Annotated in this window: 53 protein-coding genes and 8 pseudogenes (1 of these 61 only partly in view); 40 read left to right on the forward strand and 21 right to left on the reverse strand. The window is 54.9% G+C overall.

All coding sequences use genetic code 11. The features are described 5' to 3' along the window. The 19 genes and pseudogenes from M1D99_RS12470 to M1D99_RS12560 all read left to right on the forward strand — a co-directional run. Positions 1-189 carry the 3' end of an IS66 family transposase gene (locus M1D99_RS12470; RefSeq protein ID WP_458131945.1) on the forward strand. The gene continues 345 nt to the left of window position 1, outside the view, so only the last 189 of its 534 coding nucleotides appear in the window; its start codon lies beyond the left edge, outside the window; the stop codon is at positions 187-189. Beyond that, a complete protein-coding gene (gene tnpC / locus M1D99_RS12475) occupies positions 135-1,190 on the forward strand; it encodes an IS66 family transposase (protein WP_458131946.1) in 1,056 nt (351 codons plus the stop codon). Before M1D99_RS12470 ends, tnpC (M1D99_RS12475) begins: the two co-directional genes overlap by 55 nt. Before the next feature lie 170 nt (positions 1,191-1,360). Continuing rightward, positions 1,361-1,762: a GFA family protein gene (locus tag M1D99_RS12480; RefSeq protein ID WP_458131947.1), complete on the forward strand. Its 402-nt coding sequence runs from the start codon at positions 1,361-1,363 to the stop codon at positions 1,760-1,762. A gap of 123 nt (positions 1,763-1,885) precedes the next feature. Continuing rightward, positions 1,886-2,323, forward strand: coding sequence for a GNAT family N-acetyltransferase (locus M1D99_RS12485; RefSeq protein WP_458131948.1), 438 nt, complete (start codon positions 1,886-1,888; stop codon positions 2,321-2,323). A gap of 601 nt (positions 2,324-2,924) precedes the next feature. Further along, a complete protein-coding gene (locus M1D99_RS12490) occupies positions 2,925-3,596 on the forward strand; it encodes a hypothetical protein (RefSeq protein ID WP_458131949.1) in 672 nt (223 codons plus the stop codon). A gap of 82 nt (positions 3,597-3,678) precedes the next feature. Next, positions 3,679-4,296: an RES family NAD+ phosphorylase gene (locus M1D99_RS12495; protein WP_458131950.1), complete on the forward strand. Its 618-nt coding sequence runs from the start codon at positions 3,679-3,681 to the stop codon at positions 4,294-4,296. A 464-nt stretch (positions 4,297-4,760) separates the two neighbouring features. Continuing rightward, positions 4,761-5,087, forward strand: coding sequence for a hypothetical protein (locus tag M1D99_RS12500; RefSeq protein WP_458131951.1), 327 nt, complete (start codon positions 4,761-4,763; stop codon positions 5,085-5,087). After that, positions 5,084-7,462 carry a type II secretion system secretin GspD gene (gene gspD, locus M1D99_RS12505; protein WP_458131952.1) on the forward strand — a complete coding sequence of 793 codons (2,379 nt, stop codon included), beginning with the start codon at positions 5,084-5,086 and terminating at the stop codon, positions 7,460-7,462. Before M1D99_RS12500 ends, gspD begins: the two co-directional genes overlap by 4 nt. A 229-nt stretch (positions 7,463-7,691) precedes the next feature. Beyond that, positions 7,692-8,108: a hypothetical protein gene (locus M1D99_RS12510; protein ID WP_458131953.1), complete on the forward strand. Its 417-nt coding sequence runs from the start codon at positions 7,692-7,694 to the stop codon at positions 8,106-8,108. Positions 8,109-8,335: 227 nt separating this feature from the next. Then, positions 8,336-9,637, forward strand: coding sequence for an HlyD family secretion protein (locus M1D99_RS12515; protein ID WP_458131954.1), 1,302 nt, complete (start codon positions 8,336-8,338; stop codon positions 9,635-9,637). Then, complete coding sequence (locus M1D99_RS12520; RefSeq protein ID WP_458131955.1) at positions 9,630-11,735, forward strand: peptidase domain-containing ABC transporter; 2,106 nt, start codon at positions 9,630-9,632, stop codon at positions 11,733-11,735. Before M1D99_RS12515 ends, M1D99_RS12520 begins: the two co-directional genes overlap by 8 nt. Positions 11,736-12,131: 396 nt before the next feature. Continuing rightward, positions 12,132-12,980 carry a condensation domain-containing protein gene (locus tag M1D99_RS12525; RefSeq protein ID WP_458131956.1) on the forward strand — a complete coding sequence of 283 codons (849 nt, stop codon included), beginning with the start codon at positions 12,132-12,134 and terminating at the stop codon, positions 12,978-12,980. Continuing rightward, positions 12,955-13,755 (forward strand): AMP-binding protein, encoded by an 801-nt coding sequence (locus tag M1D99_RS12530; RefSeq protein WP_458131957.1) that lies wholly within the window; start codon positions 12,955-12,957, stop codon positions 13,753-13,755. Before M1D99_RS12525 ends, M1D99_RS12530 begins: the two co-directional genes overlap by 26 nt. Before the next feature lie 215 nt (positions 13,756-13,970). After that, positions 13,971-14,362 (forward strand): annotated as a pseudogene (locus M1D99_RS12535) (VOC family protein). 36 nt (positions 14,363-14,398) lie between these two features. After that, positions 14,399-14,752: a DUF1801 domain-containing protein gene (locus M1D99_RS12540; RefSeq protein WP_458131958.1), complete on the forward strand. Its 354-nt coding sequence runs from the start codon at positions 14,399-14,401 to the stop codon at positions 14,750-14,752. Between the two features lie 93 nt (positions 14,753-14,845). Next, positions 14,846-15,067: pseudogene (locus tag M1D99_RS12545) on the forward strand (methyltransferase domain-containing protein); the annotation flags it as partial. A gap of 85 nt (positions 15,068-15,152) precedes the next feature. Continuing rightward, the gene (locus M1D99_RS12550; protein WP_458132181.1) at positions 15,153-15,584 is read left to right on the forward strand and encodes a hypothetical protein; all 432 of its coding nucleotides are present in this window, start codon (positions 15,153-15,155) and stop codon (positions 15,582-15,584) included. Between the two features lie 6 nt (positions 15,585-15,590). Further along, positions 15,591-16,154, forward strand: coding sequence for a maltose acetyltransferase domain-containing protein (locus M1D99_RS12555; protein ID WP_458131959.1), 564 nt, complete (start codon positions 15,591-15,593; stop codon positions 16,152-16,154). A 231-nt stretch (positions 16,155-16,385) separates the two neighbouring features. Continuing rightward, on the forward strand, positions 16,386-16,634 hold the full coding sequence (locus tag M1D99_RS12560) for a hypothetical protein (RefSeq protein WP_458131960.1): 249 nt from the start codon (positions 16,386-16,388) through the stop codon (positions 16,632-16,634). A 133-nt stretch (positions 16,635-16,767) separates the two neighbouring features. Here the strand turns inward: M1D99_RS12560 and M1D99_RS12565 are convergent, their stop codons facing one another. The 3 genes from M1D99_RS12565 to M1D99_RS12575 form a co-directional block, all read right to left on the reverse strand. After that, the gene (locus tag M1D99_RS12565) at positions 16,768-16,980 is read right to left on the reverse strand and encodes a hypothetical protein (protein WP_458132136.1); all 213 of its coding nucleotides are present in this window, start codon (positions 16,978-16,980) and stop codon (positions 16,768-16,770) included. A gap of 169 nt (positions 16,981-17,149) precedes the next feature. After that, the gene (locus M1D99_RS12570) at positions 17,150-18,013 is read right to left on the reverse strand and encodes an alpha/beta fold hydrolase (protein ID WP_458131961.1); all 864 of its coding nucleotides are present in this window, start codon (positions 18,011-18,013) and stop codon (positions 17,150-17,152) included. A 181-nt stretch (positions 18,014-18,194) separates the two neighbouring features. Next, positions 18,195-18,437 (reverse strand): hypothetical protein, encoded by a 243-nt coding sequence (locus M1D99_RS12575; RefSeq protein ID WP_458131962.1) that lies wholly within the window; start codon positions 18,435-18,437, stop codon positions 18,195-18,197. A 232-nt stretch (positions 18,438-18,669) separates the two neighbouring features. Here M1D99_RS12575 and M1D99_RS12580 point away from each other — a divergent pair, with 232 nt between their 5' ends. Beyond that, the gene (locus M1D99_RS12580) at positions 18,670-18,975 is read left to right on the forward strand and encodes a hypothetical protein (RefSeq protein WP_458131963.1); all 306 of its coding nucleotides are present in this window, start codon (positions 18,670-18,672) and stop codon (positions 18,973-18,975) included. Between the two features lie 399 nt (positions 18,976-19,374). Then, positions 19,375-19,740, forward strand: a pseudogene (locus tag M1D99_RS12585) (histone-like nucleoid-structuring protein, MvaT/MvaU family). Positions 19,741-19,903: 163 nt separating this feature from the next. Here the strand turns inward: M1D99_RS12585 and M1D99_RS12590 are convergent. The 4 genes from M1D99_RS12590 to M1D99_RS12605 all read right to left on the reverse strand — a co-directional run bounded on the left by M1D99_RS12590 (position 19,904) and on the right by M1D99_RS12605 (position 23,071). After that, positions 19,904-20,596 carry a DUF421 domain-containing protein gene (locus M1D99_RS12590; protein ID WP_458132137.1) on the reverse strand — a complete coding sequence of 231 codons (693 nt, stop codon included), beginning with the start codon at positions 20,594-20,596 and terminating at the stop codon, positions 19,904-19,906. 217 nt (positions 20,597-20,813) lie between these two features. After that, complete coding sequence (locus M1D99_RS12595) at positions 20,814-21,044, reverse strand: DUF6555 family protein (protein ID WP_457967394.1); 231 nt, start codon at positions 21,042-21,044, stop codon at positions 20,814-20,816. A 67-nt stretch (positions 21,045-21,111) separates the two neighbouring features. After that, positions 21,112-21,747: a chemotaxis protein CheB gene (locus M1D99_RS12600; RefSeq protein WP_434603956.1), complete on the reverse strand. Its 636-nt coding sequence runs from the start codon at positions 21,745-21,747 to the stop codon at positions 21,112-21,114. 883 nt (positions 21,748-22,630) lie between these two features. Continuing rightward, positions 22,631-23,071, reverse strand: a complete 441-nt coding sequence (locus tag M1D99_RS12605; protein WP_434603954.1) for a response regulator — start codon at positions 23,069-23,071, stop codon at positions 22,631-22,633. Positions 23,072-24,089: 1,018 nt separating this feature from the next. On the opposite strand from M1D99_RS12605, the pseudogene M1D99_RS12610 reads away from it, so the two are divergent. Further along, positions 24,090-24,206 (forward strand): annotated as a pseudogene (locus M1D99_RS12610) (nitrate reductase cytochrome c-type subunit); the annotation flags it as partial. Positions 24,207-24,241: 35 nt separating this feature from the next. Here M1D99_RS12610 and M1D99_RS12615 read toward each other — a convergent pair. After that, the gene (locus M1D99_RS12615; protein ID WP_458132138.1) at positions 24,242-24,949 is read right to left on the reverse strand and encodes a methyl-accepting chemotaxis protein; all 708 of its coding nucleotides are present in this window, start codon (positions 24,947-24,949) and stop codon (positions 24,242-24,244) included. A gap of 153 nt (positions 24,950-25,102) precedes the next feature. Further along, a pseudogene (locus M1D99_RS12620) lies at positions 25,103-26,086 on the reverse strand (nitrate- and nitrite sensing domain-containing protein); the annotation flags it as partial. A gap of 665 nt (positions 26,087-26,751) precedes the next feature. Here M1D99_RS12620 and M1D99_RS12625 point away from each other — a divergent pair. Beyond that, positions 26,752-28,269, forward strand: coding sequence for a sensor domain-containing diguanylate cyclase (locus tag M1D99_RS12625; protein ID WP_458131964.1), 1,518 nt, complete (start codon positions 26,752-26,754; stop codon positions 28,267-28,269). Positions 28,270-28,661: 392 nt separating this feature from the next. Beyond that, positions 28,662-31,220: an EAL domain-containing protein gene (locus tag M1D99_RS12630; protein ID WP_458131965.1), complete on the forward strand. Its 2,559-nt coding sequence runs from the start codon at positions 28,662-28,664 to the stop codon at positions 31,218-31,220. Between the two features lie 32 nt (positions 31,221-31,252). Here the strand turns inward: M1D99_RS12630 and fnr are convergent, their stop codons facing one another. The 3 genes and pseudogenes from fnr to M1D99_RS12645 all read right to left on the reverse strand — a co-directional run. Further along, a complete protein-coding gene (gene fnr / locus M1D99_RS12635; protein WP_458131966.1) occupies positions 31,253-32,002 on the reverse strand; it encodes a fumarate/nitrate reduction transcriptional regulator Fnr in 750 nt (249 codons plus the stop codon). A 152-nt stretch (positions 32,003-32,154) separates the two neighbouring features. Then, on the reverse strand, positions 32,155-34,314 hold the full coding sequence (locus tag M1D99_RS12640; RefSeq protein ID WP_458131967.1) for a methyl-accepting chemotaxis protein: 2,160 nt from the start codon (positions 34,312-34,314) through the stop codon (positions 32,155-32,157). 382 nt (positions 34,315-34,696) lie between these two features. Next, a pseudogene (locus tag M1D99_RS12645) lies at positions 34,697-35,260 on the reverse strand (ABC transporter permease); the annotation flags it as partial. A 19-nt stretch (positions 35,261-35,279) separates the two neighbouring features. Here M1D99_RS12645 and M1D99_RS12650 point away from each other — a divergent pair. After that, a pseudogene (locus M1D99_RS12650) lies at positions 35,280-35,862 on the forward strand (AraC family transcriptional regulator N-terminal domain-containing protein); the annotation flags it as partial. 589 nt (positions 35,863-36,451) lie between these two features. Here M1D99_RS12650 and M1D99_RS12655 read toward each other — a convergent pair. From M1D99_RS12655 to M1D99_RS12675, 5 genes are all read right to left on the reverse strand, one after another. After that, positions 36,452-36,742 (reverse strand): hypothetical protein, encoded by a 291-nt coding sequence (locus tag M1D99_RS12655; RefSeq protein ID WP_458131968.1) that lies wholly within the window; start codon positions 36,740-36,742, stop codon positions 36,452-36,454. Positions 36,743-36,824: 82 nt separating this feature from the next. After that, the gene (locus tag M1D99_RS12660) at positions 36,825-37,466 is read right to left on the reverse strand and encodes a chemotaxis protein CheB (RefSeq protein WP_458131969.1); all 642 of its coding nucleotides are present in this window, start codon (positions 37,464-37,466) and stop codon (positions 36,825-36,827) included. Between the two features lie 112 nt (positions 37,467-37,578). Continuing rightward, positions 37,579-37,812, reverse strand: coding sequence for a hypothetical protein (locus M1D99_RS12665; protein ID WP_434575618.1), 234 nt, complete (start codon positions 37,810-37,812; stop codon positions 37,579-37,581). A gap of 90 nt (positions 37,813-37,902) precedes the next feature. Next, positions 37,903-38,142 (reverse strand): hypothetical protein, encoded by a 240-nt coding sequence (locus M1D99_RS12670; protein ID WP_434603940.1) that lies wholly within the window; start codon positions 38,140-38,142, stop codon positions 37,903-37,905. A gap of 524 nt (positions 38,143-38,666) precedes the next feature. Further along, positions 38,667-39,866 (reverse strand): MFS transporter, encoded by a 1,200-nt coding sequence (locus M1D99_RS12675; protein WP_434603938.1) that lies wholly within the window; start codon positions 39,864-39,866, stop codon positions 38,667-38,669. Between the two features lie 144 nt (positions 39,867-40,010). On the opposite strand from M1D99_RS12675, the gene M1D99_RS12680 reads away from it, so the two are divergent. From M1D99_RS12680 to M1D99_RS12690, 3 genes are all read left to right on the forward strand, one after another. After that, a complete protein-coding gene (locus M1D99_RS12680; protein WP_434603936.1) occupies positions 40,011-40,946 on the forward strand; it encodes a LysR substrate-binding domain-containing protein in 936 nt (311 codons plus the stop codon). A 493-nt stretch (positions 40,947-41,439) separates the two neighbouring features. After that, on the forward strand, positions 41,440-43,146 hold the full coding sequence (locus tag M1D99_RS12685; RefSeq protein WP_434603933.1) for a diguanylate cyclase: 1,707 nt from the start codon (positions 41,440-41,442) through the stop codon (positions 43,144-43,146). Positions 43,147-44,059: 913 nt separating this feature from the next. Then, entirely contained in the window at positions 44,060-45,382 is a 1,323-nt protein-coding gene (locus tag M1D99_RS12690) for an APC family permease (protein WP_434603930.1), read from the forward strand. Between the two features lie 445 nt (positions 45,383-45,827). Here M1D99_RS12690 and M1D99_RS12695 read toward each other — a convergent pair whose 3' ends face one another. Beyond that, positions 45,828-46,097, reverse strand: a complete 270-nt coding sequence (locus M1D99_RS12695; protein WP_434575625.1) for a DUF6555 family protein — start codon at positions 46,095-46,097, stop codon at positions 45,828-45,830. 177 nt (positions 46,098-46,274) lie between these two features. Here M1D99_RS12695 and tnpA point away from each other — a divergent pair, with 177 nt between their 5' ends. The 4 genes and pseudogenes from tnpA to M1D99_RS12715 form a co-directional block, all read left to right on the forward strand. Further along, entirely contained in the window at positions 46,275-46,595 is a 321-nt protein-coding gene (gene tnpA, locus M1D99_RS12700; protein WP_434603928.1) for an IS66-like element accessory protein TnpA, read from the forward strand. A 9-nt stretch (positions 46,596-46,604) separates the two neighbouring features. Next, positions 46,605-46,769 carry an IS66 family insertion sequence element accessory protein TnpB gene (gene tnpB, locus M1D99_RS12705; protein ID WP_434603926.1) on the forward strand — a complete coding sequence of 55 codons (165 nt, stop codon included), beginning with the start codon at positions 46,605-46,607 and terminating at the stop codon, positions 46,767-46,769. Positions 46,770-46,832: 63 nt separating this feature from the next. Continuing rightward, a complete protein-coding gene (gene tnpC / locus M1D99_RS12710; protein ID WP_434603924.1) occupies positions 46,833-48,365 on the forward strand; it encodes an IS66 family transposase in 1,533 nt (510 codons plus the stop codon). 31 nt (positions 48,366-48,396) lie between these two features. Further along, positions 48,397-48,729, forward strand: a pseudogene (locus tag M1D99_RS12715) (hypothetical protein); the annotation flags it as partial. Positions 48,730-48,743: 14 nt separating this feature from the next. Here the strand turns inward: M1D99_RS12715 and M1D99_RS12720 are convergent. Next, positions 48,744-49,127, reverse strand: coding sequence for a winged helix-turn-helix transcriptional regulator (locus M1D99_RS12720; protein WP_458131970.1), 384 nt, complete (start codon positions 49,125-49,127; stop codon positions 48,744-48,746). Positions 49,128-49,249: 122 nt separating this feature from the next. On the opposite strand from M1D99_RS12720, the gene M1D99_RS12725 reads away from it, so the two are divergent. Both M1D99_RS12725 and M1D99_RS12730 read left to right on the forward strand, forming a co-directional pair. Continuing rightward, on the forward strand, positions 49,250-49,453 hold the full coding sequence (locus tag M1D99_RS12725; RefSeq protein ID WP_434603920.1) for a nuclear transport factor 2 family protein: 204 nt from the start codon (positions 49,250-49,252) through the stop codon (positions 49,451-49,453). Between the two features lie 6 nt (positions 49,454-49,459). Continuing rightward, positions 49,460-49,714 (forward strand): nuclear transport factor 2 family protein, encoded by a 255-nt coding sequence (locus M1D99_RS12730; protein WP_458131971.1) that lies wholly within the window; start codon positions 49,460-49,462, stop codon positions 49,712-49,714. Between the two features lie 5 nt (positions 49,715-49,719). Here M1D99_RS12730 and M1D99_RS12735 read toward each other — a convergent pair whose 3' ends face one another. Further along, positions 49,720-50,613, reverse strand: a complete 894-nt coding sequence (locus tag M1D99_RS12735; protein ID WP_029240836.1) for an AraC family transcriptional regulator — start codon at positions 50,611-50,613, stop codon at positions 49,720-49,722. A gap of 139 nt (positions 50,614-50,752) precedes the next feature. On the opposite strand from M1D99_RS12735, the gene M1D99_RS12740 reads away from it, so the two are divergent. Genes M1D99_RS12740 through M1D99_RS12750 form a run of 3 tightly spaced genes read left to right on the forward strand, consistent with a single transcriptional unit; the run spans position 50,753 to position 52,886 of the window. Further along, on the forward strand, positions 50,753-51,496 hold the full coding sequence (locus tag M1D99_RS12740) for an SDR family NAD(P)-dependent oxidoreductase (protein WP_434603915.1): 744 nt from the start codon (positions 50,753-50,755) through the stop codon (positions 51,494-51,496). Between the two features lie 14 nt (positions 51,497-51,510). Then, entirely contained in the window at positions 51,511-51,912 is a 402-nt protein-coding gene (locus M1D99_RS12745; protein WP_434603913.1) for a VOC family protein, read from the forward strand. Next, positions 51,909-52,886, forward strand: a complete 978-nt coding sequence (locus tag M1D99_RS12750) for a saccharopine dehydrogenase family protein (protein ID WP_458131972.1) — start codon at positions 51,909-51,911, stop codon at positions 52,884-52,886. Before M1D99_RS12745 ends, M1D99_RS12750 begins: the two co-directional genes overlap by 4 nt. A 490-nt stretch (positions 52,887-53,376) precedes the next feature. On the opposite strand, the gene M1D99_RS12755 is transcribed toward M1D99_RS12750, so the two are convergent. Next, entirely contained in the window at positions 53,377-54,060 is a 684-nt protein-coding gene (locus M1D99_RS12755) for an SOS response-associated peptidase family protein (RefSeq protein ID WP_434603912.1), read from the reverse strand. Between the two features lie 297 nt (positions 54,061-54,357). On the opposite strand from M1D99_RS12755, the gene M1D99_RS12760 reads away from it, so the two are divergent. The 3 genes from M1D99_RS12760 (at position 54,358) to M1D99_RS12770 (ending at position 56,660) form a co-directional block, all read left to right on the forward strand. Beyond that, positions 54,358-55,533, forward strand: a complete 1,176-nt coding sequence (locus tag M1D99_RS12760; RefSeq protein ID WP_434603910.1) for a hypothetical protein — start codon at positions 54,358-54,360, stop codon at positions 55,531-55,533. Continuing rightward, positions 55,530-56,255: a ferritin-like domain-containing protein gene (locus tag M1D99_RS12765; RefSeq protein WP_434603908.1), complete on the forward strand. Its 726-nt coding sequence runs from the start codon at positions 55,530-55,532 to the stop codon at positions 56,253-56,255. The genes M1D99_RS12760 and M1D99_RS12765 overlap by 4 nt, the downstream gene beginning before the upstream one ends. Positions 56,256-56,330: 75 nt before the next feature. Beyond that, on the forward strand, positions 56,331-56,660 hold the full coding sequence (locus tag M1D99_RS12770) for a hypothetical protein (protein WP_458131973.1): 330 nt from the start codon (positions 56,331-56,333) through the stop codon (positions 56,658-56,660). Positions 56,661-56,771 lie beyond the last annotated feature (111 nt).

The following is a 56,771-nucleotide window of genomic DNA, read 5'->3' on the forward strand; positions in this document are numbered from 1 at the left end:
ACAGTGATCCGTCACGAGCCAGAAAAGACCCAGTGCGTCTGCGGCTGCCAACTTCAGCGCATTGGCGAAGACGTCAGCGAGAAGCTCGATTACACACCCGGCGTGTTCACCGTCGAGCAGCATGTGCGTGGAAAATGGGCCTGCCGCCAGTGCGAAACACTGATCCAGGCGCCTGTCCGGCCCAAGTGATCGACAAGGGCATTCCGACCGCAGGCCTGTTGGCCCATGTGATGGTGGCGAAGTTCGCCGACCATTTACCGCTGTACCGGCAGGAGAAGATCTTCGGTCGTGCCGGTCTGGCTATCCCGCGTTCGACACTGGCGCAGTGGGTGGGCCAAACTGGCGTGCAGCTTCAGCCCCTGGTCGATGCGCTGCGTGAACAAGTGTTGGCCCAGGGCGTGATCCACGCCGATGAGACTCCGGTTCAGATGCTTGCGCCAGGCGAGAAGAAAACTCACCGCGCTTACGTCTGGGCCTACTGCACCACGCCGTTTTCGGCTCTCAAAGCTGTGGTTTATGACTTCAGTCCCAGCCGTGCAGGCGAGCATGCGCGCAACCTCCTTGGGCAGTGGAACGGCAAGCTGGTATGCGACGATTTCGCTGGCTACAAAGCCGGTTTCGAGAAAGGCATCACCGAAATTGGCTGCATGGCCCACGCCCGCCGCAAGTTCTTCGATCTGCACGTGGCGAACAAAAGCCAACTGGCTAAACAAGTGCTGTGCTCGATTGGCGGCTTGTGCGAAGTCGAACGTCAAGCTCGGGACATGAGCGATGAGGATCGCTGGCGAATACGCCAGGACAAGGCAGCTCCAATCATCAAAACGCTGCAGGACTGGATGCTGACCCAGCGCGATCTTGTGCCCAATGGCTCAGCAACGGCCAAGGCCCTGGATTACAGCCTTAAACGCTGGGCAGCGCTGACGCGCTACCTCGAAGATGGGGCCGTGCCCATCGACAACAATCAGGTGGAGAACCAGATCCGACCGTGGGTGCTTGGACGCTCAAACTGGTTGTTTGCCGGCTCGCTTCGCAGTGGAAAACGGGCGGCGGCGATCATGAGTTTGATCCAGTCTGCGCGCATGAATGGGCATGATCCGTATGCCTACCTGAAGGACATCCTCACTCGCCTTCCGACGCAGCGGTCGAGTGAAATTGGTCGATTGTTACCCGATCACTGGCGACCGACGTAGTGGCCAAAAGGTGTGTCACTACCGGTGGGGAATTGCACTCCTCTTGACCAAGCATTTGCGTTGCACTTGCCCATCTCTTCGCATCTTCAACGAAATCGGCCAATAGCGGTCGGTCGACTGATTGGACTGGGACGGTTACGCTGGCGCTTCTCACCTGCACGGAACAGCCTATGACACAGGTATACCAAGGAAGCTGCTTATGCGCTGCCGTCAGTTACGAGCTACTCGTCTCACCAAAAGCAGTGAGTCATTGTCATTGCAGCCATTGTCGCAAAGGTCACGGGGCAGCATTCGCTTCGTACGGCAGCATTCCGCGTAGCGCGCTTCGAATACTTCGCGGTTCCACCAGCATCAAAACCTATGCTTCGTCAGAGACGGTATTACGCGAGTTCTGCATGGACTGCGGTTCGACTCTGTTCTGGTCACGATCTGAAGGTAAGTTTGCCGACTGGGTCTCGATAGCGTTGGGCACGCTTGATATGCCCTTCCTGCCTCAAAAGCAGAAGCATGTTCATGTCGACTCCGCAGTCCTCTGGTTCAAATCATCTAACCTATGCCCTCAGGTCGACTGACGGCTTTGGGTCGCTTTCTGCCGGTCTAAGTCACCAAGTGTGCTGGTTAAGTCCGATGCAAACGACAGGTCAAGTCGAATACAAATGGTGGGCAAGCCTGTGCAATACTCAGTTGAGAACAATATGAAAGTTCGAAAAGCCTTACTAACCGATGCAGAATCGGTGTCCAAACTCCTGGGCCAGTTAGGTTACCAAGCCTCGCCAAAGCTAATCCGAGATAAGCTTGAGGCGTTAGAATTTAGCGCTCGCGATACCGTGCTGCTGGCACAAGACGGTAAAAACATTATCGGTGTCATAAGTTTACACGTACTTGAACTGTTTCATCAGCCGGGTAGGCTCGGACGCATTACCTCCCTTGTCATTGATGATGACTTCCGAGGACAAGGAGTAGGGGCAATGCTAGTTTCCGCTGCTGACACGTTTTTTACAGAGCAACTTTGCGTCCGGGCTGAGGTGACTAGCAGTCACCACCGAATACAGGCTCACACTTTTTATCAGCAGCAAGGTTACGCGGTCGACGAGCGTCGGTTTGTCAAACGGTATGATTCTTCAGGGGCATAGCAAGTTTAAATTCGGCGAGCACGTCACCTTGATCAAAATATAAAACTGGTGAGGAGCGTGTATTGCCCGAACGCTTAGTGCGCCAGTTAAAGCTGGCGGAGGATAGTCGATGAAAGTTCGATACTGGTAAGAAATGGCGAATCAACCAGACCCCGAGTCATGCATGTTGCATCGTGAGGTGCAGGGTGAAGCGTTGACAGGGGAAACCGATGCGCCAGCCATTGAGCCGCGTAATCAGGAATTCGGGATGCCGATGCTGTTACCCGAGGCAGGAGCCGTATGCGGTAGTTCCGCACGTACGGATCTGTGCGGGGCGTGGCAGGTAACTGCCATCCCTACCGCGACCGCTGGGAATTCAAGCAGTGCTGAACTGGGTTCCACCTCTTTCAGTCTGTTGCTCGTCTTTAGCTCGCCCGCACACCTGAAAGCTAAGATCGTAACCCTTAGACTTTCAGTCCCAGAGTCACCGTGCTGATCGACGGTATGGCGTGCTCCACTCAAATCTACCTATGCATTCAGATGAATGGAGCTTAGGCTGGAGCTAGGGTTATCAAGACTATGCTAGGATTAGATAGCATAGATAACTGATGAGGATATTTCCATGAGCGTTACAGAGCAGTCGGGCGTCTCCACCTTAGTGGGTACGCCCAAGGAGGCGCGGGCTAGCTTAAGCCGCTCGCATGCGGACCGAGTATTGGTCGTGTCTTTCGATCAGGTCAACCTCAATGTATTTGAGGCGTTGGCGGAAAACTTCGCCAACGTGGCCTCCTCGATGTATGAGGTGCTGCAGGAGCGTCAGGACCCTAAGTCGCTCGAGCGCCTGGCCGAGGTCTTTGTGACACGTAAGCCTCCTTCGCCTCGCTTGCTCAAGGAGGCGGCAATGCTGGTACAGGCCCGCAAAGCGGTGTTGGAAAGCGGTGACTGGCTGACCGCCGCAGACATCGCCCAGGTGGCCCAGTTGAGTACCCGAAACCCGAGTGCCCAGCCCAACAAATGGAAAAAGCAGGGGCAGATCTTTGCCATCAGTCACAGTGGGGTCGACTATTTCCCTGGTTATGGCTTGGATCCGGATGCGGGCTATCGGCCGTTCAAGGCATTAGCCAAAGTTATTGAGGCTTTCGCTGGCCACAAGGACGGCTGGGGTATGGCTTACTGGTTCCGCTCAGATAACAGTTTTCTGGGGGGTAAAAGGCCCCAGGACCTGTTGGCATCGGCGCCTGATCGGGTGATTGCTGCCGCACGGGATGAGATCCAGGGCATTGTCCATGGCTAAGCAGCGTACCGAGTCCAGTGAGGGTAGGGCGACGCCTCCCACGGATTTGGCAGCGTCCATTACCCCAGTGCCTGCGGCTACGTTGCACGTCACTTTCACCGTGATCGCCAAAGGCGATGTGCTTCACCGTGTGCACCAGGATAAGTATCAGCCTGATCAATTCAATCCGGGTGTGCACGGCAACGCAGGCTTCAGCCCGATCCAGGATGATCAGGGGCGGGCGATTCCCACCTTGTATGGAGGCACGACAGTCGATTGCGCCTTGATGGAGACCGTCTTCCACGACGTTCCCCATACGGCTGGGTTTAAGAGCTTCGACAAAGGCAAGCTGACTCGACAGGTGCATTCTGCCGTCCAGGTTAGCCAACCGCTGCACCTGGTTGATCTGTCCAGCGTGCCCCTGCGGAAACTGGGCATCACTCGCAAACAATTGATCGGCACTGAGAAAGATCAATATCCTGCGACGCGCAAATGGGCCGAGGCAATCCACCGTCAGTGTCCAGATGCCCAAGGGCTGTCTTGGGTGTCACGGCAAGATGATTCGGCACGGGCGGTGGTGCTCTTTGGTGACCGGGTTCCTGACGGTGCGCTCCACTCGCAGGGGACGTCACGTAGCTTGACCGGCGAGCCGACTGTGTTCGACACGGTGCTCAATCTGGCAGAGCGGATTGGGGTCGTTATCATCGCGGGAAAAAGCTGAGTCAAAATGACCAAACAGTGGCCCCTGGAATCCGCTCTCTGAGGCTGGAATTGCCATTCCTCAGTCATTAGATCTTGCTGAAGACGGCGGGCTTTGATGGGGGCATTGATGGTCATTTCTGTACAAATTTCATGTGGTGTCGACGGCCAGACAAGCCTCGCGTAGGTCCCAAGGAAGGGGTGGTGCTTGTCACAGAGCGCAGCAACAACGATGGCTGATTTCGTGCTGGCCTAGAGTGCGGAGCTCCTGAAAGACCACGTTTCAACGTTTCGCTGGCTTGGCTGAAGAGCACCTAGGCTTGGAGCCTGATACCCGCGACGTTTCTATGGCATAAATTTAGGTTTGCGACCCGATCGGACAATTTTTCCGTTCAGTTTCCGACACACCCGAGCGACGCCAATATCACTGACATATTTGCTTGCTACATTGCGCGACGAACCAAGATGAAGCTAAGGAATGTCGAGATGGATTTCGCGCACTTTACATCACTCTCCAGCCCCAAAATTCTGCGAAGCCAGGGCAGTTTTACCCAGATCGAGATCCTTGGGATTCTGGCCCCGATGGGAGTACTCAAGGGGTCTAGATGCCCCGACTGGAAATGGGCCCAGGCGACGATGCAGGTCATCGCCGGGGTGGTAGCGCTTAAGCGATATCACCTTGACCTGAAGTCTATCTTGAGAGCGATCAGATCTCGCTTGCAGGGAGCTGTAGCCGGCACCGATAGCGCGGTGGACAAGCTGTCCGGAACCGTTCGCATGAATCAGCCGCTTTGCGCTAAGGAAGTTTCATGAAGCGACCAGATTCTTTCTATGTACGCCAGCAGCGCAAAGCTCTCCTATTTTTTTTGCTGGCTCCCTTGGCACTGGTGGCCTGTAGTAATACTCATTTAGCGCCACAGCCACCGTTACTGGTAGATAGCGAGCTGGGGAGACCCCTGGCGGAGACTAATCGTGGCGGTGGCGATGTGGTGGCCGAGCGGGAGAGGGCCCAAGCGCAACAAACGCAGCGTTCAATCCATCAGCGTCCGATCAGCCCTTCGGGACGCGTACCCGATGTCAGCGCTGCGAGCAGGAGGGCGGCGCCCAATCCTCTAGGCGACCAGCCGGTGACCCTGAATTTCGTTGAGGCCGATATCCAGGCGGTAGTGCGGGCCTTGTCCCGTTCTACTGGCCAGCAGTTCCTTGTCGACCCCCGGGTCAAAGGCAATCTAACCCTAATCTCCGAAGGCCAGGTGCCCGCCCGTCAGGCCTACGAGATGCTGCTGGCTGCCTTGCGCATGCAGGGTTTCAGCGTGGTGGACGTCGGCGGAGTGGCCCAAGTGGTGCCAGAGGCAGATGCCAAGCTGCTAGGCGGCCCGATCTACAGCGCCGATAAACCGGCCGGCAACGGCATGTTGACCCGAACCTTCCGCCTGCAATACGAAAACGCGGTGAACCTGATTCCGGTGCTGCGCCCGATCGTCTCGCCGAACAACCCGATCAATGCCTATCCCGGCAACAACACCATCGTCGTCACCGACTACTCCGAAAATTTGTCCCGCGTCGCGCAGCTCATCGAGAAAATCGATACTCCGAGCTCCATCGACACTGATGTGGTGCCAATCCAAAACGGCATCGCCGTGGACATCGCGCAAACGGTCGCCGATCTGCTGGAAACCCAGGGTGGCGACCAGACTCAGAAGATCAATGTGATTGGCGACCCGCGTTCCAACGCTATCATCATCCGCGCCGGCAGCCCCGAGCGTACCGAGCTGGCGCGCAACCTAATCTACAAGCTGGACAACGCCCAGAACAATCCGAGCAATCTGCGCGTGGTGTATCTGCGCTATGCCCAGGCCGACAAGCTGGCCCAGACCCTGCGAGGCCTTCTCACGGGCGAAAATAGTAACAGCGGCACCAGTGAAAACGCACGGGCGATGCTTGGCAGCATGGGCGGCATGAGCCAAGGCAGCAATAGCAAGGGCGGTAGCATTCCTGGCGGCAGCTCCGGTCATAGCGGTGACGGTAGTTCCGCAAGCGGCTATGCCCGGGGCGGCAATCCTAGTAGCCAGCAAGGTGGCCCACAGGCATCTGCCCAGAACACTGCTTTTAGTGCCGGTGGCGTGACCATTCAGGCCGATATAACAACCAACACCTTGATGATTTCCGCGCCCGAACCGCTGTACCGCAGTCTTCGGGAAGTTATTGATATGCTCGACCAGCGTCGCGCTCAGGTGGTTGTCGAGAGCCTGATAGTTGAGGTCAATGAAGACGAAGCTGCCGAGTTTGGAGTGCAATGGCAGACCGGAAGCCTCGGCGGAAACGGGTTCATCGGCGGCACCAACTTAGGCGGCACAGGTCTTAACCTCAACGGCAAGACTAGTATTGATGTACTGCCTCAGGGCCTCAACGTCGGTCTAGTTAATGGCACCGTGGACATTCCCGGGATTGGGAAAATTCTTGACCTCAAAGTGTTGGCCCGGGCCTTAGAGAGCAAGGGAGGCACCAACGTGCTGTCGACGCCGAACCTGCTGACCCTAGACAACGAGGCGGCGAGTATCTTTGTCGGCAAGACCATTCCCTTCGTCACCGGCAGCTACGTCACCGGCGGTGGCGGTACCAGCAACAACCCGTTCCAGACTGTGGAGCGAGAAGAGGTGGGCTTGAAGCTGAACGTGCGACCGCAAATTTCCGAAGGCGGTACAGTCAAGCTCGATATTTATCAGGAGGTCAGCAGCGTTGATGAGCGCGCCTCGACGGGGGGCGATACCGTAACCAGGAAACGTGCGATTGACACCAGCATCCTTCTGGACGATGGACAAATTATGGTTCTCGGCGGCCTTCTGCAGGACGACTACAGTCAGAGCAACAATGCGGTGCCGTGGCTATCGTCCATACCCGGAATTGGCGCGTTGTTTCGAAACGAGCGCCGCCTGAACACCAAGTCCAATCTGATGGTGTTTCTACGCCCCTATATTGTTCGCGACAGCGCTGCTGGGCGCGGCATCACCCTCAACCGTTATGACTTCATGCGCCGCGCCCAAGGTGGGTTACAGCCAGATGCTAATTGGGCTATGCCGAACATGCAGGCGCCGCAACTGCCGACCTCAGAGAAAGGGGTACCCCTACCAGCCTCGGCCCAGCCTTCCAAGTTGTCACCTCGTACGGGCCCGGTAATCAAGTATTAGCGCACCGCAGGCAATGTGATTAAAAGGTGGTATAGGGCACCGAGGAGTACGAAAAGAGTTTGGTGCCAAGAGCACAAAGCTAGATGCAGCACCTATCGGGTCACAAAAGCACTTTGGTTTATTAAGTTAAGCTCAAATAAGTGTAAAAAACACCCAGTCCAAAGAACGTCGCGATGGAAATATCCCTGGCTCTGCCTAAGTGAAATTTGAAAGCTGAGTTTGATGGATAATGAATCAAATTCTAAAAGGGGAAAATTATCACCGGAAAGCAGCAGCGCAAAACACGTTGCTGCTTCCAAAGGAGTGGTACCTGCAAGTTTCCTTGCGTGCGGCTTATGTACCACCCCTATACACTATCGCCGACAAATGGCGATCATTTTTTGTCCAGTGTACCAATGCTATTAGCCTTCAGATGGCCAACACCCGTGCCATCCCAATGACCGACGCCGGTGCCATCCCAATGGCCAACTCCAGTACCATCCCAGTGGCCAACGCCGGTGCCATCCCAATGACCGACACCGGTGCCATCCCATTGACCGAGACCTGCACCGCCTGCAACAAATTTTATTTCCTCCTTGTTAAGTTCTCGCATGATTTTCTCCAATTCAATAAAGACTGTAATGAAACATTAATGTTTTACCTGTAAGGTTGCCTGGCCAGCTCGAATAAAAGTTCGGGTGACGTAAGAAAGATTGCTCAGTGATAGCTTTGCGCTAAGAACAATCTACCGTTCGCCTGAGTATTCCAGCTGAGGGCAATTAACCTTATGCGATTTTCGTGGGCGCTCCAATGAAACTTATCTACTGATATTCAATGACTAATAATTATTGCTAATCAGGGCGATGAGTAGCCGAATTTATGATTGCTCAATAAATGAATTATTTCATTGGCAGGGAGATGGATTTGTTTCGTCAAGAAGCAATTGAAGGAAGGAAGATTAAATGGCGTGGGCGAGCGATTCTGCTACGCGGTAGTCCTCCCTGGGTAGTTCTACTGGCGTGCTCGTTTTTTATGACCTCCCTCTTGATGCTTATAATGAATGCGACTTATGTTCGGCGAGTCAATGTGAGTGGCGAGATTACCACATGGCCCCGCCCTGTAAATATTCAATCTAACGTCCAGGGCTTTGTAGTGAATCAGTTTGTAACGGAAGGACAAGTCGTAAAAAAAGGAGATCCTATTTATCAAATTGACGTCAGCAAGAGTACGGTAAGCGGCGTTGTTAGCGAGAGTCAGCGCAGAGACATTGATAATCAACTGCTTCGGATACAGAATATAATTTCCCGGCTTGAGGAAAGTAAAAAAGCCACGATTCTATCCTTGGAAAAAAATAAAGCTCAGTTTGTTGCCGCACTAAATCAATCTTCCGCAATTGTGCATCATGCAGAAGAGGGGGTAAAAATAATGAAGCGTAGCATGGAAGACTACAGAACTTATCACCGGGAGGGGTTGGTTAGTCAAGACCAACTTACTAGTCAGACTTCAATGTATTATCAGCAACAGAGCAATTTGCTTAACTTAATTGGCCAAAATGAAGAAAATGCCTTGCAGGTTACTAGCTTGGAAGCGCAGATTCAGACACAAGCAGCCGAATTCGATAATCGCATCTATCAGATGGAACTTCAAATATACGAACTGCAAAAGGAGTTGGTTGGGGCGGAGATAGGCGCCGAGGTCATCATTCGTGCACTTTCTGCGGGAACGGTGGATTCGCTTAGCGTTACTGTAGGACAGATGGTCAATGCTGGGGACAGCCTGTCGCAAATCCTTCCTAAAGAAGGAGATTATTTGCTGATTATATGGGTGCCAAATGACGCGTTGCCTTACATCAACGTGGGTGCCAAAGTTAATATACGGTATGAGGCTTTCCCGGCTGAAAAATTCGGTCAGTTCTCGGGTCTGGTTACGGTGATCTCAAAAACACCCGCATCTCAGCAGGAGATGCTGACTTACCAGGGCGCGCCAAAATATATCCAAGGTGCTTCCGTACCGTATTACAAGATTATTGTAAAACCGGATAAAGAAACAATAACTTACGATGGAAAAAACATGCAGCTTGAAAATGGCATGAAGGCCACAAGCACGCTATTTCTTGAAGAAAGAAAGATTTACCAATGGATGCTTTCCCCGTTATATGATATGAGGCATAGCGCCATGGGGGCGGTGAGTGAATAATAAAAATCGCTTCAAAAGCATTATCGGCAAACTAGACTTGGGGTTGCGGATGCGTACTCCCATGGTTCATCAAACTGAATCGTCAGAGTGTGGTTTAGCTTGTCTGGCAATGATATGTGGGCACTATGGCAAGAATCTTGACCTCATATCACTGCGTCAACAATTCAATCTTTCGGTGCGCGGTACCACCCTGGAAGGCATTCACGGAATTGCGTCATCGCTAGGGATGTCTGCTCGGGCGCTTTCGCTAGATTTAAACGAACTCAGCGCGCTAAAAACACCTTGTATTTTGCATTGGGACTTCAACCACTTTGTGGTGCTGATCAGCGTGAAGCGCAATCGCTTTATGATTCACGACCCAGCTCAAGGGCGCAGGGCGCTGGGACGGGAGGAGATGTCGCAATATTTTACTGGTGTTGCGTTTGAGTTATGGCCAAGTAGTGATTTCATGGCCGAAACAGCCAGGAGCCGGTTAAGCTTAGCAACGCTAGTTCGTGGTGTGCACGGCCTCCAGGGGGCGCTGATCAAGATTTTCTGTTTGTCCCTAATAATTGAAGCTATTAACCTGCTCATGCCGATTGGTACTCAACTGGTGATGGATCACGCGATTCCCGCTAGTGATCGTGGCTTGCTAACACTGATATGTGTCGGTCTAATATTTTTTATTCTGTTACGAGCCGCCGTCAGCACAACGCGGGCTTGGTCATCCATGGTGATGGATGTGTTAATTAATGTGCAATGGCAGTCGGGATTATTCCATCATTTGATACGTTTGCCGCTTGGGTATTTTGAGCGACGAAAACTGGGTGATATTCAGTCCCGCTTTAGCTCCTTGAATACATTGCGCGTGACGTTTACAAGCAGTGTTGTAGGGGCAATCATGGACGGCATCATGGTTGTTGGCGTGCTGGTTATGTTGGCTCTGTATGGCGGATGGCTGACTTGGATAGTACTGGGGTTTACAGCTGTGTATGTGCTGATTAGGCTTCTGACTTATGACTACTACCGTCAGTTATCGGAGGAGGCCTTAGTTAGGAGCGCGCGAGCTAGCTCCTATTTTATGGAAACTCTTTACGGAATTGCAGTGGTCAAGATGCAGGGGATGGGCGAGCGCAGAGGGGGGCATTGGATAAATCTAGAAATTGATAATATTAATACTGGAATTAAAATTACAAAATTAAATTTATTATTTGGTGGGATTAATACGTTTATCGCTGCCTGCGACCAAATAGTGATACTGTGGCTTGGCGCCGGTCTCGTTATTGATAGTCAGATGACCCTCGGTATGTTTGTTGCGTTTGCCGTGTTCCGAGGTCAGTTTTCAGATAGAGTAACGTCGTTGACTAATTTTCTGCTTCAGTTGCGTATGATGGGTTTGCACAACGAACGCATCTCTGACATTGCTTTGAACGAGCGAGAGGCGAGGCAGCCAGATATATCAGCTGACATAAACATGCGTCCAGCTAAATTAGAAACCTGCGATCTCAGCTATCGTTATGATAGTCAGTCCGCTACGGTTTTTACCAATCTAAATATTTGTATTGCTCCGGGAGAGAGCGTAGCGATAGTTGGCCCTTCCGGCTCTGGAAAGACCACGTTGATCAAAGTGCTCTGTGGCCTGTTCGCGCCGGACAGTGGCAAGGTTCTGGTAGATGGGACTGAAATCCGGCAGTTAGGGATCAATAACTATCAGAAAATGGTTGGGTGTGTAATGCAGGATGATAAGTTGTTTTCTGGGTCTATCCGGGAGAACATCAGCGGATTCGCGGAGGAGGTGGATAATTTTTGGATACGGGAGTGTGCCAAGGCAAGCTACATTCATGATGTAATAATGAAAATGCCGATGGGATATGAAACTCTTATAGGGGAGCTTGGTGAAGGATTGTCAGGAGGGCAAAAGCAACGTTTATTTATCGCGAGAGCACTTTATAGAAGGCCTGGAATCTTATTCATGGATGAGGCGACGAGTGCCCTGGATAACATAAGCGAGGAGTTCGTAAATCTCGCCATTAAAAAGCTCAATATAACTAGGGTGATAATCGCACATAGAGAATCAACGATACAGTCAGCAGATCGGGTTATCCATCTTGATGAATAGCCTGCTGAAATCTAAGTGTTTCTGGGTTTGCGGATGTCTGAGCGGTAGACCGGGTACCTCTTTACCACCCGCTCAGTCGCGTCAACCCTCTAGGAATCGCTGGAGGTAGCTCTCACTACCAAAGGCAAAGCCGGCAGCTAGCAAGGGCGCGTTGCACTCCTGTGTAGAGTATTCCTGAGCAAAGCGAGAGATCGTCTCCGAGTGCCACGACAGACGTCCCATCGCAATGTTTCGAAATTGATTTTGCTGGATTCGATTTTGAGATCTTCTTCGTTGACGCCATTCGTTTGAACGAAGAACAGCAGGTTCAGAAACTCGAAGCGCTCGTAGAGCAGCTCGGGATCCTGCACTCCTGCAAACGAGGGTGCCCATTTAGAGGTAATGAGGCTGGCGGCCATGGCCCTGGGTGAAGTCGGTGCCGATGCCTATCGGGTGTCGCTCAATGCGGTGCTGCTGACGGTGTATCTGCAGACGCTGGCGCGCTGGTCCGGCAAGGCCACGGTGACCTGTAGCGTCATGTACAGCAGCCGCCCTGGGCTGGCAAAGGAATTTGCTCGCCATATCGGTAATTTCGCCGATACCGTACTGATCGACCTGCCGAACGGGCCAAGGGCCTTTTCGGCAATCGTGCAACACCTGCAGCAAGACTTGTGTGCGGCTATGCAGCACGGCGCCTACGATGGTGTCTCTGCGGTGCGTGAATTGATCAAGCTTCACGACCAGCGTGCCAGCAGTGCCGAACCGCCCATGCCCAATGTGTTTTCGTCATTGCTGGAAATGGATCTGCCCGCCGTACCGCTGGAGCAGACGGACCACGCCATGATGACCCCGCAGATCTGGATCGACGCCCAAACGTTTTCACACAAGGGTGAGTTGTGGTTGTCTTGGGATGAGCGCGAAGGAGTGTTCCCGCCGGGAGTGATCGCCCAGGCTTTCGAGCATTTTCACGCGATCCTGCAGCGCCTCGCCACTGAGCCGGGGGAGTGGGATGACACTCAGGTGAGCCCGGCCCTGCTGGCGACGGTCAATGCGTTCAACCATACACAACAAGCCTTCGACAGCGGCGCACTCTACCAGGGCCTGCTGCATCAGGCCGTGCAGCGACCGGATGCACCGGCCATCCTGGATGCGCAGGGCGGCCTGAGCTTCGGGCAATTGCTGTGCCAGGCCAGCCGACTGGCCAGTCATCTGAATGAAAATGGCGTCGGTCCCAGTGATCATGTGGTCATCCGGGGGCAGCCATGATGCCGCGAACGTTATCGCGATCTATGCCACGCTGATGGCCGGCGCGACCTACGTGCCGGTCAGCAAGCACTCCCCGTGGGGACGGGTGCATTCGATGATCAATCAAGCCGCGGCAACGACGGTGCTGGGCGATGATGACGAGGACATCGCCGGCATCCTGACCTCGCCCGTGAACTGGTACTTGAATTACCGCCAGTGGCTGGAGGCCGGTCATGGGCAGGGCGCCTGCATAATGCCGGCCTATCCGGCGGTTGACAGCAGCTTGGCGTACATCATGTTCACGTCTGGCACCACGGGGGTGCCCAAAGGCGTCAGCGTGACTCACCGGGCAGCACTCAATACCCTGCAGGACTGTCGCAAGCGCTTCGCGATCGATGACAGCGACCGCTTGCTGGGGATCAGCGAATTCAGCTTCGACTTGTCGGTGTTCGACCTCTTCATGCCGGCCCTGAGCGGGTGTGCGCTGGTGCTTGGGCACAGCGCCGAAAGCGCTGAACCGAATGCCTGGCTCGTCGCTGCGCGCGAACATCGTGTGAGCATCTGGAATTCAGTGCCTGCGATCATGGAAATGGCGTTGAGCTACGCCCTGAGCCGGCTTTTTTTCAGCCACGAGGAGCAAGCAGTGCTGGCCAAGCTCGCCGGACCTGCGCGCGAAGAAGCTTTTTATCGGCTCTGGACCCTGAAAGAGGCGGGCGCCAAGGCCTGTGGGCAAGGGATCGGCCGAGCATGGTCCAGGCTAGGGTTTGCCTGCCAGCCACCGGCCCAAGAGGCCTAGGGCCCGTCGCCATGGCGATTCGCACACACGGCTTCGCTGGCCGGCTACTCGATTGCTTTCGCGGCGCGCAGGAGAACAAGCCTGACAATTCGTACATTTATCGATTCTGCGCTGGCGCAATCGGGCCCGTGCCCTGAAAATTTGCATTGGCTCGAACACTATCGCCGTTCCTACGGCACGAGCCTCATAAACAGCAACATCTAAGGAGAAGCACCGTGAAATTTGGATACACGATTGTTTATGTACCTCAGGTCGAAGCCACCCTTGCGTCCTTTGAGCAGCCTTTGGTTTCAAGCGGCGCTTTCTGGATGAGTCGGGCGACTACGGCGAGCTTGAAACCGGTGGCACTACACTCGCGTTCGCCAGTCGCGGCCTTGCCGAATCGAACTGCGATGGCGGATATGAGTTCTGCAGTCCGCACCAAAAGCCCTTGGGCATTGAAATAGCCCTGGTTACCGATGATGTAACCACCGCGCATGCCAAGGCGTTGGTGGCCGGGGCGAGCGAGCATGCTGCGGTGCAGAAAAAAACTTGGGGCCAGGTGGTGTCCTACGTGCGCTGCCCGGCGGGCACCCTTGTGGAACTGTGTTCACCGGTCGGTCAATGACCTTCACGTTACAGGCAACGATCCAAGGAGGACAGCGTGGCAGGTAAAACGGACGATGCCGTTGCGGCATTACTTGAAGATATTGGCAGCACGCATGGTGCCCTGCTGGAAGTGGTCCAGAAGGTGCGAAAGGTGGCGGCCACCGGTGGCGGCGTGACTGAAACGGTCAAGTACGGTGGCATTCTGTTTTCGCGGATAACGCCGTTTCGCGGGGTCTACGCCTACACCAGCCACGTGTCGGTGGCGTTCGGTCAGGGCTACAGGTTTGACGATCCTCATCATGTACTGGAAGGCACCGGAAAGTTTCGTCGCCATATCCAGTTATTCAGTGTGTCGGATGTACAGGATAAGCACCTTGCGGAGTATGTAAGGCAAGCCCTGGATAATTGATCCAACGGAGTATTTAACCTTGATTTTCCTGCGGGGGGTGGGCCCTCGCATGGGGAAATATTGTTCTGAATAAACTAACTAACGGAAGTGGAAATGAGCGATCCCAGTACTTACGGTGGAACCCTGGCCGACATCTATGATGACTTGTACGGAGAGGCGCCAGCGAACGCGATTGATGCCTTGGTGGCATTGGCCGGTCGCGGTGGCCCGGTGCTGGAGTTGGGTGTAGGGACGGGTCGATTCGCACTGCCCATGCGCGAACGCGGCGTTGATGTGCATGGCGTCGACGCCTCGCAATCGATGCTCGATAAGCTCAAGGCCAAGCCTGGAGGTGCTGACGTCCCGGTGACACTGGCGGATTTCGCGACGCTGGAAGGGGGTCCAGGGTGCCCCTTTCCAGATGGCGTTCTGCACCTTCAGCTCACTGTTTCTGTTGCTGTCCCAAGACGCTCAAGTCAATTGTTTCCAGGCAACCAGCGCGCAGCTTGGCGAGCAGGGGCTGCTGATCGAAACGTTCTTCCCGAACCTTTCGCGCTACGGCAAGGACCAGCCGGTTTACGTCGGCGGGCTGGAGCGCAACGAGGTACTGCTGGAAGCATCGCGGCATGAGGCGGTCAAGCAGCGGGTCAGTTGCCGGTTCATCCGCATGCAGAGCGAAGGGGTCAAGGTGATTCCCGTGGAGCTGCGCTACGCCTGGCCGGCCGAACTCGACCTGATGGCGCAATTGGCGGGCATGCGCCTGGTCCAGCGCTGGGCCAATTGGGAACAAGCGCCGTTTGTCGACGGCGCGTTCAAACATATTTCGGTATACGAAAAGCGTCCCCTTCGCTGATTGCGCTTGAACGTCGGAGTTCACCATGGATGTTTTAAACGTCCCGTCCACCCAGGCGGGAGACACCCGTTCTTCCTGCGAAAGAATGCTCGCGGGGGATGGTTTCATTCCCCCAGCTTGGAACTTACACGCCTGCATATTCGCGCCAAGGCATTGCAATGCGCGTTTAACAATACATCGCCGCTGGCCTTGAAAGAGCAACAAGCGTTGCTCAAGAAATTACTCCGAAAGTTAGGTGAGAACAATTGGATAGAACCCAGTTTTCATTGCGACTACGGCATTCATATCGATATTGGCGATGACGTGTTCATCAATATGAACTGCACGTTTCTGGACGGCCATCGGATTGTTATCGGTGACCGTGTCTATCTGGATGTGCAGGGGCTGTCTTGGGTGTCGCGACAAGATGATTTGGCACGTGCGGTGGTGCTCTTCGGTGACCGGATTCCTGACGGCGCGCTCCACCCGCAGGGGACGTCCCGCAGCTTGACCGAAGACTCGACTGTGTTCGACACGGTGCTCAATCTGGCAGAGCGGATCGGGGTCGTCATCGTAGCGGGAAAAATCTGAGTCGAAACGACCGAGCAATGGCCTTCGAATTCGCTCTCTGAGGTAGGATTGCCATTCACCAGTCATAAAATCTTGCTGAAGCCGGCGGGCTTTAATGGTAATTACTATACAAATTTTATGTGGTGTCGACGGCCAGACACGCCTCGCCTACATCCCAAGGAGAAGGGCTTGCCGCGGAGCACAGCAACAACGATGGCTGGTTCCTTGCTGACCTAGAATGCGGAGCCCGCTATGGACATCAACCAGATGTTACATGATGAACTGGTGAGCCGGCTGGAGGAGAGAATTCCAGCCATGGCGAAAGGCGCAGTTAAGGCAGCCTATCTCAATACGCTCGCAGCCGGACTCGGTGTGATGGAAATCAGGGATGGCATGCTCGTTGAGACAATGGCCGATGGTCATCACAAGGTTATTCGAGTGGCCAAGCCCAAGCATAGGGTAGCTTCGGGCAAGGTTATCAAGGTGCGCCGCTTTTCATAACGAGCGGCGAGAGCGCCCGTATCTTCACGATGTCGCCGCGCAACGCGCGGGAAATCTGACATTCGTAATGTCAGTCTTTGTGCTGTGCGCGAAAGATGGCCGCCAAGCTCGCTATCGCAAGGGGTCCGTTAAATCAGTGACCCTGGGCTTTCAACTTAGCCAAGCCCTGTTTGATATGTCCGGCGTTCTCTCCGATCATTTGCAGCGCACCGCGGACATTATCGCCGGTGTCTTTCGCACCTTGGCCCTCTACCTTCAAGGTCAGCTCCATCACCGCGGCCTCCAAGGCGAGCTGATTTTGGTAAAGCCGCTCAAGGACATCAGAAAGGAAATATTCGGTGGGCATCATCTCGACTCCAATCAAGGAGTCGAAAGCGTAGCAGCGTAAGGGACAGAAACCAAAGGTCGGTGCGGGCTAGCGAGTATTGCAGGGTCTAGAGACAGCGATCGGCAAAATGCGACATTCACGCGAAGCTGCTACCAGACCGAAGCGGTCATTAACGGCGTCGCGATGGTCATCGCTCGGTGAAGAATGCCTTCAGTGAACGAGCCAACTCGACCGGAGCTTCTTCAGCAATGTGGTGACCGCAGTCGATACCTTCTCCGGTGACTTTCAGTTCTGCCCATGGCTCCCAAACTGCAACCACATCGCCGTACAGGTCCTCTAGGTCATCCCTTAACGACCAAATAACATGGAGCGGACATTGAAGTTTTCGACCAGCCTCACGGTCTTCCCGATCATGCAGGTAGTCCAGCTCGATACCCGCGCGATAGTCACCGAGCATTCCAATAACAGTTTCATGATCGTGAATCGCAGCCTGAAAATCCTCGTAATTTTCCCGTCCCATAGTTTCTGAGCAACCCCCATACCAACCCTTTGGATCCGCGAGGATTGCCCTCTCTGGCTTGTCGGGCTGAGCATAGAAGAACCAGTGCCACCATCTGGATGCGAACCGCGCGTCACATCGCTCAAGAGCCTCCAAGATAGGCACACCATCTAGGATTGCCAGTTTTAGCACGCGTGACGGGTAGTCTAACGCTGAGCGGAAAGCAGCGTAGCTACCTCGATCATGACCCGCTAGGTAAAACTTATCGAACCCTAGGCTATCCATGAGGGCAACACAGTCTCGCCCTTTCGCTCTCTTTGAATAAGCTTCGTAGTCATTAGGGTTCGCAGGCAGGCTGGACTTGCCGAACCCTCTCAAATAAGGGCAGACCACCGTAAAAGAACTGGCGAGCAGCGGTGCAACCCTATGCCAAGTCGTGTGCGTGCGCGGGTGCCCATGAAGTAACAATAACGGCGGGCCCGAGCCACCATAGCGAACGCGTAATGTCGCCTCAGGTAAGTCAATCATTTTTAGCTGGAAACCTTCGAACATCGTCACTCCTAACGAGGCTTTCCACTCCAAACAATAGATCACGGATACGGTAGCTAGGTCGGACGAGCAGCCGAATCCTCCGCAGGATGCATCATACGGTGTTGGCCCCAGCGTAAGGGGTAGGGCAGCCAATGGTTCAAGCTTGAGTGGCCGCTACGGTTCTTAATATTCAGGAAGAATTTTATTTAGTGTAAAGCGTCAACTCTCTGAGCCTGCTCTCTACTGCGTGGTCAAACCGACTCAGAATCACATCGGCTTGTTCCTCTGTGATGGCTCCAGCACACCTTAGGCCAATCACAAACCCATGAGCTTTTGCGCCGTTTTTCACCGCTAGGATCATCGATCCGGCAGTCTCGATCTCTTTGAGTATTTTCTCGGCAGGGCGTACCGCCCCGACTGGCAAGTCGAAAGGTTCGCTGGGCATTCTATACTCCGTACACGCAAGTTTGCCCTTCGCTGGGCTGGGGCGTATCGCCCTCTATTTCCATCGACCCTATCAGGCGGGGTAGAGTTTCCTATGGTCCTTTAGCTTGTTGCTCCCCAGGGCCGTGCGCCGTTAAGCATGTGGGTTAGGCGACCAATGGCACCTGCGAGCACGCTTCTGGAAGGAACCCAATCCGTTTCTCAAAAATCTATTTAGGCAACGGAGGGTAGGGATGAAATGTAGCTGCTGGATCTGTTGGGGCGATGCGTATCGAAAAGGCCTATACGGTGATTGGGACGACATCATCTGCCTCGCTTGTGGTCATTACCAAATCAGTCGCCGCTTCGTAAAAAATCACCTAGGCAAGAAGTTTGACGTCGAGAGCATGCGAGCCAATTTCATCCAGCTTCACGCTCAAGGTTGTACTCCCATTGTGGAAAGATACAGCGCTATTTTTGCAGCGGAAAAGGCGCTACGGCAGCCAATTGAAAAGCTGGTGGGCTGGCCGCTTGGACGCGCTGTAGATAGAACTAATTGAATGAGTCCATTTGTCGTCTGCCCTGAGGGGGCTGGTACGTCAGACGTGACATGATTCCAGGCGCTGATGGTGGAGAGAAGCTTTGTGGCCTGAGCTTCCTCAAGCGATACCTAGTCAGGTTGCTATCCAGCCGTGCGCCATCAGGTGATCGGTTGCAGCCTTTGTGCGTTGGTGAATAGGCGTGACTGACCACATTAGTGGGCGCGATGGCATTGGGACTCGGACAGGAACGCGCTGGTGTGTTTTGCGAGTGTGTCAACGGCACCGGTAACCAATTATTTGAGTTATAACTCAACCATAACGGCTGCCGAGCCTTAATTTTCATTACCTGCTTTTACAAGCGGGCGCGAGCTCTAGATCTGCAATACACTCTTAGGCAACCATCAAACGAGACCTACCATGTCCAAACTCGCAGAATTTCGCCAGCTCGAGAAACACCTCGCTGAACAGCTCCAAGCACTTGAAGCCCTCAAAGGCGATGCAGGGCTTAAGAAAGAGATCGAATTTGAAACGAAGCTCCGCGATTTGCTCGCAAAATACAGCTACAGTCTGAAGGACGTGGTCAATTTGCTTGGTCCGCAGGTGGGGCGCCGTGCTCCAGCGGCGATTCCAAAAGCTGGCACGAGGAGAACTCGTCAGGTATAGGTCTATAAAAACCCGCACACTGGCGAGATCATTGAAACGAAAGGTGGCAATCACAAGGGCTTAAAAGAGTGGAAGGCTGAGCATGGCTCAGACACTGTTGAGTCTTGGCTGACCAAGTGACCGGGTGTTGAATACAAAGGAGCCCTGCGGGCTCTTTTGGTCGTCGATTTCCCCGCGAGCCGCCGGGATCAGTTTCGGGTATTGGCTTGACTAGTACTCCTGAGTTTTTACCCGCCACCTATGTCAAGTGGAAGTGTTGAGGGTGGTATTGAGCTCAATACCATCACCTACATCTTGGACTGCTTAACGCGGTTGACCATATGTCATGGTCGCAACGGGAGCAATGGGCGCCTTGTTTTTCCTGCAGATGCTTCGCGAAACCGCAATTCACACAGCAATAGAGCGCGGAAATAGGTGCTATTTTGAACTCCGGGCGATGTTCCACAGGCAGAACGGATAACCCAGGGCGTAGGTCCTCATGATCGTAAAAATAAAGGCTGATATCGCCGTCAGTCTCCATTAGCCCCAGCCTCACCTGGCCTAGGTGTTCAACGCCTTGTTGCCGCAACTCCATCAGCAGCTCGCTCGATGAAATGTTGAGCTTTTCTAACGATTTGAGCTCGTATTGGCCTTCGATGATGACAGTCACAGGCAAGCCATCAATCCACGCTTCAAATTTTTTGCTCTTCGTCATGATCAGTACGGTAGTGCGATAAAGAAGCAGGAGCGTTAGAAAAACCACTGCTACCGGCAACAGCGGGACGTCATGGTAGAAGGACACGTCCCCGGCAGCGGAGCCCAAGGTCAGAATGACGACTAGCTCAAAGAGTGATAGCTGCCTTATGCCCCGCCTACCACTTGATTTTAAGAATAGAAAAACAGCGAGAAAGGCAAAGGTTGCTCGGAAGCCAACCTCTAACAAGAATGGCAATGGGAACTCATCTATCAACATTCGCTGTAGATCGAAGGGTGACATCATTGCCTCTGTTGATTTAGAGCGGCCAAGGGGTAGCGGTGCATTCCGTCGCCAGACCTGCGATTCGGAGCGCATCTGCAAGTAAACAGAAACAGGAACGCATTCAGCATGATGAGGCAAGCCCTCACAATGCGTAACAGTAGGCGTCTGCCTAGTTTAGACACCTGACCGCCAAATGGACTGATGTTCCAGGTAGCGCCAGGATTGAAGCCTGGAGCTACTGAGCTCCGCTCGCTCGCCATGTGACATCAGTGACGCCGTACTTCTCAGCTTGAGGCTTTGAGACCATCTTCATTGGCGGACGGCCTGGCTTGGGGATGGGGGCAATGCCGACATCGCAGCTTGCCCAGTGCCAGGCCTCTACGTTTCGCATCGTTTTGCTGCGGATGATGAAGGATTTTGGTTCGCCGTGAAGTTTGTAGGCGATGACGAACAGGTTGTTGTCCATGAGTGGCTCCATTTGCTCATATCTAACGGAGTCATCAGGCTGGAAAAAATTCAAATGAATTGGAATCTTAGATGGGACGCACAGTGGCAGACGCCTTATCCAGGGCTGACCGGCCCGAAGAGCGCCTAACTGCGTGAATCAGAACGGTTGCTAATGCTTTCGCTTTGACTAAGACGTCCGGGTGATCCTTAACGATGGCTTCAACAGGCATACTCGCTACGTCAGCATCGCTCGGATCTTGAACGAGGTTCAAACCACCCACCGCCCCAACCGCAATCGCTCCGTCTGCTCCATCAGCCCCGTTGCCGGATAGGATCACACTGATCACTCGGGGGCCGAAGACTTCAGCGGCGGTCTGAAAGAGACGGTCAACTGCTGGCCTACAAAAATTCACTTTCGGTCCGTCACTTAAAAAAACCAAGCCAGGTGCCGAAACCTCAAGGTGTTTGTCTGGCGGAGCCAGATATATACGGCTAGGCAGAATAGCGTCGCCATTCGCGCCATAAGCTATCGGCATAGATGAGGATCGCTGAAGAATGGCGGCCATCATCTTCAGGCTTGAAGAGTGAGTATGCAAAACGATCAAAATTGCGGCGGGAAATTTCGGTGGCAAACCCGCGAGAATTTCTTTCAATGGCTCAATACTACCCTCTGACCCGCCGATGACGACGATGTCTCTGTACTGGACCATATCGTCTGACATTATTTTCTCTCCTGCTCGGGGGATACGTACTTTTTTCATGAGGATGCAGCGGCCTAAAAATCGTCCTGCGGACTCCACGCAATCGAGTGTAGCCTGCCAGCCCAATAACGGCGATCACCAGAAGACGTCTCCAACCTGTATATGATTTAATGCTTGATCCCGCCTTCATCGGATGTGACGATATTAGCTCGCGTAGCGGATGCCCAAGCGCCTGTAAAAGCACGGCCTCGGACAGCTCTCAAAAAGAACCTCGGATAGCTCCATGATTTCCGTATTGAAGTTCGACTCATCATAGAGTGCGGTTTACTACCGCTTGCATGCACCTGCAGTGTGTATCCAAACGGATCACTCATGACTAAACATTCGCAATTCCGGTTATAAGGTAATCTACCGCCCGAACAGCCGCACCTCGGCCAGCCTTGCACCTGCGGAGCACACTGGACCGATACGCCTCGGGTTTTGCATCCAGAAGTCATAATCATCAAGCATGTCGCGCCACTGCTGGACTTCAGCGCTTTGGCTTGTTCAACATTGATAGAGCCGGTCGCTTGCTAATTCTGTATAGATGAACAGCGCCTCAAGCAACGAATTCGCGTCATAAGGGCCGTCGGGCGGTAGGTATGTTTACCTGAAAGTTTTGCGATTATTGACGATAGGGTATAGCGGCTGCGCTAAAGCAACAGGCCCTTCTTTCGGTAATTGCAGTCGCAGGTAAGATGGGAGCTTGACAACGATTATTTATGTGCCTATTAGGAGGGGGGTTGTAAGCGGTAGCCATGCTAATGGACTAAGCCTGAATTCGGACGTGGCGCAGCTGATGAAATTGAAGTTGCCCTAGCAATACATCTCAGTAGCGCACTGGGTGCATACAATAGAGCTTTAACTAATTATTATTAAAAAGGCGCGATCGTTCTGTTGCCGGGTAATCAGGGTGAAGTAGGTCAGTCACAGCGTTGGTTAGGTCATTCATTGACCACGGCTTTTGCAGATAAACCGTCGGAGAAGGAACGGTTTCTGGCATCAGCGCATAGCCAGACATGAGTATTGTTTTTATTGATGGCCATTTATTTCTGACCATCCGTATAAAATCCATTCCATTAATTTGACCCGGTAACCCGTAATCAACAATTGCAAGACTACAAGGCCGTCTTGATTGTAGCAGATAAACCAACGCTTGATCGGCGGTTTCAAAAGTTACTGTCTCCGCACTTATTATCTCTATTTCTTCTACGATCTGCTTTGTTAGCGCACGCAGAGTCGGATCGTCTTCTACGATCAGAATTTCTCCTTCGATTTGTTTTAGGGCTTTCCAATTAGCGGTCATAGCAGGCCTTAGGCAACGAACGGTAGGTATGGGAGTGTAGACTCAATTTTCCTACCGTACCTGCGTTCGCTTCTCCACCAGTCGCATGGATGTGAGTAATCTCGACATTCATATAAAAAGCCTCAAGTTGTAGGCGGGCAGGTTTGGACCGTCCCAGTACGCACAGAGGGGCTTGATTGCCGATATTAGAGACAATCAAATGCGCTTGCGACCGCCTCAGCCCCAACTCTACAGGTTTCTGGCGATGCGCTCTTAAATCTGAGACGCGTACAAGGGAGGCCCCCTGAATTGGCTAGAGCGAGGGCGCTGCAGGCCGATAATCCTTTCAGGGGGTGCCAGGTATCGTAAGCGTTTGATCTACTGGGCCTATCCTTCATCCCGCTCTTTTTTCAAAGTCAGCGAGCGAAATTTACGGTTATTGTTGCCCTCGCTGTGCTGGTTCTTACTTACATCTTCGGCACTGTCATTGGTGTATCCGCGATTTCGAGTCATAAGGAGCAGTCAAGCCATCAACTTGCGGAATATGCCGCCTCGATGATTGAGCTCCCAATCGTGACGTGCACAGCCGCTCCTAGGAGCTAGGCGTTCTAAGCGCACTGGAGACGCTGCGCGACTCTGCAAACATAGGTGAAGCAAGAAGGCTGCTCAGCCACCTTAATGCTCAGTCCCCTAGCTATTCATGGATCGGGCTCACCGACGCCCAGCGCGCAGTCGTTGCTACCATCGGCCGTTTGCTTGAAGACGTCAGCAATGCGCACCAGTCAGTGTTCATGCAAGGGCAGGGCAAAACGTTTATCGGCGACGTACACGAAGCGGTAATGCTCGCAAGCTTTTGCCCTCCGGGGAAAGCAATGAAGTACGTCGATATCAGCATGCCGGTACAGGATAAAAGCTGATCAACAAGGTCGCGCTTGTTGCCACCGCCCCGATCTCCAAGCAGACCGACTATAAAAACGCACGATATGCATCGAGTTGGTCAGCGTGGCCTGAGGAGGGGGAACCGTGATGCCTTTTCGAACTGCCGTTGCTCCTGCTGGCGGTGATCGGCGTAGCAATCTCCGCTGAAATCGGCTACCCACTCGATGCACCAGCGCCGGACGGAGGCCGTTCCGGCGACACGCTGGCCCAGAGCATGGCCCCCAGCCATCAGGGCGGCATGCTGCAGCATTGTCAATTCAATTTGAAACGGCTCACGATGACTTGCTGGTGCTCGGCCAACCTCGCCAGCTCCTGGCTAGTCGCTGCTGTTTGATCCGCTCCGGCGCTGACCTGAATGGCTACGTCGTTGATCTCCATCACGTTTCGATTGATATCTTCCGCAACGGCACTTTGCTGCTCCGCAGCGGTGGCGATTTGCATGTTGCGATCGCTGATGCTAGAGACGCTCACGGCAATCTCCGCCAGTAGTTCCCCCGCGCGCTCGATATTGGAGGCACCGGTGCGCGTCTTGCTCAGGGTTTCCTTCATCGAACTGGTTGCGCGATCCGAGCCAGCCTGCAGTTTGGTGATCATGTCTTGGATGTTTCCAGTGGATTCTTGGGTTCTTTGAGCAAGCGTACGCACTTCAGTCGCGACCACCGCGAAACCACGTCCATGGTCGCCTGCCCGCGCAGCTTCGATGGCTGCGTTCAAAGCGAGCAGGTTAGTCTGTTCGGCGATGCCTCTGATGACATCCAGCACCGTTGAAATCGAATCACTTTCACTTTTTAGCTCGCCAATAATGACAGCGGTTTCATCCGCTTGCTCGGACATGTCCTGGATGACACGGACGGTCGCTTCGATTTCCTTTCTGCCTTTTTCGGTGCTCTGGCTCACTTGTTGTGACAAGGTTGCCGCATCGCCGGTGCTCTGTGCAACATCACGAACGGTGGCGCTCATTTCGTTGATGGCAGTGACCACCAGTTCTGTTCCCTGGCGTTGGCGTACAAGGCTCTGACTGGTCTGAAGCGTGACAGCCGAAGCCTCTTCAGCGGCAGTCGCCACTTGTGCGGTCGCGGTTCCTATTTCTTGAATGATTTGACTGAGCTCGGTAGCCGTGCGATTGAGGTTGCTGGCGATTGTGCCAAACTCATCTCTTCCCACATAGGTGGCTCGGCTGGTGAGGTCTCTTTCGGAGAGAGCGATCAGCACGCTATTAACTTCCCGTACTGCTGTCCGGATGTTACGGATGATAAGGGACGATAACAGGACCACTGCTACCACTGCGCCCCCAACCGAGGCTAGTACAATACATAACACGAAATATGCGTGGACATGCTCCTGATTGGCCAAGTCGCGTATGTGTAGGCTGAGCGCATTTTCGACGTCACTCATCTGATCTATTCTGGCCGTCGATAGCTTGAACCATGACTCGGCCGAGACGTCGAGTGATTGGCCTATAGGCGTATCGAAAATCAATCGCTGAAGCCTGGCCACTTCCATACCGTCGGCTGCCGCCATCTTATCGTCCAGTTGACGGACATAAGCTGCATCGGCGCTGCTGCGAAATGCCTCTGCATAAGCTGAAAACTCGCCCAGGTTTCGGCTGAAGATTGAAAGCAGGTCTGAATCTACACGGTTCTGGTTGAACACCACCCCTAATGTTGCGCGTTCCCGGCCGGCTCGCTCTTTCATCTCGATGAACTGATTGAGCGAGGAGAGACTTCGCGCCAACTCTGGCTTTTTCACACTGCGTTGGAGTGCATGTGTATAAGCAATCAAGGATTCAATGATTTTGGTGAACCGAGCGCCCGATTCTCGATTGTTGAGCGCCAGCGCATCAATCTGGCTACGAATGGTCTGCAAAGAATCCAGCGCCGCAGTGGCTTGGCGGACTTGATTATTTTCCAGCGCAGGTAAGCGGCGGGCTGCATTGATGGCTTTGTCAGTCTGCTGTCTCAACCCAATTAACACGTCCCGCATGGACATTCCTTTACTGGCCAGAAAAACGCCGCTCGCCCCGCGCTCACGCTGCAGAACTGTTATCAATTGGCTGAACGTCCGGGCCGCAGTACTGGCTTCCTGCGTCTGCTCCATTTCTCGAAGCGTGTGATAGTTATCGATGACATGGAGGGTTGCGAACCAAAGGAATCCGATCAATGGGAACACCACAATCAAGATCAGCTTAAAGCTCAATGAAATATTTCTGAACACGACTTATTACCTTGTCATTCGCATCAGTGTGACGCGAGGGTAGGAGAGTCCTGAAGTCGTGCTTATAGTGGGCGCACGTGAACAGGAGATGCCATGGGGCTGCTGCACGCAAGGGACGCTGATTTTCTGCTCTGTTTATCGGTCCGGTCTTCATCTCCTTGAGTATCTCAAGTGGATAAAACCTGTCCAAGCGATCAAATCTGATGAGTGGCACCTGGCACCTGGCACATAAGGCAATGAGAGGCTGAATCGTTTGCCATGCGCTACGATTTTTGGAGGAGAAGGCCAGGTTCCTCCTCACTCTGCTAAGTCAGGCGCGGGGTGGCAGCCACTGACCAGCCAGTTCCTTACGTGGATAAGAATCCCACGTCCAGCAATTCCGCGAAACCTGGGGTACCTCACTGAATCTATTGTTGCGCCTCGAAAAATGAGTGATATCGTGGTGCCATGTCGTCGCGGAACGGCCTGACGGCAACGCATCTCGTTGGCTTGATGGCCCGCGCTAAATAATGACGCTTCGCTGGAGACCACGCTTGTTACGACATCGAGTGACCAAGACTAAGGCAGGGCTGATCGCCATAGCTGTCTTGTTAATCACGTTGGTTCCAATGTGGGTCGCTCTAAATGCGTGGCTTAAGCACGAGCAGGTGTTGGTAGAGCAAGCGGCGGGCAATGACGCCATGAATCTTGCCATTGCGTTTGAGGAACACATCCAAAGTGTGGTCCGTTACGCTGACGCTTTGCTTCAAGACATACGTGAAGATGTTATTGAAGATCCGGAAGATTTCGAGGAGGTAGTAAAAGAAGAGCTTCAAGTCGATGGAAATATGATCGCTCAAATTGCTGTTATTAATGCGGAAGGCAGACTGGTTTATTCATCGTTGGGGCCTGTAGACAAAAGCGTAGATCTCAGTGGTCGAGAACATTTTCAAGTGCACCTGAGAAATCCTTCGCACGATAAGTTGTTTATCAGCAAGCCAGTGCTCGGCCGTGTGTCGGGTATCTGGTCGATACAGTTTACCCGGCCGATAGTCGCTGAAGGAAAGTTTGCCGGGGTCTTTGTGCTCTCGATACCCGTCAGCTTTTTTACGGATGTCTATCGAAAGATTAACGTCGGCCCTAGCGGATTGATCGCGTTGGTGGGAAAGGATCGTGTTCCGCGGACCGTGGCTTCCAAGTCCGGACACAACACTGTTTTGGATGGAACAGTTCTTTCTGAGTATGAGCCCTATTTCGATAACGCCAATTCTGCCGAAGGGGTGTATCGCGGGGCAAGCCCCTTCGATCGGGTTGACAGTTTGATCGCTTACCGTCGCTTAGAATATAGCGAGCTCATTGTTCTGGTGCAGCTTTCACCTGCTGACTATCTATCCTCCTTCAACGTACGACGTCAATTCCTGCTGTTTTCTGCAACCGTTACGTCCGCATTACTGCTCGCGTTTGCTGTATTTTTATATTTTGTCAGTCGGCAACATTTTGGCAATGCCGCTGCACTTAAACAATCCCACAGCGCATTGCGAAAACTTGTCAGTGTCGATCTCCTGACGGGAGCTCGAAGCAGGGGGGACTTCTTGGAGGCGATGGAAACGGAGTTCAGTCGGGCGAAGCGTCATGGCACGGAACTCAGCCTGATATGGCTAGATCTTGATCATTTCAAACGAGTGAACGATACATACGGCCATCCCGTCGGTGACACGGTGCTAAAACACGTGGGGACCCTTTGTAGTGGAGTTCTACGAGCCCATGACGTATTCGGAAGGCTCGGGGGCGAGGAGTTCGGTGTCATCTTGCCTCAAACAAACGGAATGGATGCCTTGGACGTCGCCGAGAAGTTACGGCTGACTATTGAACAAGCCATTATCCCAACGGAACGTGGTCCTCTTCAGGTGTCAATTAGCTGTGGAGTTGCTCACCTGCTACCCCAAGGCGACAGTCCCGCTCAACTGATCGTCCGGGCAGACGATGCGCTGTATAGAGCAAAGCATGCGGGCCGGAACAGAGTATGTGCTGCCTCTGTCAATGAGACGATGGAGTCACCAAGCAGACCGGCCGACAGCAAGACATGAATGTTGGTGCCCTTGTTTTCCAGGCAAGCAAGCAGCCCCAACTGCCGAATCTCAAGCGAAAGCTCATTGATTGCTACTCAAGCCGCCGCGTTGCGCTGATACCCGTTTGTTGATCTAAATCAAGCGCATAGCTTTGAATAGTGGCAGATTGATTTCAGGTCGGAACAATTACTAATAAGAGACAAACCTTTTATGCTAACCTGCCGCTTTTTTTGTAGACATTGCGCTGACTTCAAAGTCTCATTTCGGCGGTCTCGACACGACTATCCAACCGGTCATTGCTCCCCATATTTCGAATGCCTCCATGTTCTTCAGGAGTGGCTGGACCCACTCCTCCAAATGCCAAATATGCAAGGGATTCTGCTCATCTCCCTCCAGAGTGGGTAAGTGCTATGTCGTACCGTAAGGAGCTCTCAACGGTTTTCATCCAAACGCTGGAACAGAGTGTCGACAGCGTTGTTGTGATCGATAAGAGCAACAAAATTATTCTGTTCAATGTGGCTGCACAGAAACTCTGGGGATACAGCAAAGAGGAAGTCTTGGGCAGAAATGTCGATGTTCTGGTCCCTGCAAACATTCGCGTCCATCATGATGGTTATATCGAGGCCAACCGCCGCACAGGGGTCAATAAAATTGTTGGCACCAGTCGTGATGTACCTATTGAGTGCAAGGACGGCACCCGGCGCTGGGGGGCAATGTCTATTTCGAAAATTAAACATCAAGGGGAAATTTTATACACCGCCTTCATTAAAGATATCACCCAACAACATGTAGAACAGCACCGTTTGTATCTTCTGTCATTAGTCGTCGACACAACGGAAAACGCCATCATCATAACCGATGCCGCTTGGCTGATAGTTTTTGTCAATGACGGGTTCTGTCAGATGTTTGGTTACAGTCCTCCAGAGGTTATCGGCAAAACGCCCATCAAAGTCCTGGCGCCGTACTTGGATGAGTCACGTATTGGAGCGATTCGTTGTCAAGTTAGCCAAAGTAACGCCTATCAGGGCCAAGACTATGGGGTCCACCGCGACGGCTCACGCGTCTGGTGTAACGTCACCATCCACTCGGTTCACGATGACCATGGACATCTGACCAACACCGTAAGCGTGTTGACGGACGTGACACATACGCGGATGCATGAAGTACTACGGCATAAGATACTGGAGGCGATGGTTCGCGAGGAGTCATTGGAAACCGTATCGAACCTCGCGTGCCTGGAAGTCCAGCGGATTGCACCGGAAGTGATTGCAACCGTCTTGCGCGTCGATGACCGGGGTTGTTTACAGACGTTGGCGGCACCGGGTCTTCCGTCGGTGTTTTCCAGCTCGTTGGATGGGACAGTGATTGGCGTCGAGCCCGATGGTCCTGCGGCATCGGTAATCAGCGTTGACGCAACTATGATCAGCGAGATGGCTGTCCACCCATTTTGGAGCGATTTCAGAGAGTTAGTGCAGCCACTCGGTTTGACGAGATGCTGGACGACGCCAATCAGGTCCAACGATGGGCGGCTGCTCGGCATGTTCGCTTTCTACTACCGCGACTTATGTCAGCCCAGCAAATTACATCTTCTGCTCGTCGAAGCTTGCATTTACTTGTTTGCTTTGGCGCTGGAACGAGAAAAGTCGCGTGTGCATATACGCCAGTTGGCGTTCTATGACGAACTGACTGGCCTGGCCAATCGCAATTTGCTTCATGCACGGGCTGAGCAGGCTATCGCCCAGGCATCGCGGCATAAATCAAATCTGGCGGTTGTGTTCATCGATCTGGATCGATTCAAACAGGTAAACGACTCGTTGGGGCATCCCGCAGGAGATGAATTTTTGCGCCTCATCGCCCATCGTTTGTCAGAGGATCGGCGCGAGTGCGATATTGTCAGCCGAATATCGGGCGATGAATTTGTCCTAGTCCTGCCACAATGTACGCTGGCACACGCAATTGACCTCATCGAAAAGCTGCGGGCACGACTCTGTCTTCCTTGCCAGATTTGCGGGGTGACGCTCAAACCCTCGGCGAGCATTGGGGTTAGCTTGTTTCCAGAAGATGGCCACACGATGGAGGTATTGTTACAACGTGCCGACATGGCCATGTATCAAGCCAAGACGCGTCTGCGCGGAAGCGTTTGCTTTTTCAACGATGGGCTTGGCCAACTGACACAAGGCCGCCTGCGTCTCGAAGCTGCGTTACGAGAAGCGATGGACCAACGATCCTTTCATTTAGTCTACCAGCCACAAATCGACCTGAGTGACTCGAAGTTGTACGGCATGGAGGTGCTCGCGAGGTGGACTCATCCTCAGCTAGGAGAAATCTCCCCGTTAAGTTTTATTCCCATGGCGCAAGAATGTGGCTTGATCAGCGAACTCGGCTTATGGGTGTTGAGTAAGGCTTGCTGTCAATTGTCTGCCTGGCGTAAGCAGGGCCTGCAGGTCCCTTCCGTGTCAGTAAACATGTCGCCCACTAATTTTCATAACCGTGATTTCTCAAGGATGGTAGTCCGTACGCTTGAGCAGTACGGTCTTCAGGCAAAGGACCTGACCTTGGAAATTACGGAGAATGTGCTCATGGATATCAACCCCGATACCCTGACCACCATTGAAGAGATGCATAAGCTAGGTATAAGCCTGGCGATGGACGATTTCGGTACCGGATATTCGAGCCTTGGTTACTTGCAGCGCCTCCCGATCCAGGAGCTTAAGCTGGATCGCAGCTTTGTCCATGACCTTGAAAGCGACACTACAAGTCAGGCATTGAGCGAAGCCGTTATCCGCATCGGCGAAAGTTTGCAAATTCGGGTGGTCGCCGAAGGCGTCGAGACCGAGGCGCAACAGCGGATCCTGATGAATCAAGGATATAAGATCGCTCAGGGATTTCTATTTTCCAGGCCGCTGGGCGCAAAAGAGATGGAGCGTTGGCTTGAAGATCATTATGCGTTTCATGACCAGACCTCCTGACCTGATACGGTAAACAGGCGCAAATGAGTTGTTCATAGCTCTGCATGCCGGTGGCAGCCAGCGACTTTGCGCTTTAAGCCTGGAAGGTCCAGAATACTAACGTTCCGTCCGTGCACATCAACCAGTTGCTCTTGGCGAAGGTGAGCGATACAGCGACAGATGGTCTCCAGGCGCAGTCCCAGATAGGAGCCCATGGCTTCGCGGCTCATACGTAGCACAAAGTCCCTGGGTGAGTAGCCGCGCATATTTAGCCGTTGGGACAAGTTCAGCAGAAACGCCGCCAGGCGCTCATCAGCATTCATATTGCCTAGCAACAGCAGCATACTGTGATCGCGAACAATTTCCTGGCTCAATAGCTTGTTGAGATTGTGCTGCAGGGATGGCAAGTCGCGGGCAAGTTTTTCCAAATGACTGAACGGAATTGGACAAACTTCACTGTCTTCCAGTGCTATCGCATTGCAGGCGTAGTGATTCGTGCTGATGGCATCCAGGCCGAGCATTTCACCTTGCATTTGGAATCCAGTGACTTGTTCGCGTCCGTCCATCGACAACACACTGGTTTTAAAGAAACCGAGCCGAACCGCATACAGAGAATGCAGCGGATCGCCCGTGCGATAGAGCGCCGTCCCTTTTTTTATTTTTATGCGCTGGGCGATTAGCGTATCGAGCCGATCGACCTCGCTGCCTGTCAGCCCGATAGGGAGGCATAACTCAAGCACGCCGCAATTGGCGCAAGCTTTTTTGAGAGACTGTGCGCGCACAAGGGTTTTGTACTCAGCCATGGGATGGATCCTCCTTTGGTTGGCAGCCAATGATGATAGAAGACCCCATCGCACCCTGTGTTTCTTTATCTTTTAGAACGCGAGTCGACTATTGGTGCCGCACCCTATGAACGGCTGGCACATCAGCAGGGACCTTATTTTCGTCGCGCTCGTTAATGTTTCACCTTGAAACGACTCAGTTCCTTCTGCATCAGTGCCGCCCGTTCCGAAAGATCCTTTGCCGCCACCGCGCATTCCAGCGAGTTGGATTGGTTCTTTTGGGTCACTTCATCGATTTGCTCAAGCCCGATGCTCGCTTGCTGCAATCCCGAGGCTTGCTCACTGGAGGCTTGGTAAATCAGCGACACCAGGCTGGAAACCGCGCCGGTTCCATTGACGATATTCTTCAACGATTCGGCGGTTCGGCTCGCGATGACCATGCCGCGTTGCGTCTTGCTCGAGGAGTCGGCGATCAGTGCGGCCGTTTGCTGAGCGGCCTCGGCACTGCGCGCCGCCAGGCTGCGGACTTCGTCTGCGACGACGGCAAAACCTCGTCCCAATTCACCCGCCCGGGCAGCCTCAATGGCCGCGTTCAACGCCAGCAAATTGGTTTGCGCGGCGATGTTGTCGATGGTCGTGATGATCGCCGTGATGTCTTTGCCCGAGTCGTCAATCTCGGCCATGGCGGCAATCAATTCGCCCATCAGTTGATCGCTTTCTCCCGCGTCGGCCCGCGATGCCTGGGATTGCTCGTCCGCTTGCTTGGCGTTGGCGGCGTTGTCTCGGGTCTGGGCGGCCATTTGGGTCATGACCGCGCTGATTTCGGTGATGGACGAGGCGGAGTTCGCCGCGCCTTCAGACAACGACTGACTGAGGTCGGTGACCTGCGCCGAGCTTCCGGTGATCTGGGTTGCACTGGACTGAACTTGAGAGATCAGTTGGTTGAGGTTGCTGACCATTTTTTCCAGCGATTTGCCCAAGGTGTCGTTGGGCGAGGACAAACGAACCTCCAGGTCCAGGTCACCTTCAGAAATGCGTTCTGCGACCCGCACTTGCCTTTGCAGGCTTTCAGACATGTCATTCAAGGCCAGGGACAACTGTCCTACCTCATCTTCGGTTTTCTGCACCAGACGCCGCGAGAAATCTCCCAGGCTGATGTTGGCGGCCAGGGCAGCTGCTTCGCGGATCGGGCCGACGATTTTCGCGGCGGCGAACCACAAGGCGACCAGGGCCAGCAACGAGATGCCCAAACCCACAGAGACCTGCCAGATGCTGTTACGAAGACTGCGCGCCTGCAGTTCTTGCTCCAGGGCAATGGCCTGGCTCATGACCACGGCCTTGGGCAGACGAATCAATACCGCCCACGGTTTACCGGTGCGGCCAAGCTCAATGGGCATCAGAACTTCGATTTGTTGCGTTTGCGTGTTGAGCACGCCATTACCGCGCCCGCTCTGAATCGCGCCCAGCACCGTTTCCCAGGACTCAGGCAGCAACGCCTTGATGGGCTGGCCAATCAAGTCCGTGCGCTGACTGTCAGCCACCACCAAGCCCTGATTACTGAGAATCGACACCGAGCCTTTGCCGCTGTAAAGCTCAGCGGACATTTGCTCGCTGAGTTTCTGGATAAAGGCGATGTCGAAGTCGGCCCCGACCACGCCGTAAAATTTGCCGTTTGAAACGATCGGCACCGACAGGGTGGTCAGCCAGACATTTTTTCCCTGGACCACGTACGGAATCGGGTCAAGCACGCTTTCTTTCAGGGTGTCGCGGGGACCGCTGTACCAACCGCCCTTAGGCACGCCGTTGGGATGGCGGTCCAAGGAGTCATATTCAACCAGCGGCTGCACCGCGATGTGGCCGCCTGCGCTGCGCGTCCAATAAGGTGTAAACCGGCCGGTCTCCGGATTGCTCCCATCCTGGGCCGTGCGAAACGCAAGGTCCTGGCCATCCAATGCGTCCGGTTCCCAGCAGGAATAGGTGCCATTGAAGTCAGGGTTATCCTTGAGCACCCCGAGCAATACGGCGTTGATCTGCTCCCGGCCCATTACTAGAGGGCTTTGTGAGGTTTTGCTCGCGGCAAACGCGTTGGCCATGGTACGCGCCGCATCCAGGGCATTCTGCAATTTGGCCTGGATGGCGTTGGCCCGGGATTCCGCCAGGTTCTGGATCTCCCGGATAGTCGAACGCTCGACCAAGGCCGAGACCTCGGTGGCGACGTATTGCTCGTTGGACCTGGAGGAGAATAGCCCGTAGAGCACCAGACTCAGTGATGAAACAAACAGGCAGATGCCCGCCGTCATGCAGATTCTGATTTGCAGCGATTTGAGTTTCATAAAGCCTCCCAGCCCAATCGTTGGGTGTGCCGAGATCGCGGCAACAACCCTTATGTTTTGCACGGTCCGGCCAATAACGTTGGCTTGGTTGGCACCCGACATGTCCAGGTAGATGGCTCAGCTGGCGCATGTAGCAACGTTACTTCTTGGCTCTGGCGGGAGGTCCTTTCCACAGTCTTATGATGTTGATTCGAGCGTGCAGGAGCGCCCCGGTGAATGTGGGGCCTCTCCTGAACAGGTGGATCAGGCACGTTGGGCGGGATTATTGATGGCACAAAGGCATCAATAAATTGTACTTTGGTATCCTTTTTATACAGGTTCCAGCGGCATTGGCCGCTGCCGCTGTAGGCCGAGGCTGGAAGAAGGGTTCTGCCCGAGCTCTGGCCATTTGCGTTATCGCTTGGCGAAACCGAAATAGCGCCGCGAAGAAAAACAGTGCACCGATAGCTGCAATCGCCAGGAACTGCGGCCAGACAATTGCCAGCCCCGCGCCGCGGTACAGAATGCCCTGGGCGAAGCTGACAAAGTGTGTGGTTGGGGCGGCCAGCGTCACGTTTTGCACCAGCTCCGGCATGCTTTCACGGGGTGTTGCCCCTCCGGAAAGCAACTGCAGTGGAATCAGGATCAGGATGCTCAGCAGTCCAAGTTGCGGCATGGAGCGCGCCACCGCGCCCAAGTAGATGCCGATGGAGGTGGTCGCGAACAGATGCAATGCGGTTCCCAACAGGTACAACCCGATCGAGCCGCTGATAGGCACCGCCAACCAACCTCGCACGACCACCCACACGGCGAAGGCGGTGGCCACCAGCACCACCAGGCCCATGGACCAGACCTTGGCTATCATGATTTCAAACGCGCGCAGCGGCATCACCAGCAGGTGTTCAAGGGTGCCGTGTTCACGTTCTCGAATCAGTGCGGCGCCCGTGAGGATGATCGACACCGTGGTGACGTAATCGATCAGCTGCATCATGGCAACCTTATTGGCAGACCTTCCAAAACCCGACGGGCAGTACGACAAGAATGCCGGCTTCTCGGTAGCCCCGGTTACACCTGATCTGATGGATGCATGGGTACGCATGCTGCGCTTGATGAATCGGCCCGAAGAGATTGCGGCCCTGGCACCCGTCTACGAACGTGAGATTTCGTTTCGCGTCTTGCATGGGCCTCACAGCTGGATGCTGCGTGACATCGGGGCCCCCGATAGCGCCATGGCTAGGGTCAGCTTGGCCATTCAATAAATGCGCCGTGACTTCCCTGAATCCATAGGAGCGGAGGCATTGGCGCAACGCGCTGCGGTGAGTGTTTCAGCCTTCTACCGTCACTTCAAAGCTGTTACAGCACTGGGCCCTTTGCAGGATCAGAAAAGGGTTCGCCTGCTACAGACACGGACACTGATAGTCGAGTGCCAAAAGTGTCACCCGTGCGGCGCTTGAAGTGGGTTGTGAAAGCGCTACGCAACTCAGTCGCGATTACGTACGGGTGTTTGGTTTGCCACCAGCGGGCGATGCAGCCCGAATTCTGGGGGAAACCAGAGGCGAGAGAAGGTAAACCAGTTTACTTTTTAGCATCAAACACCACGTGTACTTAGCCGCCGGTCTTAGATATGCCTCACTAATTGGCAAGACTTTGGCTCTGCTATGGCTCGGAAGTGGTCGTTCACGAATGGCTGCTTCTGTACCGAACGCGGCCGTTGGCGTCAGACAATGCGCTACTGGAGACCTGTTAGGTAAGATAGGCCGAACGTGCAGGCCTGTTTCGGTTATAGGCTAATGGTATCGTGAGAGTTGAATCGTTCCTCACAGCCAAATTCAGTAAACGCAAACCGTTGAGCGAGAGAAAATTGAATCGGTGGTTATTGGCATCTCATAAATCGCCATATAGGCCAGATCTGGAACGGATGCTTTATTTGATGCGAAAATAGTCTTGCACGGAGTGAGCGGTTGACCGTCACCCGCGGCCATATGAACAAGTATTCTCACGCGCCCACTAAGTGCGGCCCATCGCCGATAACTCCAACACGTCATAATAGATGTTCTGACGTTGATTTCTTCGTTACCGGCATGCCTTTGGGGCGGCGTTTGAAAAGCCACGAAATAGCTTTTCGATCGCCGTTATGGGACTTGAGTGATTAGGTCACTCAGCTGGTGCGAAAAAAGTCTGGGTCCAGTATAAGTTCGCGGAGCGGCTTCAAGCGGTCTTCTGCGTCCTTGGCCCGGAAACGGGAACGCTCGGCATCTTTCTTAGAACCTTGCGCTTCTGCCAGGTCGCCCATTTGACGAAGCAGTAGAATTCTTTCTTCAACCGCCCTGAGCGCATCCCAGAGCCCAGTATCAATCGCGGCGTTAATTTCAGCGATTAGGGTCTTGATCGAAAACGCATGGCCCGTATGGCAGCGAAACCTGACAATCGATCCTTCTTCTATCTGCACCAAAACTCCATGACAATCGGGGCATGTATAGCTCGAAATATTCCCTATACTCATGACGCCAGCTTCCAAGCCGTTGCCATTTTCACTGATGCTCGTCTCGATCAGGATGGCGCTCGTTTAAGGGCCTTGTGGCCAGTTGCTTGATCGGCAATCTAACCCGCGTTGCTATCTGATTCGCCAGCTCAGTGAGTGTGCCTACAAAGTCTGTTTCGACGTGCTCTATTGCACTACGGGGCATGGAATCATAAGTAGCTTCGGAAGGATCCTGCACAAGTGCCGTACCGTTTCTGTCTTTTATCGCCCAAAGCCCCGCAGTTCCATCGTCTAGCGCGCCGGTCAGTATCACTCCGATCACCCTGGAGTCATAAGCCATCGACGCTGAGCGAAAGAGTACATCGATAGCCGGACGAACTCTGCATTCCTTCGGTCCGCGAGTAAGGCGGACCCCCTCCTTAGTCACAAGCAGATGGTGATCAGCGCTGGCGACGTAGACGGTTGAGGTTTTGAGCGGTTGATTGGCTTGGACCGAAATGACCTTCATGCTGGTTTCACGAGCAAGTATCCTGCCTAGCTCACTCGGCGAGTGCGGAGGAATATGTAGCACTACCAAAAAAGCCGCTGGCAAGTCAGAGGGTAAGGAGCGAAATAGACTCCTTAATGCTTCGACTCCACCGGCGGAAGCCCCAATAACGATAATATTCCGACAGTGGCTATCGAGTTGCATAGATACACACCTCCCTCTCTAAAAACGAAACACAAGATTACCAACCACACCCTGATGGAAGGTTTAGTTCCTCACAAATCGGGTGAACGTTCGATTGAAGCGCGACTAGCGATCAGTGTTTTTTCCGAAATACGGCCCTCGCCTGGTCCCAGGCTTTTTTGCCTTCAAGGCATTTCGCATCAGCTGCTGCGCGCGCGTTTTGAAACGCGATCATGGCTTCAGGCGAATCTGTGGCATGGGTTAGCAGTTCATAAGCGATCGCGTTGAGACGATCAGCCTCTCGAAACAGTTCGTTTGTGCGGTCGGTGGCTTCATGCCAAGCGGAAATAATGGCGTTATTTCTCATGATCGTCCTCGCGTGTCATCCGGCCTTTGATTGGTAAGAGAGGAGCGCCTTTAGTTTCTCGAAGCTTACGTTTATGGACGCAATTTTTGCTTAATGCAAATGGATTCGGATGGTGGCGGGCGTCAAGGTCGTGGGCGTGCTGCAAGTATTGACCGCCCCACGCACGACCGTGTCCCAATCGATGAGCGCGATCCTGACAATCGAGAGGACAACGCCGCTTGGGAGTTGCTGATCGAACTGGTCCAGAAGGGGGCCCATCCACTGATTGCCAAGCGCTTCGGCCATGCCCTGGAACAGGAGGAAACGCACCTGGCCGGTGCGCAACTTCATCAAGCAAGATCTTCTTGCGTAAGTGAGCTGAGCCTTGCTTACCATCTGGCGCCACCCTAGTTTATCCGGGGTGGGACCACTGGCTCGAACTTTTAAAGGACAACCGCCCGTGAGTGAAACCTACTTGAAAATGAACTGAAAGCCTGGCGGCAGTTGCTCGAAGACGACGCCTATCGCCCGGAGTTTCCCGAGGATTACCACGCCACATGATTCGGCGCGCCGATGAACGGGTGTTGCAGGAGTTCATCAGGCTGGACCGCTGTTTCGAATTGCTCGCGGACATGACAGCGAAGGGGGGGCGGGCGACACGACTTCGACGTCCGCGGCATTGCTCATCAGGAATAATCTCAGCTCCTGAGTGTCGGGCAATTCACACCGCAGCAACCATCTGTTTGTGTGTCGGTCATGGTCTTTCCCCTGGAGAGGACCCAGCATGAGGCCAACGGGCACAGTACGCTCCGCCAATCTTGCTCTCTTGAGCGCCCCGTCCGGTCGTTATTTACCGGCCAGTGACAAGCCGTGCGTTACCTCTTGGCCGGCGAGTCGACCAGCCTCCAAGCCCCCAGGAAATAAAACACGCCACCGGCAACAATGAAGAGGGCGAGCATGTAGAAGATGCAGTGAGGCGGTTGCGTCGCCAATACCAGGCCACACAGCACCGGTCCGGAGGCGGCGCCGAGGTTGCCAAGATTTTGCGCAGCGTAGTACATGCCTCGCAAGTGGTCGGGCGCGATGTTGTCGATGAACATGTATTCAGCGGGGAAGACAATGATCTCTCCGAGCGTGAACACCGCCATGGCAATCACCCAGAGCACGAGGGTATCGGCCAGGGCAAAGCCGGCCAACCCAAGGATGAACAGACTCAGCCCCGCCGTCAGCCACAGGTTCAGATGATGTTGAGAGACTCTTCGGCCAATGGCGTATTGCAGGCTGATCACCATCAGCGCATTGGTCGTTACAATGGCGCTGATGGTGCGATAGGTGAACTCTGCTGATGTCGTGACCACCAGGTACTGTGAGAGATAGGCCGTGAACTGGCCGAAGACCACCGCGCTGAGCAGACCGCCGAGGGTGAAGCACACTAAGCGGTAATCCCGGAGCAAAAGCTTGCCTACGGCCAGGAAAGGCACAGGTTTGTGGCTCGCATCAACGACCGTCAGGCCTCTGTCGCCCCAGACGAAATAGACCAGGCAGAATCCGGCACCCAGCATGCCGGACAACAGGAATGGCAAGCTGATGTCCAGCTTGGCCATGCCCGCCCCCAGAAACGGCCCAACGGCATAACCGATGTTGGTCAGCGTGTATTTGATTGAGAACGCTTCGCTGCGCTCGGCGATTGCAACCACGCTGCCAAACCCTGCCTTGACCGCGATGTCGATGACGGCATAAGCCAGGTTGACCAGTATCAGGCAACCGTAGAACAGCCAGAGCTCGCGAGCCAGAAACATCCCGAGAAACCCCACCGTGAATAGTGCGCTGAATCCCAGGATGAGTCGGTGGCTGGGCATATTGTCCACCAGGAAGCCGCCGTAGAGGCTCAACAGGGAACCGATGATCAATGTGCTGCCGATCACCAGGCCGATGTCGGCGACGTTCAATCCAAAGTTGCCCGACAGGTAGATTACCAGGTAGGGCAGCGTGATTGCCCGGGCCAGCGTCAAGATGAGTGACGCTGAAAGCAGCAAATTGACTGACGGGGGATAGCGTTTAAGGGTGGTGAGCATCCTTGCCTCATTCGAGCGGAATTTCATGCACAGCGTTTATCGCGCAGTGATTAGGCGGCTGCTAAGCTTACTGAGGATTTCAATTATGATTTATGATGTTTTTTCTTGCATTGAGTGAATTAGGATCATGAATCAAGGGTGTCCATGTTTTCCTCCGAACGATTGAAGGGCATCGATGTATTCGTCTGCGTCGCTGAAGCCGGCAGCTTCAAGGCTGCTGCTGAACGGATGAGCCTCACGGGTTCTGCCATCAGTAAAAGCGTTGCTCGCCTGGAAAGCCGGCTCGGCGTCCGACTGTTCGACCGTACGACCCGACGTGTTTCGCTGACCGATGCAGGGGGCGCCTTTTTTCGCACATGCACAAGCGTGCTTGCCGACCTCGAAGAAGCCGAGCTGTCGCTACAGGCTGAAAACGCCGAGCCCCGTGGCAGGGTCCGGATCGACCTTCCCGGTGCTTTCGGCCGTTCCCAGGTACTGCCTGTCGTCTTGCGCTGCCTGGAGCGATACCCCCAATTGGTCCCGCACATTTCGTTCTCCGACAGTTTCATCGACGCCGTACAGGAAGGTGTGGACATCGCTATCCGTTTGGGCGGCGCAGAGGTATGGCCGGACACGTTGGGGCATCGGTACCTGGGTAGCGAATGGTATATTTTCTGCGCATCACCTGCGTATCTCGCCAGGCATGGCACGCCCCTGACGGACCTTGATCTGGAACAGCACCGGTGCATCGCCTACGGATGGCGGGATGGAAATGTCAGCCCTTGGAATTTCGCCGGGCGCCACTGGGGCGAAACGGCCAGGATGCAGGTGGCTCCAACGCTGGTGGTGGGCGATGGCGAGGGCTTGGTGGTTGCGGTGTTGGCGGGCTGCGGTATCGTCCAGTTGCCGTCCTGGTTGGTCCAACGGCAATTGGACGAAGGAACATTAGTCGAAGTACTGCCCCAGTTGGCAACAGATGGGATGGCGATCAATCTTGCCTGGCAGAAAAGCCGTGAGACGCTGCCCAAGGTCGCTGTTTTAATAGACTTACTGACGGCCAATTTGACTCAGGCGGTAGGAGGGCGGGCGCAACGGTTATAAAGGCTTTTGCCCGTGGTGCCAGAATCAGTCGGCACCGAGTCATGACAGCAGACGCACAGCTTGTTGCCATCGAGATCTCGAAAGTAGGCACCGTGATAATTGGAATGGTGGTGGGATCATAAGCCGGGTTCCCCCTCACATGTCCCGCCCAGTGCCACAGATTTCTCTCGATCATTGGCCTATTATCCGATTTGCCTGCGAGAAGATAGTTCGGGATTGTGCCGTGCGGGGCGCCCCTTGGGTGGAACAGCGCATGCTGGCCCCGGCCCCTTAACCTCGTAGCGAGGCAGTACCTCGTCCAGCGTCTAAATCTGATGAGTGGTTCCTCAAGGATTCAATGGGAGCTTCTTAGCGCAATCTCCTAGCTACCCCGACACCTGGCGATAGCGGTTACTTGCCTTATTATTGGGTGCGATAACCTGTTAACTGCCTCCGCCTCCTGCCGTTTTCTTCTGCATGCCGACATCATTGGCCCCCAAGAGCGTGATCGTTAATGCCTGATCGTAAAGCAAGCCTTCTCTTCGCTACCGCTGCCGCGAGTATTGTTATGGCCGTCACCGCGGCCGTGAGTCCCACCACGCTGTTCTGGACAAATGAGACGCGCCTGGAGCGAAACGTTGTCGAGGCGCAGATAGATCGTATCCGCGCTGTACAGGGCTTGTTGGTTGATGCCGAGACCGGTGAGCGTGGTTATGCTCTGACCGAAAAGGATGTTTTTCTACAACCTTATTACATCGCGGTGTCCCAACTGCCTTCGGCGCTCAAGGCCCTGCGCGCGTCCTATCAAGGCGATCCCGCCGAAGAGATTGGTCGCGTTGAAGAGTTTATCCGCCACGCTGAACTGAAAATGACGCATTTGGATCGGGTGGTGAAGCTGGTAAGCCTCCACGGAAATGATGCGGCAGAGGCTGAGATTGCCGCAGGCGGTGGTAAGGACCTGATGGACACTGTGCGCACCATCAGTGCAGAACTGATCAGTGACGAAGCAGAGGAGCTCGCGGTTCTCGAGCGTCAACTTTTAAGCAACATCCGCTGGGCCGTCGCGATCTCCATCGTCAGTTTTATCGTGACCTTGGGCTTAGGTCGCTTTATCTATATATCCATGCGACGAAGCGTGCGACGTCAATCGGAGTCCGCCGCGGCGGCCATCCTCGTCAGTGATCAACTGAGCCAGAGCCTGGAGCGGTTGAAGCGGCGCAACGGGGAGATAGGCCTTCTCGCCGAAATGGCAAGACTGGCGCAGACGGAGTTGACTCAAACGGAAACGCTCCAACTGGCCAGCACCTACTGTCAGCGACTAATACCCGCCAGTGAAGGGGAGTTTTTTCTCTATCGCAACTCGGCGGATGTTCTTCAGTGTGCGGCGTCGTGGGGCCAAGCTGAAGGGACGGCTGCTGATGTGATGCTCAACCCCAAGGACTGCTGGGCGATCCGGCGAGGGCGATGGCATTTGACTGAGCATCACCACGACCTTTCCTGTCGCCATTATCCAGCGGCGTCGGGCACCGACCAAGTGACCGATTGCTGTTTGCCCTTAATGGCTTATGGCGAGATTCTGGGGCTGTTGCATATCCGTCAGGTTGGACTGCGGGACCTATCCGAAGAGCGGTTACAGATTGCTGAGGCTGTGGCGGAACAAACGGCTCTGGCGTTGGCGAATGGCCGGATGCGCCAAGTATTGGAAACTCAATCCATCAAGGATCCGCTGACAGGGCTGTATAACCGGCGGTTCATGGACGAGGCGTTAAAGCGCGAACTGGCGCGCTCTGAGCGCAACGGGTCAGCCCTGAGTGTCGTCATGCTAGACCTCGATAACTTCAAACATCTAAATGACTCCTATGGCCATCCAGCAGGCGACGCTGTGCTTCGTGCGGTTTCCGCTTTGCTTTTGCGATCGTTGAGATCGTCAGACATCGCATGTCGATTTGGCGGAGAGGAATTGATTGTGATTCTTCCAGAATGTTCCTCAGAGAGCGCTACGTCACGTGCTGAGGTCATACGAGCATCTCTTGAAGGGTTGAGTCTTACGGATCACGGTCAGACATTCACAGTGACTGCTTCGTTCGGGGTCGCTTCTACAGAAACCAGCGGGTTGGACCAAGGCTCTCTTTTGAAGGCAGCTGACTCAGCGCTTTACGCAGCCAAGCGGTTGGGGAAAAACAGAGTTGAATGCTGGCCTCAGGTGAAGCATGAGCGCTAGAAGTTTCGATGGGATGCAGCAGGCTGATCGCTGCTCGTCGCCCGATCAGAAGCACCAGCGATGACTGGTTGGCTGCCGCAGACACCGCAAAGGTGTCACAGTTGAGTACCCGCAACCCGAGCGCCCGGTCCAACAAATGGAAAAAGCAAAGTTGGCGTTAGGGCAAAACACAGTAACCGCCCAGGCATCTCATCTTGCATGGGAGATATCTACGTTTTTTACTCATCTTAGCGATCTGATGAGTCTCATGGTTCCTGCAAAAATGACGGTTTCTTCCACTATTGCGATGGGCCTATGCTAAATTTAGATCAGTTATGAATGGATTGTTCGGTTATGGAGAACGCATCATGCTCCCAATAGGCGTCTCGCTACTTGCCGTAGGCTTAGGCACCGGCAATCCTGGCTTTTGGATACCAGGCTGCGTCTTCGCGGCTATAGGGTGTTCTCAAAGAGCTAAACGTCGAGACTGACCGTAAGCAGTCAGCCTACGCATCGCTCACATCACGCACATCAAGTTGGCATCCACTTATGTGGCAGTAATTGCCCGACTCGTCCTTAAATGGATTCGAGTGCAAACGGACAAAGCCATGGCGCTACCACCTGCTTTCATTACGCTTACTTTGCAGTAGTCGGAGCGCATTCCGAGGCTTCTTTATCGAGCATTTGCGTTTAAATCCCGTACCCGCGGGGCACCGTCAAAGTGACTGGCCGACCGAAAGCGCTGCCGCTTGTGCCACTTGAGGATTTTGAGCCTTTGAGACTGGCGGTTCGCGAGCTAATCCACTCTTGTGCCGCACCTCCATCGGCGATTAAGTGAACTTTTAGCCTGCGAATTTTTCCACTGCTCAGAGGTTATGCGAGGGCATGACGCTCGGATGAATCTTGCGAAAAAAATCCCCTGGCAGAGCCTCAAATGACAATAAACCCGTCACAACCCAAGCCCTCTTTGCGCCGCGCCGTCACGGGGCCGATGCTGTTTCTGTTCATCCTTGGCGATGTACTGGGCGCTGGCGTTTATGCGCTGGCGGGTACCATCGCCGGAGAGGTAGGCGGGGCGATCTGGGTGCCGTTGTTGATCGCGTTGTTTTTCGCCATGCTGACGGCAGGATCGTACGCCGAACTTGTCTCGAAATATCCTCACGCGGGTGCGGCGTCGGTGTTTGCCGAAAAGGCTTTCAAGTCACCGCTGATATCGTTCCTGGTCGGTTTTTGCATGCTCGCCGCGGCGGTGACCAGCGCCGCCGGTCTCTCTCTGGCCTTCGCGGGGGATTATCTTGGCGCATTCATCCAGGTATCACCCCACGTTGCTGCGCTGGTCTTCCTGCCGGTCATTGCCCTCTTAAATGCGCGAGGGATCAAGGAATCGCTGGGGGCGAATCTGCTGATGACCGTGATCGAGCTGTCAGGGCTGATGTTGGTCATCGTTGCTGCGGGTTACTTTTTCAGTTCTGGCGAAGCTGAACTGGCAAGGGCGCTGGAGTTCAAGCCTGGGGTCAGTCCAATACTGGCGGTGTTGGGCGCGGCGTTGCTGGCGTTCTATTCGTTCGTGGGTTTTGAGACGTCCGCTAATCTCGCGGAAGAAATCAAGGATGTCCGCAAGGTATACCCACGGGCCTTGTTCGCGGCGCTGATTACCGCAGGGGCGGTTTACATGGCCGTTGGGGTCGCCGCGTCCTCAGTGTTGCCAACGGAGAAACTGCTCGCCACATCGGCCCCATTACTCGAAGTGGTTCGGGCTTCCGGGCTCGACGTTTCGCCGCGCCTGTTCGCCTTTATCGCGCTCATCGCGGTGGCCAACGGAGCGCTGCTGACCATGATCATGGCCAGTCGACTCACCTATGGGATGGCAAATCTGGGGCTGTTGCCAGATGTCCTGGGACGGGTCCTGCCGCACAGGCGCACACCGTGGGCGGCGATTATTGCAACGACGCTCGTCGCCATCGCACTGACGCTGACAGGAACGTTGGCGACCTTGGCGCAAACCGTGGTGCTGCTTTTATTGTTCGTGTTCCTTAGCACCAACATGGCCGTGCTGGTGTTACGCAAGGACAAGGTTGCAGAGGAACATTTTCAGGTTCCCACCTGGGTACCCTGGCTGGCGATCCTGTCTTGCCTCGTATTGCTGAGTCAGCAAAACATGGGCACTTGGCTGCGAGGCGGGGCACTTGTTTTAGTGGGTGTGCTGCTGTATGTGTTTACCCGGCTTACCGTGCCTACCGTTGTTAAGCTTAACTAGCCGAGTAAATGGCACGATTAAAGCGTAGATTTTGAGTGGACCGCCTGTTTTGGGGACCAGGAAGAGTACTCTTCCTGCCTGACTCGCTGAGTTCGTTAACTTGAAAAAGCACCAATCGAGTAGCTCAAGCATTTGTTTAGGGGCTTGGGCGGGTAGGGGAAGTGCTTCTGCCCGCATCGAGACGATGCTGACAATTAAACAGTGTTTTGTATGCACCGCTAAGTCAGAGACCCTTAGCTCTGAATGATGTAATACGAGACTCGGATCATCATGGCAGATCATCGTCATGAGGCCGCTCAGCATCGACCATTTATGCGGCCGCAATCCTTCGGTATCCCCCTTCCGTTGCGTCGACAAAGGAGTCAGAAGGTCCTTCAGATACCAGACGCTTTATGGTGGAGGGCGGTCGCGAATCAGCTTAAGGACCACCCTCTTCATGAAGGAGCTAATACCTTGGTGGGACGTAGGCGGCGGGCTTGAAAGGTTCTGCGCCCGACAAGCGCCAGCGAACATTGGAAATGCCTAAACGCTCCGCGAGGGGTTTGCTGACACGCCTGACCTTTTCTCGACCGAACTTCGGAATCCGGCCCACGCCCGCATCGCAACTCGCCCAATGCCATGCCTCAGCGTTATTCATGATGTCTAAGCGAATGATGAAAGACTTCGGCACTCCATGTATTTCGTAATCGATTATGTACAACGTGGCTGAGGGCATCGTTATTCCTCCCGGTGAGGAGTTACTGAGTACTTGGAGGGCTTTTAATTCAATCCATCTGACGAGGCTGGACGTAGGTAAGCGTCCGGCGAACTCACCTTCCGAACTACAGCTTTAAGGGCGATGGTGTCCGCGTATTTTTAAGCGGACGCGATCACCCTCATCGCCAGGATTTCCATGCGCCAACGAAGCTCTTATCCGAAACCATTCAAAGCCCAAGTCGTTCAGGAATGCCTGCAACCTGGCGCAACCGTATCCAGTGTCGCCATCAACCACGGCATCAATGCCAACGTCATCTGCAAATGGATGCCACTCTATCGAGATCAGCCCCCAGCGACTTCACTACCGGCATTCGTACCGCTAAAAGCCGCACCTAAACGGCCTGCCGAAGCGTCAGTGATCATCGAGTTGCCCATGGCCGGCCAAGTGATCACAGTGAAATGGCCAACCTCAGATCCCGAGGGCTGCGCGCAATTTATCCGGGCTGTCGCTCAATGATCCGCATCGATGGGCGTCTGGCTTGCAGCGCGGCGGCTGAATCAAGGCAAGTTCCACTGGCCCGGCATTCGCCATGGCTGCGAGGTCGAACTCGACAGTGAACAACTCCAGGCTTTGGTGCTGGGCCTGCCGTGGCAGCGCGTCGGCGCAGGCGGTGTGATCAGCATGCTGTAAACGTCGGCCATTTGGCCGGTCTACTTGTCGTCGTTACGTGCCTGCTCTGGCACAATCGGCGGCATGACTTTCTCGCCCAACCTCGACCAGATGACGCCGGAACAGCTTCGTGCCTTGGCGGCACAGGCGTTGCAGTTGCAGTCCCAGGTCGAGGCGATGAGCAAGAAGATTCAGAACGATGGAGGCATCATCGAGCAGCTCACTTACGAAATCGCCCTTCTCAAACGCCACAAGTTCGCCAAGCGCAGCGAGCAAATCAGCCCGGCGCAAGGCGGCTTGCTGGATGACCTGCTCGATACTGATCTTGAAGCGATCGAGGCCGAGCTGAAACAGCTTCTCCCAGCTTCGCCGCAGGCCGAAGCCCGGCAATCCCCGAAACGTGCGCCCTTGCCGCCGCAGTTTCCACGCACCGTGATTCGACACGAACCAGAAAGCACTCAGTGCGGCTGTGGCTGCCAACTTCAGCGCATCGGCGAAGACGTCAGCGAGAAGCTGGATTACACGCCAGGCGTGTTTACCGTTGAGCAACACGTACGTGACAAATGGGCCTGCCGTCAGTGCGAAACACTGATCCAGGCGCCGGTGCCGGCGCAGGTTATCGACAAAGGTATCCCGACCGCAGGCCTGCTGCCCCACGTCATGGTGGCCAAGTTTGCCGATCACTTGCCGCTGTACCGGCAGGAAAAGATCTTTGGTCGTGCCGGACTGGCCATTGCTCGCTCTACCTTAGCCCAGTGGGTCGGGCAAACCGGTGTGCGGCTCCAGCCGCTGGTCGATGCACTGCGTGAAGCTGTGCTGAGCCAAAGCGTAATTTACGCCGATGAAACACCGGTACAAATGCTTGCGCCGGGCGAGAAGAAAACCCACCGAGCGTATGTCTGGGCCTATAGCACTACGCCGTTTTCGGCGCTCAAAGCGGTGGTTTACGACTTCAGCCCAAGCCGTGCCGGCGAACATGCGCGTAATTTTCTGGGTACGTGGAGCGGCAAGTTGGTCTGTGACGACTTCGCCGGTTACAAGGCCAGCTTCGAGCTGGGCATCCCGGAAATCGGCTGCATGGCTCATGCTCGCCGCAAGTTCTTCGACCTGCATATAGCCAATAAAAGCCAGCTGACTGAACAGGCGCTGCACTCAATTGGCGGTTTGTACGAGGTTGAACGCCAGGCTCGGGACATGAGCAACGAACGTTGGCGAATACGTCAGGAAATGGCGGTACCGATCAGCAAAACACTGCATGACTGGATGTTGGCCCAGCGCGACCTGGTGCCCAATGGATCAACCACGGCCAAAGCCCTCGACTACAGCCTGAAACGCTGGGTAGCGCTGACGCGCTACTTGAACGATGGGGCTGTGCCCATCGACAACAACCAGGTCGAGAACCAGATACGGCCATGGGCACTCGGACGCTCGAACTGGTTATTTGCCGGGTCGTTGCGCAGTGGCAAACGGGCGGCGGCGATCATGAGCCTAATCCAGTCGGCGCGCATGAATGGGCATGATCCGTATGCCTATCTCAAAGATGTGCTGACGCGGCTGCCGACACAGCGTGCCAGTGAGATCGGGCAGCTGCTGCCGCATCAGTGGGGGCCGGCCTGACTTACGCGAGGCGAGGTGGCGGACGCTTACGCGAGAAGAAGACTCTAATGAGTTCGTTAAGGAAATCGTGCTCCAGCAGCTATGGGGCGGGAGGTACTCACGGCCCATTGTTGACGCTGGGTCAACGCTGCTCGGATTTCTGACGTCGTTCAAAGAAGAAGTCGAGATCGTCACTGACGCCCCTAATTACGACTGGGAGCCTTTGTGCGACTTGGTTTATGAGGACGGACGCTGGCCCAGGATCGTTCGTAATTTTCCTACCGATGCAACGACGCTCAAGCCAACCCGCGAAGGTGCGGAGCTGTCCCACCACGCTTTGCTCGATGCCAGGATTATCGCTGGCATGTTTGCATCTGTTAGCTGAGTGATCCAACAGTGTCATTTCGCTTCTGTTTCGCGCTCATCAAAATCCAATTGCGCCTTGACGACTGTCGCCAGATGCACAATCGTCCAGATATGTAGAGCTTTGAAAGGTTCTTCCAGTGTCCGCCCCAGCGGCGTGATTCGATACTCCACCCCCACTTGTGAAGAGGGTATGACACGGCGCGCAAGGAACCCGTTGCGTTCGAGCCTTCTGAGCGCCTGGGGCAGCGCTTTTTGAGTGATACCGTCCAGGCACCGCTTCAGTTCGTTAAAGCGAAGCGGCTTTTCACACAGTGTCGTGAGAATCAACATCGTCCACTTGTCACCGATCTGATCCAACAAATAGCGGCTTGGACAGCTGGCCGTCCCGCTTGATATGTCGATGTTGGTATTATTCATGGATCACGCCTCGCGCTCGCGCATGTGGTGTATTTGGATATACCTGATTACTTTAAAGTGCGTAATTGTTATTTGATCCGCATCTTATACCCTGAGGCTTTAGTTAACTTAGGGTGTTAGCCATGTCCTCTCAATACGATCAAGAAACCGCTGACAAGCTTGCAGTCGCCGAAGCTTTATATGACTACGCTGCAAGTATTGATCTTCGTGATGCCGGTCTTATGGCCTCGGTGCTTACAGATAGTGCCGCTTCTGATTTCCGGCCCGCAGCAGCCAAAGCCGGTTTCGAATACCCTGTTCTTGAAGGTCGTGACACCATCGTATAGGCCCTCATGACGTCACTTAGCCGAGTCGATACCACGCACTCTGTGAACAATCCCCGCGTCGCCCTTGAAGGGGATAAGGCGGTGCTGGATGCGTTGGTAGAAGCCCAACATGTTTTGAAAACTGATCACTCCCGTTCCTATCTCATGAAAAACCGTTACGACGTGAAGCTGGTCAGGCAGGGTGAAACCTGGCGCATTCAGCACTTCGTGGTGGACAACGTCTGGCGGACGGGAGATCCCGCAGTCCTCGCCGGTATTTGATCTGATCAGGCCCTTGAAACTTTACTCTCGTGCTGAATGCGCGCAGCGTCTCGTGAGGGCGGTAGCCCGAAGACTTTTGCGTAATCTCGGCTGAACTGGGTGCTGCTTTCATACCCGACTTCAAAGGCAGCCGCAGTGACGCTTCTGGCGTTGGCAACCATAAGGGTGCGAGCCTGAAGCAGGCGTACACGCTTCTGATATTGCAGAGGGCTCAGTGTGGTTACCGCCTTGAAGTGTCGGTGAAATGCCGAAACGCTCATCGCTGCTTTCTCTGCCATATGTTCTACCCGAATAGATTCGGCGAAGTCGCGGCGGATCCACTGAATGGCCTGATTGACGCGGGCCATCGCAGAGTCCGGCGCGGCGATTTCACGCAGCATCCAGCCGTGAGGGCCTTGGAGTACACGGTAGAGGATCTCGCGTTCGTATGCGGGCGCCAGGGCGGCGATACTTTGCGGGTCACCCATCAAGCGCAGCAGGCGCACCCAAGCGTCCATCAACTGAGGCGTGACCGGCGCTACTGAAAAACCCGGATCTTGGTCATGGCGATCAGCCGGAAGAGGTAGGTCGGCCAGCAGCGTGGTTAGCGCCACCGGGTCGAGCGTCAGGCTTACCGCGAGATAAGGCTCTCCGGTCGACGCCGGATGAACTGTGCCCACGGCGGGCAGCTCGATGGACATCACGAAGTACGTCGCCGGGTCATAGTGCAACGTCTGCTCCCCGACGGTCATGGTTTTACTGCCCTGGAGAATCAGGTTGATCATCGGCTCGTAGACGGCGGCCAGCATGTGCTCGGGAATCTCACCCTGCACCATGGCTACCCTGGGAATTCCTGTCTCAGTGCGCCGATTTTCAGCACTTGAGGTCAGGGCTCGCAGTTCATTCAATTGTGTGGTCATGGGCTGGATCCTGCCCGGCTCGTTTGGGACTTGGCAAGCAAAAAGCAGAAACAGGCAGGTTTCGAGTAGGAATGGCCACGTTCTGGATGGCCGGAGACTCTACTGTGGAGGCTCAAGTCATCGACACGGGAAGTGCACCATGGGCGTCATCGTTATCACCGGAGGCAGTCGCGGCATCGGCGCCAGCGGCGCTCTCCATATTGCCGAACGGGGCATGGGCGTCATCCTTACCTACAACCAGAATCCTGATGCAGCTCACCAGGTCGTCCGGCAAATCGAGGCCGCTGGCGGCAAGGCGGTTGCGCTGCGACTGGACGTGAGTAACACCTCAAGCTTTGCTGCATTTCGTGATGCCGTGGTCTCCGCTCTGGAAATTACCTGGGGCACAAACACGCTGGCAGGTCTGGTAAACAACGCAGGCTACGGTCTGTTCAACCCGCTTGAGTCAGTCAGCGAGGAGCAATTCGACGGCCTGTTCGCAGTGCACCTCAAGGGGCCTTTCTTCCTCACTCAAACGCTGCTGCCGCTACTTGAAGATGGCGCGAGCATCGTCAACCTGACCAGTGCCACAACGCGCGTCGCGACAGCAGGGGTCGCGCCGTATGCGGCCTTTAAAGGCGGTCTCGAAGTACTGACCCGCTACATGGCGAAAGAATTGTGTGAGCGCGGTATTCGTGCCAATGCGGTTTCGCCTGGTGCCATTCGTACTGAGCTGGGGGGCGGTTTGAACGATGAGTTTGAAGCCATGCTGGCCGGTCAGACAGCACTGGGCCGGGTGGGCGAGCCGCAAGACGTCGCTCGTGTTATTGCGATGCTGCTCTTTCAGGAAAGCGCCTGGATCAACGCGCAAACCATCGAAGTCGCAGGCGGCTACATCATCTGAATCATGGAGGCTCCATGCTCGATCATATTTTTCTCTCGGTAAGCGACATCAAGCGCTCGATACACTTTTATGAGGCAGCACTGACGCCGCTTGGCATCACGGCGCGTCTGGATTACGAAGGCAAGGACGGGCCTCCTGGTCATCCTGACCTCAAGGGCTTTGGCGCCCATGGCCGAATGTTCTTCTGGCTGCGCGAAGGGGTGGTGGAGGGACAGGCGGTGCACGTAGGTTTCGTGGCCAATAGCCGTGCCGAGGTCGATGTCGCCTATGCAGCGGCCATCGCCCAAGGGGCAACAGACAATGGCCCTCCCGGCGCACGTCTGCATTACGACCCGAACTACTACGCGGCCAACGTCCTCGACCCGGACGGCTATAGCCTCGAATTCGTTTACAAGAATTGGCAGCACGCCCAATGAAAACTCTGATGTTTTATGGTGCGACCGGCTATACCGGACGCATGGCCGCGCAGCACGCCAAAGCGGTGGGCCTGGATCTGATTCTGGCAGGCCGTAGCGCTGACCGACTGGCGCCTCTGGCTGCCGAACTGGAGCTGCCATTTCGCGTATTTGGCGCTGAAGGTGTGACGGCAGACGCATTGGACGGTATCAGCGTGCTGCTGAATTTCGCCGGGCCATTCGCATATACCGCAGAGCCTTTGATGCGCGCCTGTATCGGGACAGGGGTGGACTACCTCGACATCACCGCAGAGATCAACGTTTACCGGCTGGCCGAGTCATTGAATCTCGAAGCTGCGCAAGCGGGTGTCATGTTGTTGCCTGGCGTTGGCTGGGACGTGGTGCCGACCGACTGCCTGGCTCTGCATGTCTCAGCCAGGGTTGAACAACCCCAATCGTTGAACGTGGCGCTGCAAGTGGCAGGCCCCATGTCTCGCGGCTCGGCATCAAGCGTGAGTGAGATCATCGGCGCAGGGGTTCTGGCGCGTATTGAAGGGGAACTCGTGGCAGTCCCCGACCAGCCTCCCCGCGAGTTTGATTTTGGCGCTGGCCCAAAGCTGTGTGTGCCATTGTCATTCGGGGATCTGGTTACGGGCTGGCGCTCCACAGGTATTCCTAACATAGCCGTGTACGTGCACATCCCGGATGCCGCCTTTCCCGAGGGCGACCTCTCGCTATTGCCGGAAGGCCCGAGTGAAGAGCAGCGTCTGGCGCATCGAGCATTGGCCGTGGCCGAGGTCGTGGATGCAGATAGCAGTGTGGCCCGCTCGGTGATCGAGACCGTCAACGGGTACACCTACACACCGCTGGCGGCGGTTGAGGCGGCTCGCCGAGTGCTGAGCGGGGAACGGCGCGCAGTTTTTGAAACCCCGGCACACCTGCTCGGCGTCGGTTTCGCCGAAACCGTTGCCGGTACAACAATCACCGATTTCTAGCCAGAGTTGGGCAGCCGAGTGAATGCTGCCCTGACGTGATTAATCGAAAAACAACGACTAAGGGGCGACTTTGGGCGATCAGGCGTTGAGAGATAAGGTCATCGCGCCCGCTTAAAATACGCGAACACCATCGCCCTTAATGCTGGACTTCGGAAGGTGAGTTAGCCGGACGCTTACGGACGTAGGCGCCGAGGTGCATACCTAATCAGCTTTGGCGATGAATAACAGGCATACAATCCCGGCAAAGCTATTGATGGTCGGCGCGGTAGCCAACGGAAAATTGAGTTATCGTTGACTCGGTGGCCGGAGCGGCAATGGATTGCTAGGGCTGCCGACGGCGGTGCCTTTTTCCTGCGTTCCAGAATTGTTGCGGTGGCGGTTGCGGTATGTGACGACGGCTCGAACGCAATGCAGCGGACCGTCAGAAATTTGTAAACAATTTCGGATAAAAGTCCTTCCTTATAGAGATGTTTCCAACACCATATAGCGGTCATCCTCGCCTTCCTAGGACCCGTCGCTCAGTTGTCAATAAGTGTTCAAGCTGCGGTTCGGCAATCGCCATATGCATGGCGATCTGCTGCGCTTGCCCCCATTGTAAGTCGGGCTGGAGCCATACCAACGCATCTTCGCGGGTAAAGGCCAGCACTCTTTGCTGCTCGCTGACGATCTCGCCGTAGGTCACTAGGGCAAGGCCATCGCAACCATTTGGCGTTTCACTGGCCTGGGCTAGGGCCGCAAGGAATATCGGTGACGACTGGCGGGAGGTCGTGTAGCTGAGGCGGCGGGACGGTACAGCCACGTCAGGTTCTAACGTTTCATACCAACCATCGACCGCTATCAAGACTCTGCCGTCGCGCTTGACCCGGTCAAAGACTTTGGAACGCATCACCAGGTGCAAGGGCAGGTGGGTCAGCGGCGGCATCGTGCCCATCGACCAGACGGGCGACCACCCCCAGCGCACCTTGATGCACTCCAGCCGCCCGCCACGGTTGCGTATGGCGCTGACCTGCATGTTCGGCTTGATCACGCTTTGTCGCTGATGCAGCGCGGGCGCCGCCGCGGCGTGAAGACTGTCGGCGGGCAAGCTTGATGAGTTGGCGCTGAAGGGCTCGCGCTGGGCAAAGAACGCCAGGGAATCCTTGGAAGAAACAGGCTGAACGAAACATTCACACATCGCGAAAACTCCAGGCAGATATGGACTACAACCCGCCGTTGAAGCCGAAAAAAAACGAGTCGTCTTCGGTCGGTTGCAGCGGTGTTATGTAGCTCCGAGCCGGCGCGCCAAAGCTTGGTTCGAAAATCCTTATCGTCATCGGATGAGCGGAAAAATCAAGCGGCGTTTCATCCGCTTATGCGACCGCTCATCGTCTGCACGGAGAGCCGCGCAATTTCCGAAGGTCCGTTCGTTTTGTCCCCGCTGCTGTTGCATCGACGGCGTATCGCGAGGCTTCTGATGAAGGAGAAATGACCCATGACCAAAATCGACAACCTGCTGGATAACAAAGGGACGCCGCTGGACAAGCAGACGTTCACCTGGCGTGACCTGGCCGGCAAACCCATCAGCAAACTGGATGACGATGCGTTCACGCGGGTGCGGGTGATCCTGATGAACGGCGTCGAATCCGACGCGCTGCGGCTCAAGCATTTCGGCGCGCGTTTCCACAAGGAATTGCAACTGCCCCTGGCCCAGGTAAGGCGTGCCGAGCAGCATCAGATGACCGCGATAAACTGGCTGCTGTCGGCTGATCATTCGCCTCTTGAAACTACCGTGGCCTACGAACAGGTCGCCATCGAAGTCACCGCCGCGGTGGCCCAGAACGAGCCGGATCCTTACCAGGCGCAGACATACCGCTTCGGTTTGCTGGAAGATTTCGACCACCTCTACCGTTACGCCGCGATGCTTGATCGCCTGGAAGGCAAGGACGCCAATAACATCCTGCAAGGCTACACCGACATCGTGCCCGGCCGGCCCACCAGCGAGCACCACCGCGCCCCCGGCGATGACCTTCGAAACAACTATCAGAAGGACAGCGCCGCACTGATCACCAAAATCCATGCCGCGCTGATTACCGGCGCGGAATACCAGACCCACGATTACTACATGAACATCGGCCCGCTGTTCGCTGACCCGGTGGCACGGGCGTTGTACGCCGAGATTGCCTCGGTGGAGGAACAGCACGTCACCCAGTACGGCTCGCTGCAGGACCCCAGCGAATCCTTCATGGAGAAGTGGCTGGTGCATGAGGCGATGGAGGTCTACACCTACGCCAGTTGCGCCGAGCAGGAAGAAAACCCGCGCATCAAAGCGATGTGGGAACGCTTCCTCGACTACGAACTGGGCCACTTGAACCTGGCCTGCGAGTTGTTCAAGAAACACGAACGGCGCGATCCCGCCGAAATCCTGGCCGGTCCGCTGCCACGCATGATTGCCTTCAAGAGCCAGCGCGATTTTGTCCGCGAGACGTTGTCCCGGGAAGTCGACCTGCGCGCCCATGGCATCGACTACGTGCCCAAGGAGCGCGAAGGCCATGCGTCCCTCGACTACCGCGCCCAGCTCAACAGCGAAGGCGTGCCCGCCAACATCGTCTCCGCCGGCTACACCTTCAAGCCCGGCACCGAACTCAACCCAGTGGGAGAACAGCAATGAGCGAACATCAAGTGATCATCGGCATGAATCGTACCGGCGCCCAGATGTCTCCCGAAGACACTACTCGCCAACTGGAAGCCACCCGCCTGTTTCCGGCGGATGTGCCGGGCGACATGAGCGACTACACCGCAGAGCGCGAGCGCGCTATTCGCGAGGCCGACCTGATCGGCTCGGTACCGGCACCGGGTTCGGTCAAAGGCATGGTCAAGACCGCACTGGACAAAACCATCGGCAAGGCGCCGGAAGTGCTGCTGGACAAGCTCGGCGAACGCCTGGCCTTCGAACGCACCGGCGTGAGGCTGTATGAGGCGATGGTCGCCAAGGCCACGTCCGCGCCCGGTGCCGACCCAGCATTGGTGGAAACCTTGCGTCAGATCCAGGCCGAGGAACTGGAGCACATGAACATCGTGCGCGAAGCCATCGAAACCCTCGGCGGCGACCCGACGGCCATGACGCCTTGCGCGGACGTGGCGGGCGTCAAGGCCATGGGCGTGTTGCAAGTATTGACTGACCCACGCACAACCGTCTCGCAATCGATGAGCGCGATCCTGACCATCGAACTGGAAGACAACGCGGCTTGGGAACTGCTGATCGAGCTGGCGCACAAGGGTGGTCATCCGCTGATCGCCAAGCGCTTCGGCCATGCGCTGGAACAGGAGGAAACGCACCTGGCCACGGTGCGCAACTTCATCAAGCAAGACCTGCTTGCGCAAGTGAGCTGAGCTTGCTTGTAACTGGCTCCACCCTGGTTGACCCGGGGTGGGCCGCTGGTTCGAACTCCAAAAGGACAACCGCCCGTGAGTGAAACCGACCTTGAGATGGAATTGAAAGCCTGGCGGCTTTTGCTCGAAGACGACGCGTATCGCCTGGACTTTCCCGAGAATTATCGCGACACGCTGATTCGGCGCGCCGATGAATTGGTGTTGCATCAATTTATCAGCCTGGAGGACTGGCAACTGCTCAAAGATGCGGCCGACCAGGCTTATCAACTGACGGTGGAAATGCTGGCGCGCAATCAGCACGATTGTCTCAACCTAGCCTCGTTGTGCCTGCTTGGGAAGGGAGGGACGGGGGAGCGAAAGGAATGCGTAGGGTCGTCTATCCTCGTTCAATGTATGAAAAAGTGAGCGACTAAGGCTCGGTGTGAGGGGGCGTCGTGGGCGCCAATCAGGCGCAAATGTAACTGCTGATATGCATGGCATTCGCGGCGCGGACGATGCAATCGTGACCTCCGAGCT

This window comes from Pseudomonas sp. R3-41 (genome assembly GCF_054161485.1).

Excerpts from the sequence above, each read along its gene's own strand:
- M1D99_RS12510 (WP_458131953.1), top strand. The coding sequence starts at position 7,692 with ATGAATCAAATTCTAAAAGGGGAAAATTATCACCGGAAAGCAGCAGCG.
- M1D99_RS12595 (WP_457967394.1), bottom strand. The coding sequence starts at position 21,044 with ATGGACAACAACCTGTTCGTCATCGCCTACAAACTTCACGGCGAACCA.
- M1D99_RS12570 (WP_458131961.1), bottom strand. The coding sequence starts at position 18,013 with ATGTTCGAAGGTTTCCAGCTAAAAATGATTGACTTACCTGAGGCGACA.
- M1D99_RS12605 (WP_434603954.1), bottom strand. The coding sequence starts at position 23,071 with ATGACCGCTAATTGGAAAGCCCTAAAACAAATCGAAGGAGAAATTCTG.
- M1D99_RS12720 (WP_458131970.1), bottom strand. The coding sequence starts at position 49,127 with ATGAATAATACCAACATCGACATATCAAGCGGGACGGCCAGCTGTCCA.
- M1D99_RS12490 (WP_458131949.1), top strand. The coding sequence starts at position 2,925 with ATGAGCGTTACAGAGCAGTCGGGCGTCTCCACCTTAGTGGGTACGCCC.
- tnpC (WP_434603924.1), top strand. The coding sequence starts at position 46,833 with ATGACTTTCTCGCCCAACCTCGACCAGATGACGCCGGAACAGCTTCGT.
- M1D99_RS12480 (WP_458131947.1), top strand. The coding sequence starts at position 1,361 with ATGACACAGGTATACCAAGGAAGCTGCTTATGCGCTGCCGTCAGTTAC.
- M1D99_RS12590 (WP_458132137.1), bottom strand. The coding sequence starts at position 20,596 with ATGTCACCCTTCGATCTACAGCGAATGTTGATAGATGAGTTCCCATTG.
- M1D99_RS12760 (WP_434603910.1), top strand. The coding sequence starts at position 54,358 with ATGACCAAAATCGACAACCTGCTGGATAACAAAGGGACGCCGCTGGAC.
- M1D99_RS12550 (WP_458132181.1), top strand. The coding sequence starts at position 15,153 with ATGGCGTTCTGCACCTTCAGCTCACTGTTTCTGTTGCTGTCCCAAGAC.
- M1D99_RS12695 (WP_434575625.1), bottom strand. The coding sequence starts at position 46,097 with ATGCCCTCAGCCACGTTGTACATAATCGATTACGAAATACATGGAGTG.
- M1D99_RS12765 (WP_434603908.1), top strand. The coding sequence starts at position 55,530 with ATGAGCGAACATCAAGTGATCATCGGCATGAATCGTACCGGCGCCCAG.
- M1D99_RS12630 (WP_458131965.1), top strand. The coding sequence starts at position 28,662 with ATGTCGTACCGTAAGGAGCTCTCAACGGTTTTCATCCAAACGCTGGAA.
- M1D99_RS12725 (WP_434603920.1), top strand. The coding sequence starts at position 49,250 with ATGTCCTCTCAATACGATCAAGAAACCGCTGACAAGCTTGCAGTCGCC.
- M1D99_RS12500 (WP_458131951.1), top strand. The coding sequence starts at position 4,761 with ATGGATTTCGCGCACTTTACATCACTCTCCAGCCCCAAAATTCTGCGA.
- M1D99_RS12560 (WP_458131960.1), top strand. The coding sequence starts at position 16,386 with ATGGACATCAACCAGATGTTACATGATGAACTGGTGAGCCGGCTGGAG.
- M1D99_RS12615 (WP_458132138.1), bottom strand. The coding sequence starts at position 24,949 with ATGAGCGCCACCGTTCGTGATGTTGCACAGAGCACCGGCGATGCGGCA.
- M1D99_RS12745 (WP_434603913.1), top strand. The coding sequence starts at position 51,511 with ATGCTCGATCATATTTTTCTCTCGGTAAGCGACATCAAGCGCTCGATA.
- M1D99_RS12685 (WP_434603933.1), top strand. The coding sequence starts at position 41,440 with ATGCCTGATCGTAAAGCAAGCCTTCTCTTCGCTACCGCTGCCGCGAGT.
- fnr (WP_458131966.1), bottom strand. The coding sequence starts at position 32,002 with ATGGCTGAGTACAAAACCCTTGTGCGCGCACAGTCTCTCAAAAAAGCT.
- tnpB (WP_434603926.1), top strand. The coding sequence starts at position 46,605 with ATGGGCGTCTGGCTTGCAGCGCGGCGGCTGAATCAAGGCAAGTTCCAC.
- M1D99_RS12660 (WP_458131969.1), bottom strand. The coding sequence starts at position 37,466 with ATGCAACTCGATAGCCACTGTCGGAATATTATCGTTATTGGGGCTTCC.
- M1D99_RS12575 (WP_458131962.1), bottom strand. The coding sequence starts at position 18,437 with ATGCCCAGCGAACCTTTCGACTTGCCAGTCGGGGCGGTACGCCCTGCC.
- M1D99_RS12690 (WP_434603930.1), top strand. The coding sequence starts at position 44,060 with ATGACAATAAACCCGTCACAACCCAAGCCCTCTTTGCGCCGCGCCGTC.
- M1D99_RS12600 (WP_434603956.1), bottom strand. The coding sequence starts at position 21,747 with ATGTCAGACGATATGGTCCAGTACAGAGACATCGTCGTCATCGGCGGG.
- M1D99_RS12755 (WP_434603912.1), bottom strand. The coding sequence starts at position 54,060 with ATGTGTGAATGTTTCGTTCAGCCTGTTTCTTCCAAGGATTCCCTGGCG.
- M1D99_RS12640 (WP_458131967.1), bottom strand. The coding sequence starts at position 34,314 with ATGAAACTCAAATCGCTGCAAATCAGAATCTGCATGACGGCGGGCATC.
- M1D99_RS12515 (WP_458131954.1), top strand. The coding sequence starts at position 8,336 with ATGAATTATTTCATTGGCAGGGAGATGGATTTGTTTCGTCAAGAAGCA.
- M1D99_RS12525 (WP_458131956.1), top strand. The coding sequence starts at position 12,132 with ATGGCCCTGGGTGAAGTCGGTGCCGATGCCTATCGGGTGTCGCTCAAT.
- M1D99_RS12735 (WP_029240836.1), bottom strand. The coding sequence starts at position 50,613 with ATGACCACACAATTGAATGAACTGCGAGCCCTGACCTCAAGTGCTGAA.
- M1D99_RS12530 (WP_458131957.1), top strand. The coding sequence starts at position 12,955 with ATGTGGTCATCCGGGGGCAGCCATGATGCCGCGAACGTTATCGCGATC.
- gspD (WP_458131952.1), top strand. The coding sequence starts at position 5,084 with ATGAAGCGACCAGATTCTTTCTATGTACGCCAGCAGCGCAAAGCTCTC.
- M1D99_RS12665 (WP_434575618.1), bottom strand. The coding sequence starts at position 37,812 with ATGAGAAATAACGCCATTATTTCCGCTTGGCATGAAGCCACCGACCGC.
- M1D99_RS12740 (WP_434603915.1), top strand. The coding sequence starts at position 50,753 with ATGGGCGTCATCGTTATCACCGGAGGCAGTCGCGGCATCGGCGCCAGC.
- M1D99_RS12670 (WP_434603940.1), bottom strand. The coding sequence starts at position 38,142 with ATGAAGTTGCGCACCGGCCAGGTGCGTTTCCTCCTGTTCCAGGGCATG.
- tnpC (WP_458131946.1), top strand. The coding sequence starts at position 135 with ATGGGCCTGCCGCCAGTGCGAAACACTGATCCAGGCGCCTGTCCGGCC.
- M1D99_RS12750 (WP_458131972.1), top strand. The coding sequence starts at position 51,909 with ATGAAAACTCTGATGTTTTATGGTGCGACCGGCTATACCGGACGCATG.
- M1D99_RS12565 (WP_458132136.1), bottom strand. The coding sequence starts at position 16,980 with ATGCCCACCGAATATTTCCTTTCTGATGTCCTTGAGCGGCTTTACCAA.
- M1D99_RS12680 (WP_434603936.1), top strand. The coding sequence starts at position 40,011 with ATGTTTTCCTCCGAACGATTGAAGGGCATCGATGTATTCGTCTGCGTC.
- M1D99_RS12675 (WP_434603938.1), bottom strand. The coding sequence starts at position 39,866 with ATGCTCACCACCCTTAAACGCTATCCCCCGTCAGTCAATTTGCTGCTT.
- M1D99_RS12730 (WP_458131971.1), top strand. The coding sequence starts at position 49,460 with ATGACGTCACTTAGCCGAGTCGATACCACGCACTCTGTGAACAATCCC.
- M1D99_RS12580 (WP_458131963.1), top strand. The coding sequence starts at position 18,670 with ATGAAATGTAGCTGCTGGATCTGTTGGGGCGATGCGTATCGAAAAGGC.
- M1D99_RS12485 (WP_458131948.1), top strand. The coding sequence starts at position 1,886 with ATGAAAGTTCGAAAAGCCTTACTAACCGATGCAGAATCGGTGTCCAAA.
- tnpA (WP_434603928.1), top strand. The coding sequence starts at position 46,275 with ATGCGCCAACGAAGCTCTTATCCGAAACCATTCAAAGCCCAAGTCGTT.